At 68.0% G+C, this 55,557-nt stretch carries 53 protein-coding genes (1 of these 53 running past the window's edge); 42 read left to right on the plus strand and 11 right to left on the minus strand.

Features of this window, described 5'->3' with window-relative positions:
• From actP to ACV22V_RS13395, 4 genes are all read left to right on the plus strand, one after another.
• A protein-coding gene (gene actP, locus ACV22V_RS13380) for a cation/acetate symporter ActP (RefSeq protein ID WP_448014172.1) crosses the window boundary here: on the plus strand, positions 1-876 show its 3' portion. The gene continues 816 nt to the left of window position 1, outside the view; 876 of the gene's 1,692 nt are visible here — the last part of the coding sequence; its start codon lies beyond the left edge, outside the window; the stop codon is at positions 874-876.
• Positions 877-1,230: 354 nt separating this feature from the next.
• Complete coding sequence (locus ACV22V_RS13385; protein WP_059526276.1) at positions 1,231-2,520, plus strand: dicarboxylate/amino acid:cation symporter; 1,290 nt, start codon at positions 1,231-1,233, stop codon at positions 2,518-2,520.
• Positions 2,521-2,524: 4 nt separating this feature from the next.
• Positions 2,525-4,534: a sensor histidine kinase gene (locus tag ACV22V_RS13390; protein ID WP_059526272.1), complete on the plus strand. Its 2,010-nt coding sequence runs from the start codon at positions 2,525-2,527 to the stop codon at positions 4,532-4,534.
• A 68-nt stretch (positions 4,535-4,602) separates the two neighbouring features.
• Positions 4,603-5,958 carry a sigma-54-dependent transcriptional regulator gene (locus tag ACV22V_RS13395; RefSeq protein WP_059465914.1) on the plus strand — a complete coding sequence of 452 codons (1,356 nt, stop codon included), beginning with the start codon at positions 4,603-4,605 and terminating at the stop codon, positions 5,956-5,958.
• 91 nt (positions 5,959-6,049) lie between these two features.
• Here ACV22V_RS13395 and ACV22V_RS13400 read toward each other — a convergent pair whose 3' ends face one another.
• Positions 6,050-6,586: a peroxiredoxin family protein gene (locus ACV22V_RS13400; protein WP_059526269.1), complete on the minus strand. Its 537-nt coding sequence runs from the start codon at positions 6,584-6,586 to the stop codon at positions 6,050-6,052.
• Between the two features lie 165 nt (positions 6,587-6,751).
• On the opposite strand from ACV22V_RS13400, the gene ACV22V_RS13405 reads away from it, so the two are divergent.
• A complete protein-coding gene (locus ACV22V_RS13405; RefSeq protein WP_059703302.1) occupies positions 6,752-7,324 on the plus strand; it encodes a hypothetical protein in 573 nt (190 codons plus the stop codon).
• Between the two features lie 333 nt (positions 7,325-7,657).
• Here ACV22V_RS13405 and ACV22V_RS13410 read toward each other — a convergent pair whose 3' ends face one another.
• Together ACV22V_RS13410 and ACV22V_RS13415 are read right to left on the minus strand one after the other, a co-directional pair.
• Complete coding sequence (locus ACV22V_RS13410; protein WP_448014174.1) at positions 7,658-9,292, minus strand: YifB family Mg chelatase-like AAA ATPase; 1,635 nt, start codon at positions 9,290-9,292, stop codon at positions 7,658-7,660.
• A 241-nt stretch (positions 9,293-9,533) separates the two neighbouring features.
• Complete coding sequence (locus ACV22V_RS13415; protein ID WP_059526259.1) at positions 9,534-9,785, minus strand: accessory factor UbiK family protein; 252 nt, start codon at positions 9,783-9,785, stop codon at positions 9,534-9,536.
• Between the two features lie 354 nt (positions 9,786-10,139).
• Between ACV22V_RS13415 and ACV22V_RS13420 the strand changes: the two genes are divergently transcribed.
• The 7 genes from ACV22V_RS13420 to ptsP (ACV22V_RS13450) all read left to right on the plus strand — a co-directional run bounded on the left by ACV22V_RS13420 (position 10,140) and on the right by ptsP (ACV22V_RS13450) (position 17,563).
• The gene (locus ACV22V_RS13420) at positions 10,140-10,478 is read left to right on the plus strand and encodes a P-II family nitrogen regulator (RefSeq protein WP_006398175.1); all 339 of its coding nucleotides are present in this window, start codon (positions 10,140-10,142) and stop codon (positions 10,476-10,478) included.
• A 33-nt stretch (positions 10,479-10,511) separates the two neighbouring features.
• Positions 10,512-12,029, plus strand: coding sequence for an ammonium transporter (locus tag ACV22V_RS13425; RefSeq protein ID WP_059526256.1), 1,518 nt, complete (start codon positions 10,512-10,514; stop codon positions 12,027-12,029).
• A 242-nt stretch (positions 12,030-12,271) separates the two neighbouring features.
• Positions 12,272-13,561 (plus strand): glutamate--cysteine ligase, encoded by a 1,290-nt coding sequence (gene gshA, locus ACV22V_RS13430; protein ID WP_059451518.1) that lies wholly within the window; start codon positions 12,272-12,274, stop codon positions 13,559-13,561.
• A 25-nt stretch (positions 13,562-13,586) separates the two neighbouring features.
• Positions 13,587-14,543 (plus strand): glutathione synthase, encoded by a 957-nt coding sequence (gene gshB / locus ACV22V_RS13435; protein WP_175909295.1) that lies wholly within the window; start codon positions 13,587-13,589, stop codon positions 14,541-14,543.
• Positions 14,544-14,774: 231 nt separating this feature from the next.
• Entirely contained in the window at positions 14,775-15,245 is a 471-nt protein-coding gene (locus ACV22V_RS13440) for a PTS sugar transporter subunit IIA (RefSeq protein ID WP_059526247.1), read from the plus strand.
• Between the two features lie 74 nt (positions 15,246-15,319).
• On the plus strand, positions 15,320-15,589 hold the full coding sequence (locus ACV22V_RS13445; RefSeq protein WP_006477716.1) for an HPr family phosphocarrier protein: 270 nt from the start codon (positions 15,320-15,322) through the stop codon (positions 15,587-15,589).
• 201 nt (positions 15,590-15,790) lie between these two features.
• Positions 15,791-17,563: a phosphoenolpyruvate--protein phosphotransferase gene (gene ptsP, locus ACV22V_RS13450; RefSeq protein ID WP_059526298.1), complete on the plus strand. Its 1,773-nt coding sequence runs from the start codon at positions 15,791-15,793 to the stop codon at positions 17,561-17,563.
• A gap of 83 nt (positions 17,564-17,646) precedes the next feature.
• On the opposite strand, the gene ACV22V_RS13455 is transcribed toward ptsP (ACV22V_RS13450), so the two are convergent.
• The 3 genes from ACV22V_RS13455 to gpmA form a co-directional block, all read right to left on the minus strand.
• On the minus strand, positions 17,647-18,399 hold the full coding sequence (locus ACV22V_RS13455) for a HesA/MoeB/ThiF family protein (RefSeq protein ID WP_059691432.1): 753 nt from the start codon (positions 18,397-18,399) through the stop codon (positions 17,647-17,649).
• Positions 18,400-18,511: 112 nt separating this feature from the next.
• Positions 18,512-20,053, minus strand: coding sequence for a S41 family peptidase (locus tag ACV22V_RS13460; protein WP_059526241.1), 1,542 nt, complete (start codon positions 20,051-20,053; stop codon positions 18,512-18,514).
• A gap of 250 nt (positions 20,054-20,303) precedes the next feature.
• Positions 20,304-21,050: a 2,3-diphosphoglycerate-dependent phosphoglycerate mutase gene (gene gpmA / locus ACV22V_RS13465; RefSeq protein WP_059526237.1), complete on the minus strand. Its 747-nt coding sequence runs from the start codon at positions 21,048-21,050 to the stop codon at positions 20,304-20,306.
• A 136-nt stretch (positions 21,051-21,186) separates the two neighbouring features.
• Here gpmA and ACV22V_RS13470 point away from each other — a divergent pair, with 136 nt between their 5' ends.
• The 5 genes from ACV22V_RS13470 (at position 21,187) to ACV22V_RS13490 (ending at position 24,111) form a co-directional block, all read left to right on the plus strand.
• Complete coding sequence (locus tag ACV22V_RS13470; protein ID WP_448014258.1) at positions 21,187-21,609, plus strand: rhodanese-like domain-containing protein; 423 nt, start codon at positions 21,187-21,189, stop codon at positions 21,607-21,609.
• Positions 21,606-21,866, plus strand: coding sequence for a glutaredoxin 3 (grxC, locus tag ACV22V_RS13475; RefSeq protein ID WP_006752069.1), 261 nt, complete (start codon positions 21,606-21,608; stop codon positions 21,864-21,866). The genes ACV22V_RS13470 and grxC overlap by 4 nt, the downstream gene beginning before the upstream one ends.
• Positions 21,867-21,973: 107 nt before the next feature.
• Entirely contained in the window at positions 21,974-22,456 is a 483-nt protein-coding gene (gene secB, locus ACV22V_RS13480; RefSeq protein ID WP_014895954.1) for a protein-export chaperone SecB, read from the plus strand.
• 26 nt (positions 22,457-22,482) lie between these two features.
• The gene (locus ACV22V_RS13485) at positions 22,483-23,481 is read left to right on the plus strand and encodes an NAD(P)H-dependent glycerol-3-phosphate dehydrogenase (protein ID WP_448014176.1); all 999 of its coding nucleotides are present in this window, start codon (positions 22,483-22,485) and stop codon (positions 23,479-23,481) included.
• Positions 23,482-23,586: 105 nt separating this feature from the next.
• Positions 23,587-24,111: an O-acetyl-ADP-ribose deacetylase gene (locus tag ACV22V_RS13490; protein WP_223962470.1), complete on the plus strand. Its 525-nt coding sequence runs from the start codon at positions 23,587-23,589 to the stop codon at positions 24,109-24,111.
• 32 nt (positions 24,112-24,143) lie between these two features.
• Here the strand turns inward: ACV22V_RS13490 and trmL are convergent, their stop codons facing one another.
• Both trmL and ACV22V_RS13500 read right to left on the minus strand, forming a co-directional pair.
• Positions 24,144-24,614, minus strand: coding sequence for a tRNA (uridine(34)/cytosine(34)/5-carboxymethylaminomethyluridine(34)-2'-O)-methyltransferase TrmL (gene trmL / locus ACV22V_RS13495; protein ID WP_448014177.1), 471 nt, complete (start codon positions 24,612-24,614; stop codon positions 24,144-24,146).
• 107 nt (positions 24,615-24,721) lie between these two features.
• Positions 24,722-25,534 carry a ComF family protein gene (locus tag ACV22V_RS13500; RefSeq protein ID WP_448014178.1) on the minus strand — a complete coding sequence of 271 codons (813 nt, stop codon included), beginning with the start codon at positions 25,532-25,534 and terminating at the stop codon, positions 24,722-24,724.
• 83 nt (positions 25,535-25,617) lie between these two features.
• Here ACV22V_RS13500 and ACV22V_RS13505 point away from each other — a divergent pair, with 83 nt between their 5' ends.
• From ACV22V_RS13505 to ACV22V_RS13540, 8 genes are all read left to right on the plus strand, one after another.
• Positions 25,618-26,583 carry a methyltransferase domain-containing protein gene (locus ACV22V_RS13505; protein WP_059526219.1) on the plus strand — a complete coding sequence of 322 codons (966 nt, stop codon included), beginning with the start codon at positions 25,618-25,620 and terminating at the stop codon, positions 26,581-26,583.
• A 195-nt stretch (positions 26,584-26,778) separates the two neighbouring features.
• Entirely contained in the window at positions 26,779-27,303 is a 525-nt protein-coding gene (locus ACV22V_RS13510) for a DUF2244 domain-containing protein (protein ID WP_059599867.1), read from the plus strand.
• Positions 27,304-27,359: 56 nt separating this feature from the next.
• The gene (gene coxB, locus ACV22V_RS13515; RefSeq protein WP_448014180.1) at positions 27,360-28,943 is read left to right on the plus strand and encodes a cytochrome c oxidase subunit II; all 1,584 of its coding nucleotides are present in this window, start codon (positions 27,360-27,362) and stop codon (positions 28,941-28,943) included.
• 43 nt (positions 28,944-28,986) lie between these two features.
• Positions 28,987-30,594, plus strand: coding sequence for a cytochrome c oxidase subunit I (gene ctaD, locus ACV22V_RS13520; protein ID WP_059526209.1), 1,608 nt, complete (start codon positions 28,987-28,989; stop codon positions 30,592-30,594).
• 69 nt (positions 30,595-30,663) lie between these two features.
• Positions 30,664-30,804, plus strand: a complete 141-nt coding sequence (locus tag ACV22V_RS13525) for a cytochrome oxidase small assembly protein (RefSeq protein ID WP_006752059.1) — start codon at positions 30,664-30,666, stop codon at positions 30,802-30,804.
• A gap of 35 nt (positions 30,805-30,839) precedes the next feature.
• On the plus strand, positions 30,840-31,448 hold the full coding sequence (locus tag ACV22V_RS13530) for a cytochrome c oxidase assembly protein (protein WP_059507798.1): 609 nt from the start codon (positions 30,840-30,842) through the stop codon (positions 31,446-31,448).
• 16 nt (positions 31,449-31,464) lie between these two features.
• Positions 31,465-31,665, plus strand: a complete 201-nt coding sequence (locus tag ACV22V_RS13535; RefSeq protein WP_006760730.1) for a DUF2970 domain-containing protein — start codon at positions 31,465-31,467, stop codon at positions 31,663-31,665.
• Between the two features lie 146 nt (positions 31,666-31,811).
• Positions 31,812-32,669, plus strand: a complete 858-nt coding sequence (locus tag ACV22V_RS13540) for a cytochrome c oxidase subunit 3 (RefSeq protein WP_059464449.1) — start codon at positions 31,812-31,814, stop codon at positions 32,667-32,669.
• Between the two features lie 199 nt (positions 32,670-32,868).
• Here ACV22V_RS13540 and ACV22V_RS13545 read toward each other — a convergent pair whose 3' ends face one another.
• Positions 32,869-33,078, minus strand: a complete 210-nt coding sequence (locus tag ACV22V_RS13545; RefSeq protein ID WP_044848213.1) for a twin transmembrane helix small protein — start codon at positions 33,076-33,078, stop codon at positions 32,869-32,871.
• Between the two features lie 84 nt (positions 33,079-33,162).
• Here ACV22V_RS13545 and ACV22V_RS13550 point away from each other — a divergent pair, with 84 nt between their 5' ends.
• The 5 genes from ACV22V_RS13550 to ACV22V_RS13570 are packed head-to-tail and all read left to right on the plus strand — an operon-like array spanning position 33,163 to position 37,245.
• Positions 33,163-33,873: an SURF1 family protein gene (locus ACV22V_RS13550; RefSeq protein WP_059526295.1), complete on the plus strand. Its 711-nt coding sequence runs from the start codon at positions 33,163-33,165 to the stop codon at positions 33,871-33,873.
• A gap of 60 nt (positions 33,874-33,933) precedes the next feature.
• Positions 33,934-34,560 carry an SCO family protein gene (locus ACV22V_RS13555; RefSeq protein ID WP_448014183.1) on the plus strand — a complete coding sequence of 209 codons (627 nt, stop codon included), beginning with the start codon at positions 33,934-33,936 and terminating at the stop codon, positions 34,558-34,560.
• A gap of 25 nt (positions 34,561-34,585) precedes the next feature.
• Positions 34,586-35,698, plus strand: coding sequence for a COX15/CtaA family protein (locus tag ACV22V_RS13560; protein WP_059703318.1), 1,113 nt, complete (start codon positions 34,586-34,588; stop codon positions 35,696-35,698).
• Between the two features lie 8 nt (positions 35,699-35,706).
• Positions 35,707-36,609 carry a heme o synthase gene (gene cyoE / locus ACV22V_RS13565; protein WP_006477738.1) on the plus strand — a complete coding sequence of 301 codons (903 nt, stop codon included), beginning with the start codon at positions 35,707-35,709 and terminating at the stop codon, positions 36,607-36,609.
• Between the two features lie 18 nt (positions 36,610-36,627).
• Positions 36,628-37,245 (plus strand): SCO family protein, encoded by a 618-nt coding sequence (locus ACV22V_RS13570; RefSeq protein WP_059599875.1) that lies wholly within the window; start codon positions 36,628-36,630, stop codon positions 37,243-37,245.
• A gap of 151 nt (positions 37,246-37,396) precedes the next feature.
• On the opposite strand, the gene ACV22V_RS13575 is transcribed toward ACV22V_RS13570, so the two are convergent.
• Positions 37,397-37,687: a YciI family protein gene (locus ACV22V_RS13575; protein WP_044848209.1), complete on the minus strand. Its 291-nt coding sequence runs from the start codon at positions 37,685-37,687 to the stop codon at positions 37,397-37,399.
• Between the two features lie 199 nt (positions 37,688-37,886).
• On the opposite strand from ACV22V_RS13575, the gene ACV22V_RS13580 reads away from it, so the two are divergent.
• Both ACV22V_RS13580 and ACV22V_RS13585 read left to right on the plus strand, forming a co-directional pair.
• Positions 37,887-39,455 (plus strand): methyl-accepting chemotaxis protein, encoded by a 1,569-nt coding sequence (locus ACV22V_RS13580; RefSeq protein ID WP_448014185.1) that lies wholly within the window; start codon positions 37,887-37,889, stop codon positions 39,453-39,455.
• A gap of 174 nt (positions 39,456-39,629) precedes the next feature.
• Positions 39,630-40,445, plus strand: coding sequence for a MetQ/NlpA family ABC transporter substrate-binding protein (locus ACV22V_RS13585; RefSeq protein ID WP_059691441.1), 816 nt, complete (start codon positions 39,630-39,632; stop codon positions 40,443-40,445).
• Between the two features lie 110 nt (positions 40,446-40,555).
• Here ACV22V_RS13585 and ACV22V_RS13590 read toward each other — a convergent pair whose 3' ends face one another.
• The gene (locus tag ACV22V_RS13590) at positions 40,556-40,864 is read right to left on the minus strand and encodes a VF_A0006 family four-cysteine protein (RefSeq protein WP_059526188.1); all 309 of its coding nucleotides are present in this window, start codon (positions 40,862-40,864) and stop codon (positions 40,556-40,558) included.
• A gap of 347 nt (positions 40,865-41,211) precedes the next feature.
• Here ACV22V_RS13590 and ACV22V_RS13595 point away from each other — a divergent pair, with 347 nt between their 5' ends.
• From ACV22V_RS13595 to ptsP (ACV22V_RS13640), 10 genes are all read left to right on the plus strand, one after another.
• Positions 41,212-42,177 (plus strand): ABC transporter substrate-binding protein, encoded by a 966-nt coding sequence (locus ACV22V_RS13595; protein ID WP_448014186.1) that lies wholly within the window; start codon positions 41,212-41,214, stop codon positions 42,175-42,177.
• Between the two features lie 139 nt (positions 42,178-42,316).
• Entirely contained in the window at positions 42,317-43,213 is an 897-nt protein-coding gene (locus ACV22V_RS13600; RefSeq protein WP_059526182.1) for an ABC transporter permease, read from the plus strand.
• Between the two features lies 1 nt (position 43,214).
• Positions 43,215-44,009, plus strand: a complete 795-nt coding sequence (locus tag ACV22V_RS13605) for an ABC transporter ATP-binding protein (protein WP_059526179.1) — start codon at positions 43,215-43,217, stop codon at positions 44,007-44,009.
• 244 nt (positions 44,010-44,253) lie between these two features.
• The gene (gene imuA, locus ACV22V_RS13610; protein ID WP_059526176.1) at positions 44,254-44,961 is read left to right on the plus strand and encodes a translesion DNA synthesis-associated protein ImuA; all 708 of its coding nucleotides are present in this window, start codon (positions 44,254-44,256) and stop codon (positions 44,959-44,961) included.
• Positions 44,894-46,390 carry a Y-family DNA polymerase gene (locus ACV22V_RS13615; RefSeq protein ID WP_448014187.1) on the plus strand — a complete coding sequence of 499 codons (1,497 nt, stop codon included), beginning with the start codon at positions 44,894-44,896 and terminating at the stop codon, positions 46,388-46,390. The genes imuA and ACV22V_RS13615 overlap by 68 nt, the downstream gene beginning before the upstream one ends.
• Positions 46,391-46,396: 6 nt before the next feature.
• Positions 46,397-49,612 carry an error-prone DNA polymerase gene (locus ACV22V_RS13620; RefSeq protein WP_059526171.1) on the plus strand — a complete coding sequence of 1,072 codons (3,216 nt, stop codon included), beginning with the start codon at positions 46,397-46,399 and terminating at the stop codon, positions 49,610-49,612.
• 320 nt (positions 49,613-49,932) lie between these two features.
• Positions 49,933-50,667, plus strand: a complete 735-nt coding sequence (locus ACV22V_RS13625; protein ID WP_448014189.1) for a GntR family transcriptional regulator — start codon at positions 49,933-49,935, stop codon at positions 50,665-50,667.
• Positions 50,668-50,774: 107 nt separating this feature from the next.
• A complete protein-coding gene (gene nagA, locus ACV22V_RS13630; protein ID WP_059691447.1) occupies positions 50,775-51,878 on the plus strand; it encodes an N-acetylglucosamine-6-phosphate deacetylase in 1,104 nt (367 codons plus the stop codon).
• Positions 51,871-52,878, plus strand: a complete 1,008-nt coding sequence (locus ACV22V_RS13635; RefSeq protein ID WP_059526163.1) for an SIS domain-containing protein — start codon at positions 51,871-51,873, stop codon at positions 52,876-52,878. The genes nagA and ACV22V_RS13635 overlap by 8 nt, the downstream gene beginning before the upstream one ends.
• A 15-nt stretch (positions 52,879-52,893) precedes the next feature.
• On the plus strand, positions 52,894-55,476 hold the full coding sequence (ptsP, locus tag ACV22V_RS13640; protein WP_448014190.1) for a phosphoenolpyruvate--protein phosphotransferase: 2,583 nt from the start codon (positions 52,894-52,896) through the stop codon (positions 55,474-55,476).
• Positions 55,477-55,557 lie beyond the last annotated feature (81 nt).

Consider the following 55,557-nt stretch of genomic DNA (forward strand, 5'->3'; position numbering starts at 1 on the left):
GGCATCGCGCTGATGTTCGGCACGGCCGGCTTTCCGCACATCCTGATGCGCTTCTTCACGGTGCCGAACGCGAAGGAGGCGCGCAAGTCGGTGCTCTACGCGACCGGCTTCATCGGCTACTTCTACCTGCTCACGTTCGTGATCGGCTTCTCGGCGATCGTGCTGCTCGCGCAGCATCCGGAATTCTTCCGGCTCGGCGCGAACGGCACCTTCAACCTGACGCACGACCTGCTCGGCGGCTCGAACATGGTCGCGGTGAAGCTCGCACAGGCGGTCGGCGGCAACTGGTTCTACGGCTTCATCGCGGCCGTCACGTTCGCGACGATCCTCGCGGTGGTCGCCGGGCTGACGCTTGCCGGCGCGACCACGATCTCGCACGACCTGTATGCGCAGATGTGGGCGCGCGGCAAGCCCGACGAGCGGCTGGAGATGCGCATCTCGCGCGCGGCGACGATCGGGCTGTCCGCGGTCGCGATCGCGCTGTCGATCCTGTTCGAGCACGTGAACGTCGCGTTCATGGTCGGCCTGGTCGCGGCGGTGGCTGCCAGCGCGAATTTCCCGGTGCTCGCGATGTCGATCTTCTGGCGCGGGATGACGACGCGCGGCGCGGTGCTCGGCGGCGGCCTGGGCCTCGCGTCGGCGGTGGCGCTCACGGTGCTGTCGAAGTCGGTGTGGGTCGACGTGCTGCATCACGCGCATGCGCCGGTGTTCCTCGACAACCCGGCGCTCGTGTCGGTGCCGCTCGCGTTCGTCGGGATCGTCGTCGGCTCGCTCGCGGACCGCGGCGAGCGCGCGCGGCGCGAGCGCGAGGCCTTCTCGCGGCAGGAGTTCTACGCGCAGACGGGCGTGCTGGCCGGGGAGGCCGTGCAGCATTGATTCGTCGGATGAAACGATCCCTCCGTCCGGATCGCCGGACGGATATTTTCCGGAAATCCGGAATCCCGGATTTCCTTGCCTGCCGCATTATGAGAAATACAATGAAAACAATGGCTTGAGGGGTTCCGGAAACCTGGCATCGACCTTGCGATATGAAAAGCACGGCCATCCCCCCCGGCCTGACTATTAAACCAAGGAGACAATCGATGACCACTGCCTTCCACTCCCTCCGGACGTCCTGAGGCATCGCTTGTTGCGGCACGGCAGCCGCGCGGGCGAATGGCTCTTCCCCTGACATTCGTCCGCGCGCGTGACGCCGTTTCCACCGGCTCATCTACTTCAGCAGGAACCATCGTGAAGAAGAAACCCTTCTACAAAGTGCTCTACGTGCAGGTGATCTTCGCCATCATCGTCGGCGTGATCCTTGGCCACTTCTACCCGGCGCTCGCCACCGACATGAAACCGCTCGGCGACGGCTTCATCAAGCTGATCAAGATGGTGATCGGACCGATCATCTTCTGTACGGTCGTCACCGGCATCGCCGGCATGGAGGACATGAAGAAGGTCGGCCGCGTCGGCGGCAAGGCGCTGCTGTACTTCGAGATCGTGTCGACCTTCGCGCTGCTGCTCGGCCTCGCGGCCACGCACATCCTGCGTCCGGGCGTCGGCTTCAACATCGATCCGGCGACGCTGAACGGCAAGGAAGTCGCGTCGTACGCGGCGAAGGCGCACGGGCAGTCGACGGTCGACTTCCTGATGCACATCATCCCGAACACGATGGTCGATGCGTTCGCGCAGGGCGAAATCCTGCAGATCCTGCTGATCGCGCTGCTGTTCGGCAGCGTGCTCGCGCACCTCGGCGAGCGCGGCAAGGTCGTGACCGACTTCATCGACGGCCTCACGCGCGTGCTGTTCGGCATCGTGCACATCGTCACGAAGCTGGCGCCGATCGGCGCGTTCGGCGCGATGGCGTTCACGATCGGCAAGTACGGCGTCGGTTCGCTGGTGCCGCTGCTCAAGCTGATCGGCACGTTCTACCTGACCTCGGTCGTGTTCGTGCTGGTCGTGCTCGGCGCGATCGCGCGCGCCACGGGCTTCTCGATCATCCGCTTCGTGTCGTACATCAAGGAAGAACTGCTGATCGTGCTCGGCACGAGCTCGTCGGAAGCCGCGCTGCCGCAGCTGATGGAAAAGCTGGAGAAGGCGGGCTGCTCGCGCTCGGTGGTTGGCCTCGTCGTGCCGACCGGCTACTCGTTCAACCTCGACGGCACCAACATCTACATGACGATGGCCGTGCTGTTCATCGCGCAGGCGACCAACATCGAACTGACGTGGATGCAGCAGCTCACGCTGCTGGCGGTCGCGATGCTGACGTCGAAGGGCGCGAGCGGCGTCACGGGCGCGGGCTTCATCACGCTGGCCGCGACGCTCGCCGTCGTGCCGACGATCCCGCTGTCGGGCATGGTGCTGATCCTCGGCATCGACCGCTTCATGAGCGAATGCCGCGCGCTGACCAACATCATCGGCAACGGCGTCGCGACCGTCGTCGTGTCGGCTTGGGAAAAGGAACTCGACCGCAACAAGCTGCGCCAGGCCCTGAAGGGCGGCGGCGAGGTCACGACAACCGAGACGGCCGGCGTCTGACGTCATGAAGGAGCAGGCGGCGGCACCGCCCGCGGGCGGCGCGCCGCGCGGCGGCCCGGGCGGAGATGCGGAGCCCTATGACACAATAGGTGATCCGCATCGCCAGGAAGTCACGTCCGTGAAGCGCCGCCTGCTCATCCTCGTCGTGCTTGCCGCCGCGCTCGCGGCGGCGTGCGCGCTGACGTGGACCGTCACGTGGCGGCGCGGCGTCGCCGAGTTGCAGCGCAACGCCGCGGTGCGCGTCGACCGCACCACCAACGCGCTCAAGAGCACGCTCGACCGCTACGAGTCGCTGCCTTATCTGCTCGGCAGCCACCCGTACGTGCTGGACCTGCTCGCCGAGCCGAAGCGCGCCGATTTCACCGCGCGCGCGAACCGTTATCTCGAAGACCTCAACGAACACGCGCACGCGACCGTCACCTACGTGATCGGCGCGGACGGCCTGTGCGTCGCCGCCAGCAACTGGCGCGCGCCCGACAGCTTCGTCGGGACCGGATACCAGTTTCGTCCGTATTTCATCGATGCGATGAGCGGCCAGGTCGGCCGCTTCTTCGGGATCGGCACGATCTCGCGCGATCCCGGCTACTACATCTCGCAGCCGGTGTGGCGCGACGGCAGGATCGCGGGCGTCGTCGTCGTGAAGCTCAATCTCGAATGGTTCCAGGGCGCCGACGCGTCCGAACCGCTCGTCGTCGCGGACGATCACGGCGTCGTGTTCCTGTCGTCCGTGCCCGCGTGGAAATATCACACGCTGCATCCGTTGACGGGGCCCGTCGCCGCGTCGATCTACGAGACGCGCCAGTACGCGCAGCAGCCCGTCACGCCGCTGCCGCTGCGCGTCGAGCAGGTGCTCGACGCCGACGCGGAGATCGTGCGCCTCGGTCCCGGCCTGCGCGCGCCGCGCTTCCTCGCCAGCAAGCGGCGGATCGGCGAACCCGACTGGCTGCTGGTGACGCTCGCGCCGATCGCGCCCATCGACGCCGACGCGCGCAACGCGACGATCGTCACCGGCTTCGGCTTCGTGTCGGTCGCGTTGCTCGCGTTCTACTGGCGCATGCGCCGCGCACGCGTGCGCGAGATGATCCGCGGCCGCGCATTGCTGCAGCAGGCGTATGCGGAGCTGAACCGGCGCGTCGAGGAGCGCACGGCCGACCTGTCGGAGGCGAACGAGCAATTGCAGAAGGAGGTCGGCGACCGGATCCGCGCGGAGCAGGAATTGCGCGCCGCGCACGACGAACTGATCCAGGCGAGCAAGCTCGCCGCGCTCGGCCAGATGGCGGCCGGCATCACGCATGAATTGAACCAGCCGCTCGCGGCGCTGCGCAGTTTCTCGGACAACACGCGCGTGCTGCTCGATCGCGGCGAGCAGGCAGCCGCGCGCGAGAACCTCGAGGCGATCGCCGCGTTGACCGAGCGGATGGGCAAGATCACCAATCAGCTGAAGCTGTTCGTCGGCCGCGCGAAGCCGCGCAACGAACGGGCGCTCGTCGTGCGCGCGCTGCGCAGCGTGCTGTCGCTGCTCGGCGACCGGCTGCGCGGCGTCGCGCTCACGCTGACGCTGCAGGATGCGACCGTGTCGCCCGCGCAGGATGCCCCGCTCGACCTCGCGTGCGACTATCCGGAACTCGTCGCCCGCTGCGAGGACCTGCGCCTCGAACAGGTGCTGATCAACCTGATCGGCAACGCGCTCGACGCGGTCGCGGGCGTCGCGGCACCGGCGATCGAAGTGACGATCGCGGTGTCGGTCGCGACGCTCGCGATCGAGGTGCGCGACAACGGCTCCGGCATCGCGCCCGACTTGCTGCCGCGCCTGTTCGAACCGTTCTTCACGACCAAGGAAATGGGGCGCGGGCTCGGGCTGGGCCTCGCGATCTCGTCGTCGATCGCGAGCGATGCGGGCGGGGCGCTGACCGCGCGCAATGCCCCGTCCGGCGGCGCACTGTTCGTCTTGACGCTGCGGCGCGCGCGCACGCATCATCCGGACTCGGTGTCCGAACCGGCGGGCTCGCACTAGGGCCGGCCGGCATCAACGAGGGCCGCGCGCACCAGCGCCGCGCGGCCTGTCAGGAGCAAGTGACCAAGATGGCCAACCGGCTGCAAGTGATCTATATCGAAGACGATGCGCTCGTTCGCCGGGCGAGCGTGCAGAGCCTCCAGCTCGCGGGGTTCGACGTCGTCGGGTTCGAATCGGCCGAGGCGGCCGACAAGGCGATCGTCGCGGAAACCGCCGGCGCGATCGTCAGCGACATCCGGCTGCCCGGCGCGAGCGGGCTCGACCTGCTCGCGCAGTGCCGCGAGCGCGTGCCCGACGTGCCGGTGATCCTCGTCACCGGCCACGGCGACATCTCGATGGCCGTGCAGGCGATGCGCGACGGCGCGTACGACTTCATCGAAAAGCCGTTCGCGGCCGAGCGGCTGATCGAGACCGTGCGCCGCGCGCTCGAGCGGCGCGAGCTCGTGCTCGAGAACCATGCGCTGCGGCGCGAGCTGGCCGGGCAGAACATCGTCGCGCCGCGCATCATCGGCCGCAGCCCGGCGATCGAACAGGTGCGCAAGCTGATCGCGAACGTCGCGCCCACCGACGCATCGGTGCTGATCAACGGCGACACGGGCGCCGGCAAGGAGCTGATCGCGCGCAGCCTGCACGAGCTGTCGCCGCGTCGCGACAAGCCGTTCATCGCGGTGAACTGCGGCGCGCTGCCCGAGCCGATGTTCGAGTCCGAGATGTTCGGCTACGAGCCCGGCGCGTTCACCGGTGCCGCGAAGCGCCGCGTCGGCAAGCTCGAATACGCATCCGGCGGCACGCTGTTCCTCGACGAAATCGAAAGCATGCCGCTCGCGCTGCAAGTGAAGCTCTTGCGCGTGCTGCAGGACGGCGTGCTCGAACGGCTCGGCTCGAACCAGCCGATCCGCGTGAACTGCCGCGTCGTCGCGGCCGCGAAGGGCGACATGAGCGAACTCGTCGCGGCCGGCACGTTCCGGCGCGACCTGCTGTACCGGCTCAACGTCGTGACGATCGCGCTGCCGCCGCTCGCCGAGCGCCGCGAGGACATCGTGCCGCTGTTCGAGCACTTCATGCTCGACGCGGCCGTGCGCTACGGGCGGCCGGCCCCCGTGCTGACCGACCGGCAACGCGCGAGCCTGATGCAGCGCGACTGGCCCGGCAACGTGCGCGAGTTGCGCAACGCGGCCGACCGCTTCGTGCTCGGCGTCGCCGACATGCCGCAGGAAGCCGGCGCGGGCGGCGACGATGCGGAGAGCGACCAGACGCTGAAGGAGCGCATCGAGCAGTTCGAGCGCGCGGTGATCGCCGAGGCGCTGAACCAGACGGGCGGCGCGGTCGCCGCGACGGCCGACCGGCTGCATGTCGGCAAGGCGACGCTGTACGAGAAGATGAAGCGCTACGGGCTGTCGGCGAAAGGCGAAACCGAGCGCTGAAAAAGAGACGGACCGCGGAACCGGGCTGGCCGGTCGGGCGGTCCGTGGGCAGGGCGCGATGGGCGGCCCTGCGAGCCTTGTCGTGCGGCGCTCAGGCCGCGTTGCCGTCGAGCGCCTTCTTGAGCAGCGCGTCGAGTTCCGCGAATTGCGGGGCGCCGACGTAGCGCTTCAGGATCTTGCCGTCCTTGTCGACGACGAAGGTCGTCGGCGTGAGCTGCACGTTGCCGAACTGCTTCGCGACGCTGCCGTCGTCGAGCGCGACCTTGAACGGCAGCTGACGCGTCTGCGCGTAGTTCGCGACGTACATCGGCGGATCGTAGTTCATCGCGACCGCGACGAATTCCAGCCCCTGGCCCTTGAAGCGATTGTAGGTATCGACCATCTGCGGCATTTCCTGCATGCAGGTCGCGCAGCTCGTCGCCCAGAAATTCACGAGGTAGACCTTGCCCTTCAGGTCGCCGGCCGTCGATACCTTCTGGCCCGACAGCAGCGTGAACGTGGCGTCCGGCACGGTGGACTTGCCGTTGAACGCGAAGAAGCCGGCAACGGCGATGGCCGCGACGACGACGGCCGCGACGATATAGCGGACGGGGCCGGTGCGGCGCTGGGCGGGAGGCGTGGTGTTCATCTGCGGGTGCTCTCGGAGTCGGTCGATGACGCGGATCGATGCAAAGGACGTCGAAATTCGGCGCTCATTTTAGCGCGAATGCGACGCGCGCACCGGCGGCCGCCACGCATACCGGGCGCCGGCTTCGGCGGATAATGGGCGTTTTTGCCTGTCCCCATCACTGCCATGCCGAAGGAAGTTCTCCATTCGTTGCGCCCCCTTTTTCGTCCGCTGCGACACTTCGCCGCGCTCGCATGCGTGAGCGCGGCGCTGGCCGCGTGCTCGCCGTCGTATGACTGGCGCACGCTGCACAACGACGCCGGCTACACGATCGACCTGCCGGCGAAGCCGACCGTCGAGGATCAGCCGGTGGCAGTCGGCGGCGCGTCGATGCCGATGCGGATGCAGGCCGCGCACGTCGACGGCGCGGTGTTCGCGGTCGGCACGCTGACGCTGCCCGACGACCGCGACGATACGCGCCACGCGGCGCTCGAGTTCCTGCGGTCCGGGTTGTCGCGCAATCTCGAAGGCGCGCCGCAGACGGCCTCGGTGCCGGTGCCGCTCGCGGCCGGTGGCGCGGTGAACGGGCTCGAACTGCGCGTCGCGGGCGCGGCCAGCGGCGGCGACCATTCGCACAAGACGATCGTCGCGCGGCTCGTGGCGCGGGGCCGGCACGCGTACCAGGCCGTCGCGATCGCCGACCGGCCGCTCGCGCAGGAGCAGCTCGACCAGTTTTTCGGTTCGTTCAAACTCGACTGACAGCGGCCGGCGAGGGCGCTTGGACGCTCCGTGACAATTGAAAGTTCATTCGCAGCTTTCGACGCTAATCGCCGGATTTTGCGGGGATTTTTCGGCTATCCACAGTGCATGTGGATAACTTTGTTGAAAAGTTGATCGAATCTCCCGCAAAGCCGCGCCGGACGGCCTTCCGGCGCATTTCACAGCTCGCGCTTGCTTTGAGAAAAATCAATAAAAACAAAGGGATGCGAATTTCGCGATGAAAGGGCGCCCATGCAGGGTGATCGGGGGCCGGATTCGTGCAATTGTGCATAAGTCAAGTCTTGACAGCCGTATTTTGTCCTCCGAAGGCGCTCACAGTGCCGTGAGCGCACGCCGGTAGCGGATCGCTTCGGCGATCTGCGCGGCCGTCGGCAACGGGTCGCCGGCCAGGTCCGCGATCGTGCGCGCGACCTTCAGCACGCGGAAATACGCGCGCGCCGACCAGCCGAAGCGCTCGCCGGCCTCGCGCAGCAGCCGCTCGCCGTCGTCGGTCGGCCGGCACAGGTCGTCGGTTTCTCGGCCGCTCAGCATGTGATTGGTCTTGCCTTGCCGGTCGCGTTGCAGCGCACGCGCCTGGGCGACCCGTGCGGCGACCGCCGCGCTCGGCTCGCCCGGTGCCGTCGCGCGCGACGCGAGTTCGGCCGGCGACAGCGCGGGCAGGTCGATCTGGATGTCGATCCGGTCGAGCAGCGGGCCCGACAGCTTGCGCAGGTAGCGCGCGGCGGCATCGGGCGTGCAGCGGCAACGCCCGGACGGATCGCCGTGCCAGCCGCACGGGCACGGGTTCATCGCGGCGATCAGCTGGCACGCGGCGGGGAAGTCGGCCTGCTGCGCCGCGCGCGAGATCGTGATGCGGCCCGCTTCGAGCGGCTCGCGTAGCATTTCCAGCACGTGCCGGTCGAATTCGGGCAGTTCGTCGAGAAACAGCACGCCGAGGTGCGCGAGCGTGATCTCGCCCGGCTGAGGCGGGTTGCGGCCGCCAACCAGCGCGGCGGCGCTCGACGAATGGTGCGGCGAGCGGAACGGGCGCCGCCGCCACTGCGAGGGCGAGAAGCCGATGCGGCTCGCGGAAAGGAGCGCGGCCGACGTCAGCGCCTCGTCGTCGGTCAGCGGCGGCAGGAGGCCGGGCAGCCGCGCGGCGAGCATCGACTTGCCGGCGCCGGGCGGCCCGATCATCAGCATGTGGTGCCCGCCCGCGGCAGCGACTTCGAGCGCGCGCCGGGCGCCGCGCTGGCCGACGACGTCCGCGAGATCGGGCGCGGCGGGCGCCGGCACGCCGTCGAGGCAGGGCGCCGCGACCGGCGCGAGCCGGGCATCCGGCGTGCCGGCCAGGTGCGCGCACAGCGCGGGGAGGTCGGGCGCGCCGAACACGGTGACGCCCGGCACCAGCGCCGCCTCGGCCGCGCTGTCGAGCGGCAGATACAGCTCGGGCGGGCGCGACAGGGCTGACACGCCGGATATCGCGACGCAATCGACGCCGGAATGGCCGCTGGAATCGAAACGGGAACCGGGACCGGAATCGAGGTCCGCTGCGGCATGACCCGCGCGCCGGTCGCGCGCGGCGCCGCACGCCATCGCGAACGCACCGCGCATCGGCCGCAGCGCGCCGGTCAGCGACAGTTCGCCCGCGAATTCGCGGCCGGCCAGCGCGTCGGCCGGGAGCTGGCCGTTCGCGGCGAGGATGCCGAGCGCGATCGGCAGGTCGAAGCGGCCCGATTCCTTCGGCAGGTCGGCCGGCGCGAGATTGACGGTGATACGCCTGACGGGGAAGTCGAATCCGCAGTTCTGCAGCGCGGCGCGCACGCGCTCGCGGCTTTCGCGGACTTCGAGATCAGGCAGGCCGACGATCGAGAACGACGGCAGCCCGTTGGCAAGATGAACTTCGACGGTGACGTCCGGCGCGCGGCCGGCCGCCGGCGCGCGACTGCGCACCACGGCGAGCGACATGGCGAGGCTCCTGTAGATGAATCGGACGGGCTACGGCCGTTCGGGGCCGCATGCCGCGGGAATCGGAGGAATCGGTGCGCGCGCTGCCGGCGTGGCGCGGGAAAGAACGAGGAACGACGAACTGCGAAGAGCGAGGAACAGCGAAGAACGACGGAACGGCTAGCCGACTGGCTGATTTCCGGGTGACAGGCGCGGGCCGCACGAGGCGGCCCGCGCCCGGACCAGTCGGTCGGGTGGGGCGTCAGGCCTGGGACGCTGCGAGCTTCTGCTCGAGTTCCGCGACGCGCTTCTCGAGTTCCTCGAGACGCACGCGAGTGCGGGCGAGCACATGTGCCTGCGTGTCGAACTCCTCGCGCGTGACGAGATCGAGCTTCGAGAAGCCTTGCGACAACATGGCCTTCACGTTGCGCTCGACATCCTTGGCCGGCGAGTTTTTCAGCAGATCGCTGACGCGCGACTGCAGGTCGTTGAAAACATCGCTGGGTTGCTTCATGAGATTTCCTTCCTTGCACAAAAATTGTGCATATTCAGTTGCATACGTGCCCATGATGCACGCATGACCGGAAATGGTGCGCCCGCGGCGCGATTTCCGGGCACGGCGCCCGCATGGGTGAATGGCCCGGTAAGCCGGGACGTGCGTGCACTCTAGCAACGATCCTTTCGGCGCGCCAGCAAACCGGGCCATGTTGGCCATTCGGCCGGGCTTCCGCACCTTTCAGCATCAGATGCGACCCTGTTTAAGAGCGGTTCGAGGCGGTCTTCGCACGAACATGGCATGCGAGTTGCTGAGGAGAGACCGTTACACCATTCCAACCAATTCGACGGGACCACCCAGCGAGAGGACTTCATGAAACTGATTACCGCAATCATCAAGCCGTTCAAGCTCGATGAGACGCGCGAAGCGCTCTCCGCGCTCGGCGTCTCGGGCATCACGGTCACTGAGGTGAAAGGGTTCGGGCGCCAGAAGGGGCACACCGAGTTGTACCGGGGCGCCGAATACGTGGTCGATTTCCTGCCGAAGATGAAGATCGAGGCGGCCGTGTCCGACGATCTCGTCGACCAGGCGGTCGAGGCGATCGAGCGGGCCGCCCGCACCGGCAAGATCGGCGACGGGAAGATCTTCGTCACGCCGATCGAGCAAGTGATCCGGATCCGGACCGGGGAGACCGGCGCAGACGCGCTGTAACAGACAAAGACAAGCGACAAGAGGAAACCCGAGATGCGCAAACTTCTGATGTCCCTGCTGATGGCCGGTTCGCTGATCGCGGCCGGTGTCGGCCCCGCGCTCGCCGACGACGCGGCTTCCGCCGCGGCTGCGTCCGCGCCCGCCGCAACGGCGTCCGATGCGTCGGCAGCCGCCGCTCCGGCCGCTTCGGCGCCGGCCGCCACGGACGCATCGGCGCCTGCCGCTGCCGCCGCGCCCGCTTCGGGCGCCGCCTCCGACGCATCGGCCGCTGCCGCCGCGTCCGCGCCGGCCGCACCCGCCGCGCCGACCGAGCCGTTCTCCGTCGATTCGTCGAAGATCAGTGCCGGCGACACCGCGTGGATGCTGACGTCCACCGCGCTCGTGCTGTTCATGACGATCCCCGGCCTCGCGCTGTTCTACGCGGGCATGGTCCGCAAGAAGAACGTGCTCGCGACCGTGATGCAGAGCTTCGCGATCACCGCGGTGATCACGGTGCTGTGGACGGTGGTCGGCTACAGCCTCGCGTTCACGCCGGGCAACGGCTTCATCGGCGGGCTGTCGCGCGCGTTCCTGCACGGCATGAGCTACGTGAAGGGCGACAAGGCAACCACGCTGACCGTCAGCCACCTCGCGACGACGATTCCGGAATCGGTCTACTTCGTCTACCAGATGACGTTCGCGATCATCACGCCGGCCCTGATCTGCGGCGCGTTCGCCGACCGGATGAAGTTCTCGGCGATGCTCGTGTTCATGGCGCTCTGGTCGCTGATCGTCTATGTGCCGATCGCGCACATGGTGTGGGAGCCGACCGGCTGGCTGTCGGCCGACGGCGTGCTCGACTTCGCGGGCGGCACCGTCGTGCACATCAACGCCGGTATCGCGGGCCTCGTGTCGTGCCTGATGCTCGGCAAGCGCGTCGGCTTCGGTCGTGAGTCGATGGCGCCGCACAACCTCGTGCTGACGATGATCGGCGGCTCGATGCTGTGGGTGGGCTGGTTCGGCTTCAACGCGGGTTCCGCGGTCGCGGCCGACGGCCGTGCCGGCTTCGCGATGCTGACGACGCAAGTCGCGACGGCGTGCGCGGCGCTCGGCTGGATGTTTGCCGAATGGATCTCGCACGGCAAGCCGTCGGTGCTCGGCATCGTGTCGGGCGCGGTCGCGGGCCTCGTCGCGATCACCCCGGCCGCCGGCTTCGTCGGCGTGACGGGTGCGCTCGTGATCGGTATCGCGGCAGGCGTCGTGTGCTTCTGGTCGGCGACGTGGCTCAAGTCGAAGCTCGGCTACGACGATTCGCTCGATGCGTTCGGCGTGCACGGCATCGGCGGGATTCTCGGCGCGCTGCTGACGGGCGTGTTCGCGGTCAAGGACATCGGCGGCGCCGACGGCAGCCTGCTGCTGCAGGCCAAGGGCGTGCTGATCACGCTGGTGTACAGCGGCGTCCTGAGCTTCGTGCTGCTGAAGCTGATCGACCTGACGATCGGCCTGCGCGTGACCGAAGAGGAAGAGCGCGAAGGCCTCGACGTGGTGCTGCACGGCGAGCACGTCGAATAAGTCGTACGGATGACGGCGGCCCGCCGCGCAGACGGCGCCCGCCCCGAATGAGCGCAGCGACTTCGGCCCGCCCGCCCGGCGGGCTTTTTTTCTCCTGCCGCGTGCTGCCGTAGCGCATAACCCTTCACGCTATCGGGTCAATAGCCGAAAACTTCCTCCAAACCCTTGCGAAGCCGGGAACAATCCCCAAATGGGCGGGGCAATTGCTCTACAATCTTCATTCTCCCGCTCGCGAGTGATTCATGGTTCCCCACCTCGTTACCGCGTTGAACGGTCCGCTGCTCGAGCTCGAGCAGAAGATCCTCGACGCGACGCCTGCGATCGAACGCTGGTTCAGGCTCGAATGGCAGGAACACACCCCGCCGTTCTATTGTTCGGTGGACCTGCGCAACGCCGGTTTCAAGCTGGCGCCCGTCGACGCGAATCTGTTCCCCGGCGCGTTCAATAATCTGCCGTCCGAAGTGCTGCCGCTCGCCGTCCAGGCCGCGATGGCCGCGATCGAGAAGATCTGCCCGGACGCGAAGAATCTGCTCGTGATTCCCGAGCTGCCGACCCGCAACGCGTTCTACCTGGAAAACGTCGCGCGGCTCGCGACGATCATGCGCCAGGCCGGCCTGAACGTGCGCTTCGGCTCGCTCGACCCGAGCATCACCGACATGACGCCGATCACGCTGGCCGACGGCCAGAAGATCGTGCTCGAACCGCTCGAGCGTTCGCAGCGCCGTCTCGGCCTGAAGAATTTCGATCCGTGCTCGATCCTGCTGAACAACGACCTGTCGGCCGGCATTCCCGCCGTGCTGGAAAACCTGCACGAGCAGTACCTCCTGCCGCCGCTGCACGCGGGCTGGGCCGTGCGCCGCAAGTCGACGCACTTCTCGTGCTACGACGACGTCGCGAAGAAGTTCGCGAAGATGGTCGGCGTCGATCCGTGGATGGTGAATCCGTATTTCGCGCACGTCGAAGGCGTTGACTGGCAGGGCCATGAAGGCGAGCAGGCGCTCGCCGACGCGATCGACGGCGTGCTGAAGAAGATCGCGCGCAAGTATCGCGAATACGGGATCAGCGAAAAGCCGTACGTCGTCGTGAAGGCCGACGCGGGCACCGCCGGGCGCGGCGTCATGACCGTGCACGACGCGGCCGAGATCGGCCGCATGTCGAAGGCCGAGCGCGCGCAGATGGCCGAGTCGAAGGCCGGCCTCGCGGTGCGCGACGTGATCGTGCAGGAAGGCGTCTACACGTTCGAGCGCGTCGGCGACGAAGTCGCGGAGCCGGTCGTGTACATGATCGACCGCTACGTGGTCGGCGGTTTCTACCGCACGCACGGCGGCCGCGAGCGCGACCAGAACCTGAACGCGCCCGGCATGCACTACGTGCCGCTCGGCTTCGAGCACACCGCGCTGCCGGATGCCGGCGCGAAGCCGGGCGCCGCGCCGCCGAACCGTTTCTACATGTACGGCGTCGTCGCGCGCCTGTCGCTGATCGCGTCGTCGATCGAACTGGAAAAGACCGATCCCGAAGCCATCCAGGTGTAACGGCTTCGCTACGTACAGGACCCGCATGGACATTCTCTTTATCGCCGACCCGCTCGAGCGCTTCAAGATCTACAAGGATTCGACCTACGCGATGATGGCGGAGGCCGCGCGGCGCGGCCATGCGGTATACGCGTGCCAGCCGCACCAGCTCGCATGGACGGGCTCGGGCGTCGAGGCGGACGTGCAGCGCGTGACGATCGTCGGCGACACGGCCGACCTGCATCGCCATCCGTGGTACGAGACGGGCGCGCACGAATCGCGTCAGTTGACGTCGTTCGGCGCGGTGCTGATGCGCAAGGATCCGCCGTTCGACATGGAGTATGTGACGGCCACCTGGATGCTGGAGCTTGCCGAGCGCGCGGGCGCACGCGTGTTCAACAAGCCCCAGTCGATCCGCGACCATTCGGAGAAGCTGGCGATCGGCGAGTTTCCGCAGTTCGTCGCGCCGACGCTCGTCACGCGCGACGCCGCGCGCTTGCGTGCGTTCCACGCCGAGCATGGCGACGTGATCGTGAAGCCGCTCGACGGCATGGGCGGGATGGGCGTGTTCCGCGTGAAGGCCGACGGGATGAATCTCGGCGCGATCATCGAGATGCTCGGCCACGACGGCACGCGCTCGCTGATGATCCAGAAGTTCATCCCCGAGATCACGGCCGGCGACAAACGCATTCTGCTGATCGCGGGCGAGCCGGTGCCGTATTCGCTCGCGCGGATTCCGCAAGGCAGCGAAGTGCGCGGCAATCTCGCCGCGGGCGGGCTCGGCGTCGCGCAGCCGCTGACGCCGCGCGACCGCGAGATCGCCGAGACGCTCGGGCCGGTGCTCGCCGCGCGCGGGCTGCTGCTGGTCGGGCTCGACGCGATCGGCGACTGGCTGACCGAGGTGAACGTGACGAGCCCGACGTGCTTCCGCGAAATCATGGAGCAGACGGGTTTCGACGTCGCCGCGATGTTCATCGACGCGCTGGAGCGGGCGGCCGCGTAGCCCGCTTTCCGCGCAAGCCCGGCGGCGGCCGCGCAGGTCCCCCGTCGCCGGAGCGGTTCGACCGGCCTGCTACAATGCCCGCTTGCCCGGTGCCGCGACCAGCGCGCCGAAGGCCCGGCGGTCGGGCCGAAACCGTTGCAAGGCTGAACATGAAACGATTCCCTCACTCGCTACGCTCGTTGCCCCGCTGCGGGGCGTCGGCCCGCCAGGGGCGGCCGGGGGCAGTCTGACATGGCCGGGATTCTGATCATCGCGCACGCACCGCTCGCCACCGCGCTGCGGGACTGCATCGCGCACATCTACGGCGGCGTGCCCGCGCGCATCGGCTGCATCGACGTGCTGGCGGACAGCGATCCCACCCAGGTGATGGCGTTCGCGCACGCGGAGCTCGCGCGGCTCAGGGAAGAAAATGGCGTCGTCGTGCTGACCGACATGTACGGCGCGACGCCCGCGAACATCGCGGGCCAGCTCGCGAAGCTCGACAACGTGCGCGTGCTGGCGGGCGTGAACCTGCCGATGCTGGTGCGGGCCGTCTGCTACCGTACCGTGCCGCTCGACAAGCTCGTCGACAAGGCGCTGTCCGGCGGCGCGAAGGGCGTCCACGAAGTGGCGGCCGGCACACCGCCGCCGCCGACCGAAGTCGGCTGCGGCCAGTGCGCGCCGATTCCGCCCGAGCCGCAACCGCGCACCGAATCGCACTGACTGCCCCGTTTTCCGTTTTAGACCGACCCGCCGACGCACGTCGCCGGCGGCCGCGACCGACCCGACCGAGAACCATGCTTCAACAAGAAACCACCATCGTCAACAAATTGGGGCTCCATGCACGCGCATCGGCCAAGCTTACGCAACTGGCCGGCAACTTCCAGTCGGAAGTCTGGATGACGCGCAACGGACGCAAGATCAACGCAAAAAGCATCATGGGCGTGATGATGCTGGCGGCGGGCATCGGCAGCACCGTGACGATCGAGACCGAAGGTCCCGACGAACGCGAGGCGATGGATGCGCTGCTCAAGCTGATCGCGGACAAGTTCGGCGAAGGTCAGTGATCCCCGCGCGGGATCGTTGTCGTTTCGAAGCAGAATGCCGCGCTTGTCGCGGCATTTTTTTCGTCCGCGGCATTGATGCGGAAATGGCAATGCTGCGCTGCACGCAGTCAGCATGGAGGTACGGAATTTATAATCGCTAACCGGGGTCATAAGCGCATCGCAGCAGTGTGCCGCGGCTTTACATGTACAGAGGAGGTGCGCGTGTCCTTCACGCTGCATGGCATTCCCGTCTCACGTGGTATCGCGATCGGGCGAGCATACCTGATCGCGCCGGCGGCGCTCGACGTCGCCCATTACCTGGTCGAGGCGAACCAGATCGACGCCGAGGTCGCGCGTTTCAGCACGGCGCGCGAGGTCGTGCATCACGAGCTCGAGGCGCTGCGCGCCGACCTGACCGACGACACCCCGACCGAAGTGGCCGCGTTCATCGACGTCCACGCGATGATCCTGAGCGACGCGATGCTCGTGCAGGAAACCATCGACCTGATCCGCACGCGACGCTACAACGTCGAATGGGCGCTGACCGAGCAGCTCGAGCTGCTCACGCGCCACTTCGACGACATCGAGGATGAATACTTGCGCGAGCGCAAGGCCGACATCGAGCAGGTGGTCGAGCGCGTGTTGAAAGCGCTCGCCGGTGCGCCGTCGGCGTCGCAGGCGCTCGATGGCGCCGCCGCGCAAGGTCAGAGCGAGATGATCGTCGTCGCGCACGACATCGCGCCGGCCGACATGATGCAGTTCAAGTCGCAGTCGTTCCAGGCGTTCGTCACCGATCTCGGCGGCCGCACGTCGCACACGGCGATCGTCGCGCGCAGCCTCGGCATTCCCGCCGCGGTCGGCGTCCAGCATGCGAGCGCGCTGATCCGGCAGGACGACCTGATCATCGTCGACGGCGACCAGGGGATCGTGATCGTCGATCCCGCGCCGATCGTCCTCGAGGAATATTCGTACCGTCAGTCCGAGAAGCTGCTCGAGCAACGCAAGCTGCAGCGGCTGAAGTTCTCGCCGACGCAAACCCTGTGCGGCACGAAGATCGAGCTGTACGCGAACATCGAGCTGCCCGACGACGCGAAGGCGGCGGTCGAGGCCGGCGCGGTCGGCGTCGGGCTGTTCCGCTCCGAGTTCCTGTTCATGCATCAGAAGGAGATGCCCGAGGAGGAGGAGCAGTTCGCCGCGTACAAGCGCGCGGTCGAGTGGATGAAGGGCATGCCGGTGACGATCCGCACGATCGACGTCGGCGCGGACAAGCCGCTCGAGGCGCTCGACGAAGGCTACGAGACGGCGCCGAACCCGGCGCTCGGCCTGCGTGCGATCCGCTGGAGCCTGTCCGAGCCGCAGATGTTCCTCACGCAGCTGCGCGCGATCCTGCGCGCGTCCGCGTTCGGGCAGGTGAAGATCCTGATCCCGATGCTCGCGCACGCGCAGGAGATCGACCAGACGCTCGACCTGATCCGCGAGGCGAAGCGCCAGCTCGACGACGCGGGGCTTGCGTACGATCCGAACGTGCGCATCGGCGCGATGATCGAGATTCCGGCCGCGGCGATCGCGCTGCCGCTGTTCCTGAAGCGCTTCGATTTCCTGTCGATCGGCACGAACGACCTGATCCAGTACACGCTCGCGATCGACCGCGCGGACAATGCGGTCGCGCACCTGTACGACCCGCTGCATCCGGCGGTGCTGCACCTGATCGCCTACACGCTGCGCGAAGCGAAGCGGGCCGGCGTGTCGGTGTCGGTGTGCGGGGAGATGGCGGGCGATCCGGCGCTCACGCGCCTGTTGCTCGGGATGGGGCTCACCGAGTTCTCGATGCACCCGAGCCAGTTGCTGGTGGTGAAGCAGGAGATCCTGCGCGCGCACCTGAAGGCGCTCGAGAAGCCCACGGCCGACGTGCTGGCCGCATTCGAGCCGGAGGAAGTGCAGGCGGCGCTCAAGCGCCTGTCGGTCGCGGAGCCGCGCGCGGACGCGGCCGCCTAGGCGGCGCGGGCCGCACCGCGGAACCGTCGCGAAGGTTGCGAAACGTCACGCATGCGCCGTTCGGCGCATGCATCCCGCGCGCGTCAGTGCCGGCCCTGGCACACGGGGCAGTCGGCCTGGCGCGCGATCTTCATCGTCGTCCATTCCATCCGCAGCGAATCGAGCATCATCAGCCGGCCGTTGAGCGTCGTGCCGATCGCGCCGATCACGCGCAGCGCTTCGGCGGCCTGCATCGCACCGATGATGCCGACCGTCGGCGCGAACACGCCCATCGTCGCGCACGCGACTTCCTCGAACGGCTGGTCTTCCGGAAACACGCACGCGTAGCAGGGCGCGGCCGGGTCGCGGAAATCGAACGTGCTGATCTGGCCATCGAAGCGCAGCGCGGCGCCCGACACGAGCGGCACGCCGTGTGCGACGCACGCGCGGTTGATCGCATGGCGCGTCGCGAAGTTGTCGGTGCAGTCGAGCACGACGGTGGCTTGCGGCACATGTTCGTCGAGCCATGCATCGTCGACGCGCGCCGCGACCGCATGCACGGTCACTTCCGGGTTCAGCCGCGCGAGCGCGTCGCGCCCCGATTCGACCTTGCTGCGGCCGACCGATGCGGTCGCGTGGAGGATCTGCCGCTGCAGGTTCGTGAGGTCGACCGTGTCGGCGTCGACGAGCGTGATCGTGCCGACCCCGGACGCCGCGAGATACATCGCGGCCGGCGAGCCGAGACCGCCGGCGCCCACGACGATCGCGTGCGCGTCGAGAAAGCGCTGCTGCGCCTCGATGCCGATTTCGTCGACGAGGATGTGGCGGGAGTAGCGGAGGAGTTGATCGTCGTTCATGGGGAAGTCGTGAGCGGGGCGGAAGCGCCGGCGTATCGATTCATTCTAGGCGCACATGAAAAACGGGCCATCGCGGTCTTCCCGCGATGGCCCGTCGGATGCCGGCCGGCGCTTACTGCGGTGCCGACGCGGGCTTCGGTGCGGCCGCCTTCGCGCCCGACGCCTTCGTGGTGGACGCGGCCTTGGCTGCCGGGCTCTTCGTCGTGCTTTCGGCGAGCAGCGACTTCGATTCCTGCACCGGCTTGCCCTCGAGCTTGTTGAGCGCCTGCTGCATCATGAAGTCGTCGGTGCTGCCGAACTCGATCGGCTTGCGATCGCGGTCCTTCTGGCGCTGCTCCGGCGTCTTCTTGTCGTTCTGCTCCTCGAGGACGCGCAGCTGGTCCATCCGGCGCTGCTCGCGTTCTTCCTGTTCCTTCTTCTCGTTCGGATCCTGCGTGTTCGCGAGGTGGTTCGTGTAGTCGACCTCGCGCGTCACGAGCACGTCGTCCGGATCGCCGTCCGCGTACTGATCGACCGGCACGTCGGGCGTGATGCCCTTGTTCTGGATCGAACGGCCGCTCGGCGTGTAGTAGTAGGCCGTCGTCAGGCGCAGCGCGGTGTCGGCCGTCATCGGACGGACCGTCTGCACCGAGCCCTTGCCGAACGTCGTCTTGCCCATGATCTGCGCGCGCTTCGAATCCTGCAGCGCGCCGGCGACGATTTCCGACGCGGACGCCGAATACGCGTTCGTCAGCACGACCATCGGCACGGTCTTGAAGACCGGCGGCAGGCTCTTCAGCGGATCGCCGTCGAAGGACGGCAGGCGGTAGTTGTCGTAGGTGTCGCGGTAGACCTGCTTCGAATCCGGAATCTGGCCGTTGGTCGACACGACGACGGAGTCGGGCGGCAGGAACGCGCCGGCGACGCCGACCGCGCTTTGCAGCAGGCCGCCACCGTTGTTGCGCAGGTCGAGGATCAGGCCCTTCAGATTCGGCTGCTGGCGTGCGATGTCCTGCAGCTTCGCGGCGAGATCGGGCGTCGTGCGCTCCTGGAAGCTCGTGATCCGGATGTATGCGTAGCCCGGGTCGAGCAGCTTCATCTTCACGCTCTGGACCCTGATGATCGCGCGCGTGACCGTGATCGGGAACGTGCGGTCGTCGCTCTTGCGGAAGATCGTCAGCGTGACCTTGGTGCCCGGCTCGCCGCGCATTTGCTTGACGGCCTTGTCGAGCGTCATGCCGCGCACGGGCTTGTCGTTGATGCGGGTGATCAGGTCGCCCGGACGGATGCCGGCACGAAACGCGGGGGTATCTTCGATCGGGGAGATCACCTTGACGAGACCGTCTTCCTGCGAGATCTCGATGCCGAGACCCGCGAAGCGACCCTTGGTCTGCTCCTGCAGTTCGTCATAGTCGGTCTTGTCGAGGAACGACGAATGCGGGTCGAGGCTCGACACCATGCCCTTGATCGCCGCCGTCAGCAGCTTCTTGTCGTCGACCGGTTCGACGTACTCGCGCTTGATCTGGCCGAACACTTCCGCGAACAGGCGGAGCTGGTCGAGGGGAAGCGGCGCCGTGGCGGTCTGCTCGGCCGACGCCGAAACCTGCAGCGTGGCGAATACGCCCGTGGCGAGGCCCGCGGCAATCAGGCCGATGTTCTTCAATTTCATTCGCATAGAGAGTCTGGTGCGGTCGGGAAGCGCGTGGCGGTAGCGGGGATGTAGCGGACAAGTATAACTGTTCGTCCGATTGCCCAGTGGAACGGTGCGAATTGGCCCCGGAGCCCTGGTTCCCGGCGGGGTGCCGCCGGACGCGCAGCGGATTCGAAAGCGGATTCGACCGCACCGGGGCCGCGAAGGTTCGCGCCGCACGCCGGGTTGGGCCGGGCAGGCCGCGCGCGCGGCGGCATGCCCGGCATCGCGGGTATCAGCCCGCCTTGCCCTGCTTCGCGACGGCAGCCTGTGCCTTCGCGATCGCGTCCTGGTCGCCCAGGTAGTAGTGCTGGATCGGCTTCAGGTTCTCGTCGAGTTCATACACGAGCGGCACGCCGTTCGGGATGTTCAGGCCGACGATGTCGCTGTCCGAGATGCCGTCGAGGTACTTGATCAGCGCGCGCAGCGAGTTGCCGTGCGCGGCGATCAGCACCTGCTTGCCCGCACGGACGGCGGGCGCGATCGATTCGTTCCACAGCGGCAGCACGCGCGCGACCGTGTCCTTCAGGCATTCGGTGAGCGGCAGCTGTTCGCGCGGCACCTTCGCGTAGCGCGGGTCGGCGAACGGCGCGCGTTCGTCTGTCGGCTCGAGCGCCGGCGGCGGCGTGTCGTAGCTGCGGCGCCACACGAGCACCTGGTCGTCGCCGAACTTGGCGGCCGTTTCCGCCTTGTTCAGGCCCGACAGCGCACCGTAGTGGCGTTCGTTCAGGCGCCACGAGTGGACGACCGGCAGATACATCAGGTCCATCTTGTCCTGCACGTGCCACAACGTGCGGATCGCGCGCTTGAGTACCGACGTGTACGCGATGTCGAACGTGTAGCCTGCCTCCTTGAGCAATTCGCCGGCCTGGTAGGCCTCGTTGCGACCCTGTTCGGTCAGGTCGACGTCGACCCAGCCGGTGAAGCGGTTTTCCTTGTTCCACGTCGATTCGCCGTGGCGGATGAGAACGAGTTTGTACATGGATCTTGCGGTCGGTAGTGATAGGGAAGCGGGGCGCGTCGCGCGGTACCCGGTCCGGGTCCGCCATCGCGCAAGACGGTTATTTTATAATGGCAAGATTGTCCTTTTCCGATTTCTCTTTTTCCGGCGGCATTCCGTGACGTTCTTTACCAATTACACGAACCTGGCCCTTATCGCGATCCTGCTGGTTTCCGGCGGCCTGCTCGCATGGCCGGCCCTGCGCCGCGGCCGTGGCGGCCTGTCGGCCGCGGAGGCGACGCAGCTCATCAATCGCCGCAACGCGGTCGTGATCGACCTGCGTACCGCGTCCGACTTCGCCGCCGGCCATTTGCCGTCGGCGCGTCAGGTCGCCGCCGACGAGATCGGCGCGAAGATCGCGCAGGTCGCGAAAAACAAGAGCACCCCCGTGCTGCTCGTCTGCCAGAATGGCCAGCAGTCGCAGAAGGCGGCGCGCGAGGTCGAGGCGGCGGGCTATGCCGAGGTGCACGTGCTCGAGGGCGGCGTCGCCGCCTGGCAGCAGGCCGGGATGCCGGTCGTCAAACAAGGAGTGGCGAAGTGAGCAAGGTTTTGATGTACAGCACGCAGGTGTGTCCGTATTGCATCCAGGCCGAGCGCCTGCTGAAGCTGCGCGGCGTCGAGCAGATCGAAAAGGTGCTGATCGACCGCGATCCGGCCCGCCGTGACGAAATGATGACGCGCACGGGCCGTCGCACGGTGCCGCAGATCTACATCGGCGACACGCACGTCGGCGGTTACGACGATCTGTCGAAGCTCGACCGCGAAGGCGGCCTCTTGCCGCTTCTGCAAGCGGCCTGATTAGGGCAGAATGGCCGCCGGTCGCGCCGCGGCTCGAGCGCGCAGGATTCAACCGAGGCGGCCGGCGTGAAGCCGGGCCGCCCCGTCACCACTTTTAGGGAAACACCATGTCCGACGTCGAAAACCAACCGTTCTTCAACATCCAGCGCGTCTACCTGAAGGATATGTCGCTCGAGCAGCCGAATTCGCCGGCGATCTTCCTCGAGCAGGACATGCCGTCGGTTGAAGTCGAAGTCGACGTCAAGGCCGAACGCCTCGCGGAAAGCGTGTTCGAGGTTGTCGTGTCGGGCACCGTCACCGCGAAGGTGAAGGACAAGGTCGCGTTCCTGATCGAAGCGAAGCAGGCCGGCATTTTCGACATTCGCAACATTCCCGACGAACAGCTCGACCCGCTCGTCGGCATCGCCTGCCCGACGATCCTGTTCCCGTACCTGCGCTCGAACATCGCCGACGCGATCACGCGTGCGGGCTTCCCGCCGATCCACCTGGCGGAAATCAACTTCCAGGCGCTGTACGAGCAGCGTCTCGCGCAGCTTCAGCAGCAGCAGGCCGGTGCGGCAGGCGCGCCGAACGGCACGACGCTGAACTGACGTTTCACTCCGGACCGGTGCTGGGTATGAAAGTAGCCGTTCTCGGCGCCGGTGCCTGGGGCACCGCGCTCGCGGGCCATCTGGCCGCGCGGCACGATACGCTTCTCTGGGCGCGCGACGCCGCGCTGATCGCCGGGCTGCAGGCCCGGCACGAAAATTCCCGCTATCTGGACGGCATCGCGCTGCCCGATGCGCTGCGCTACGAGGCCAATCTCGGCGCCGCGCTCGCGCACGGCGCCGCGGACGACGCGCTGTGCGTGATCGCCGCGCCCGTGGCCGGGCTGCGCACGCTGTTCGGCGCGATGCGCGACGCCGGCTGCGTGCCTGCGCACATCGTGTGGGTCTGCAAGGGTTTCGAGGCCGACACGCACCTGCTGCCGCATCAGGTGATCGCGGCCGAGTTGCCGGAGCAGCACAGCAACGGCGTGCTGTCGGGGCCGAGCTTCGCTCGCGAGGTCGGGCTCGCGCTGCCCGTCGCGCTGACGGTCGCAAGCACCTCCGCCGAATGTCGCGAGCGCACGCTCGCCGCGTTCCATCACGGCGCGATGCGTATCTATACGGGTGACGACGTGGTCGGCGTCGAGGTCGGCGGCGCGGTGAAGAACGTGCTGGCGATCGCGACGGGCATCTCCGACGGCCTCGGGCTCGGGCTGAACGCGCGCGCCGCGCTGGTCACGCGCGGCCTCGCCGAAATGTCGCGGCTCGGCGTCGCGCTCGGCGGCCGTGCGGAAACCTTCACGGGCCTCACGGGCCTCGGCGACCTGATCCTCACCGCGACGGGCGACCTGTCGCGCAATCGCACGGTCGGCCTGCAACTGGCGGCCGGCCGCTCGCTGAACGACATTCTCGGCGCGCTTGGCCACGTGGCCGAAGGCGTGCGCTGCGCGCAGGCCGTGCTCGCGCTCGCGCGCGCGCAAGCGATCGAAATGCCGATCACCGAAGCCGTGTGCGGCGTGCTGTTCGACGGCGTCGCGCCGCGCGATGCGGTCAGCGGCCTGCTGCGGCGCGACGCGCGCGCCGAATAACACTGACGAATCACACCGATTTTTGCGGCCGGGCGCGCCCGCGCAAAGCGGGCGGCGCCAAAGCGCACTACGCTTGAACAGTCTCCGGCGTTTCGAGAGGGTGTCATGCTGCAGATCGGTTCCACCACGTTCGACGCGCAACGCGTCGACATCACGACGCTCGACGTCGACGCGATCGTCAACGCCGCGAACGGTTCGCTGCTCGGCGGTGGCGGGGTCGACGGCGCGATCCATCGCGCGGCCGGCCCGGGCCTCCTGGCCGAGTGCCGCACGCTCGGCGGCTGCGAAACCGGCGACGCGAAGCTCACGCGCGGCCACGCGTTGCCGGCGAGGTACGTGATTCATGCGGTCGGCCCGGTGTGGCACGGCGGCGGGCGCGGCGAGCCCGAACTGCTCGCCGCATGCTACCGGCGCGCGATCGAGCTGGCCGAGGAAGTGGCGGCGACCTCGATCGCATTCCCGGCGATCAGCTGTGGCGTGTACCGCTATCCGGCCGAGGCGGCCGTCGACATCGCCGTCGGCACGGTCGCCGAAATGCTGCCGCAGGCGCCGAACCTCGCACGTGTGGTATTCGCGTGTTTTTCATCCGATATCTACGACCTGTATCGCGCGCGGCTCGCGCGCAGCTAACGCTGCGCGATGCGGTTCGGGCCGGACGCGCGTCAGGCGCCGCCTTCGAAATCGGCCTGGCGCCACGCTTCGAACACGACCACGGCCACCGTATTCGACAGATTCAGGCTGCGGTTGCCTGGCCGCATCGGCAGGCGCACGCGCTGTTCGTTCGGGAAGCGTTCGAGCAATTCGGCCGGCAGGCCGCGCGTCTCGGAGCCGAACACGAACCAGTCGCCGGGCACGAACGCATGGTCGTGGAAGCGGCCCGAGCCGCGGGTCGTGAACGCGAACATCCGCGCGGGATCGGGCGCTTCGGTAGCGACGAACGCATCCCAGTCGCGGTGCACGCGCATTTCCGCGTACTCGTGATAGTCGAGGCCCGCGCGGCGCATCTTCGCGTCGTCGAGCGGAAAGCCGAGCGGCTCGATCAGATGCAGGCGCGCGCCGGTATTGGCGCACAGGCGGATCACGTTGCCGGTGTTAGGCGGAATTTCTGGGGCGACGAGGACGACGTTGAACATGGTTGGGTCTGGCTGGGCCGGCCGGGGCGGAGCAGCGTGCATTCCGTCCCGGCCGGCCGGTTCGTGACGGCCGTCGCCGCGTGCGGGCGGCCGGCCTCTCTAACTAATTAATCCCTGGCGGTGCGCAGCGCAACCAGATTCGTCACGCGCGCGGCACCCGCCGCCTTCAATGCATTCGCGGCTGCCGCGAGCGTCGCACCGGACGTCATCACGTCGTCGACGAGCGCCACGTGGCGGCCGGTGAGGTCGCCCGCCGCCGCGAACGCCGCCTGCACGTTGTCGCGCCGCGCGCGCCGGTCGAGCCGCGACTGCGGCGCGGTTTCGGTCATGCGTGCAAGCAGCGCGGCGTCGGCGCGCACGCCGAGCCGGCGCGCGAGCGGCCGCGCGATCGCCCACGCCTGGTTGTAGCCGCGCGCGACGAGCCGTCCGCGCGACAGCGGCACCGGTGCGATCACGTCGAAGCGGCCGGCGGCGTGCATCGCGTCCATGTCTTCGATCCGCTGCGCGAGCCGGGCCGCGAATTCCGCACCCAGCGCGAGCCGCGCATGAAACTTCAGGCCGCGCGCGAGCCCGTCGAGCGGGGCGCGGTAATCGGCGAGCGCGAGCGTCGCATCGAACGGCGGCGGAGTCGCGCGGCATGCGTCGCACCGGTACGCGGACGCGGAACCGGCGCCACCGTGCCGGCCGCGCGCTCGGCGCGGCCGCGGCTGCCCGGCACCCAGCGGCACCGCGCAGACGTCGCAGCGCAGTCGCGCTTCGTTCCAATACGCGGCGTCGCAGGCGCTGCACATCACCGTATGTGACAAATTGCCGCACAGCGCGCACCGATTCGGCAACGCGAGTGCGACGACGCGCACGGCCAGTGCACGAACCTGCGACAAAACGACGCGCATTGGGCGCGGGGCGAAACGGCGATCCATCGCGAACACTCCTGGCAGCCCCGTCTCGCTGAAGGCAGCGAGGCGAGCGAGTATACTTCGGGCTCTTCGCCAGTGTGCCTGACATGTCCCCAGCTTCGACTTCAACCGGCCGTCCGGCCAATGACGCCCGGCGTTTGCGGCGGATCTTCGATCGCCGCGCCGCCGCGTTCGACGCGGTCGCGTTCCTGCCGCGCGAGATCGCGCAGCGGATGAACGAGCGCCTCGAATACATCAAGGTGAGCCCCGCGGCCGTGCTCGACGCGGGCTGCGGTCCGGGCGACGACCTGCCGGCGCTGCGCGCGCGCTTTCCCGAAGCGCCGGTGTTCGGTGTCGACCTGTCCGGCGCGATGCTCGCGCGGGCGGGCCAGCGCGAGGTCGAGCAGACGAGCTGGCGCCGCTGGCTGCCCGCGTCGCTCGGCCGGGCGCTGGGCCAGCGCGGCCCGCGCGTCGCGCAGGCCGACTTCTCGATGCTGCCGTTCGCGGCCGGCGCGTTCGACCTGATCTGGTCGAATCTCGCGCTGCACTGGCATTCGCGTCCCGATACGGTGTTCCCTGAATGGCAGCGCGTGCTGCGCGTGAACGGCCTGCTGATGTTCAGCACGCTCGGCCCCGATACGCTGCGCGAACTGCGCGCGGCCTGCGCGGACGCCGAAGCGGCGCTCGGCATCGCGCCGCCCGCCGCGCGCGTCGTCGATTTCGTCGACATGCACGACCTCGGCGACATGCTCGTCGAGAGCGGCTTCGAGATTCCGGTGATGGACCAGGAAGTGCTGACCGTCACGTACAAGACTGCCGATTCCCTGCTGGCCGACGTGCGTCGCTGGGGCGCCTATCCGTTCGACCGCGCGGTGCCGCAGCATGCGGCGCGGCGCTTTCGCGCGGCGCTCGGCGACGCGCTGGAAGCGCGCCGGCGTGCGGACGGCACGATTCCGCTGACGTTCGAAGTGATCTACGGCCACGCGTGGAAGGCTGTGCCGCGCACGACCGCCGAGGGGCATGGGATCGTGCGCATCGAAGATATCGGAAAGGGGCGTCCGAAGAATCGGTGAAGCGGTAAAGAGGGGTTTTGTTATGTCCGAAATTAGCGGCGCAAAGCGGGGTCGAATTGATGCGAAAAACGGCCGGGAAGCTTGTGGCGCTTGGCTCGCGGGCCGATAGCCGCTTGCTTGTGGATGCCATTGAACCCGCCTATAATGCGTCAGCTTGTCGTCCCGGGGTCCCCGCAATACGGGCCGGCGAGCCCGATGCAGGCATGCATCGCATGCCATTCGCGTGAGGCGGCGATGGAAGCAGCGAGGGTTTTGGCGGAGACGACGAACGGTGAGCCGGTCCTCGAAGACTGGCTCATGAAACGCAACTGTTCGGTGTCGCCGCGCCAGTTCGTGCTGTTTTACGCGTCGCTCGCGGGCTTCTCGCTGGTGATCGCGGCATTGCTGATGTGGCGGGGGGCCTGGCTCGTCATGCCCTTCACCGGAATCGAATTGCTGGCGGTAGGCGTCGCGTTTGCGGTCTACGCCCGTCATGCGGTCGATTACGAGCGCATCAGGCTGTTTCCGCACCGGCTCGTGATCGAGCGGATGGATGCGGAGCGGTTCACGCAGATCGAATTCAACCCGCGCTGGGTGCGGGTCGAGCCGGGTGCGACGCCACGCGATCCGATTCGACTGGTATCGCGCGGGCAGACCGTCGTAATTGGGCAGCATCTCGCGCAGCACAAGCGTGCGCAGTTCGCCGACGAACTGCGCGTGTCGCTCAGGCGCTGCGGCTGACGAGGCGCGGGCATCGACCGGAACGGGTCGACGGCTTGCGACGGGGGAGGGTTTGAATGGAAATTTTGGGTAAGGATGCTATGAAAACAATCAAGCGAGCCCTCACGGGCGTGCTGGCATGCAGCGGATTGCTCTTTGCCGGCGCTGCTCTGGCGGTCGGTGATAGCCCGGGCGGCCCCCGCGTCAACGAGATCAACTTTCAGCCGCCGGTCACGAAGATCGCCGAGGAGCTCTACGATCTCCACACGATGATGCTGATCCTGTGTACGCTGATCTTCGTCGGCGTGTTCGGCGTGATGTTCTATTCGATCTTCGCGCACCGCAAATCCAAGGGCCACAAGGCCGCCAATTTCCATGAAAGCACGACCGTCGAAATCATCTGGACGATCGTGCCGTTCATCATCGTCGTGCTGATGGCGCTGCCGGCCACGAAGGCCGTCGTCGCGATGAAGGACACGACCAACGCCGATCTCACGATCAAGGTCACCGGCTACCAGTGGAAGTGGGGCTACGACTACGTGAAGGGCCCGGGCGAGGGCATCAGCTTCCTGTCGACGCTCAGCACCCCGCGTGACGAAGTGATGGGCAAGAAGCCGATCACCGAGACGTACCTGCAGGAAGTCGACAATCCGCTCGTCGTGCCGGTCAACAAGAAGATCCGCATCATCACGACCGCGAACGACGTCGTTCACTCGTGGTACGTGCCCGCGTTCGGCGTGAAGCAGGATGCGATTCCCGGCTTCGTGCGCGACACGTGGTTCAAGGCCGACAAGGTCGGCACGTTCCGCGGCTTCTGTACCGAACTGTGCGGCAAGGAACACGCGTTCATGCCGGTCGTGGTCGTCGTGCTGTCGGACGACGACTACGCGAAGTGGGTCACCGCGCAGAAGGCCAAGCTGGCCAGCGCTTCGGTCGATCCGAACAAGGTTTACACGATGGCCGAACTCGTCGCGCACGGCGAGGAAGTCTACAAGGCGAACTGCGCGGCCTGCCACCAGGTGAACGGCAAGGGCCTCGGCGCCTTCCCGGCGATGGACGGCAGCCAGATCGTGAACGGCCCGATCGCCGGTCACGTCGAGCGCGTGCTGCACGGCAAGGGCGCAATGCCGTCGTGGGCATCGCTGTCGGACCTCGACATCGCATCGGTCATCACGTACGAGCGCAATTCGTGGGGCAACCACAAGAACGACCTGCTGCAGCCGAAGCAAGTGGCTGACGCGCGCAACGGCAAGATGCCGGAAGACGTGGCAGGCGCGGCGGCTCCGGCCGAAGCGGCCTCGGCACCGGCGCAAGCCGCGTCGGGCGCGGAACCGGCGGCAGCATCGGCTGCGCTGTCGACGATCTACTTCGAGACCGGCAAGAGCGTGCTGCCGGCCGACGCGAAAGCGGCGATCGCCGCAGCGGCCGACTATGCGAAGGCACATCCGGACGCGAAGCTCGCGCTGTCGGGTTTCACCGACAAGTCGGGCTCGGCCGACGCGAACGCCGAACTCGCCAAGCATCGTGCACAGGCCGTGCGCGACGCGCTGAAGGCAGCAGGCGTGGCGGAAGACCACATTATTCTCAAAAAGCCGGAAACGATCACGGGCGGGGCTGACGCCAAGGAAGCCCGGCGGGTCGAGATCGGGCCGGCGGCTTGACGTGTCGCTGAGTTAGTCGACGTATTCGCATTAGGAGATTCTCATGTCTAGCATCGGGCACGACGTAGCCGCGGACCACGCGCACGACGACCACGCGCACGAAGCCCCGCACGGCTGGCGTCGCTGGCTGTTCGCCACCAACCACAAGGACATCGGTACGCTGTACCTGCTGTTCTCGTTCATCATGTTCCTGTCGGGCGGCGTGATGGCACTCGGCATCCGTGCCGAGCTGTTCGAGCCGGGCCTGCAGATCATGCGTCCGGAGTTCTTCAACGAACTCACGACGATGCACGGCCTGATCATGGTGTTCGGCGCGATCATGCCGGCGTTCGTCGGCTTCGCGAACTGGATGATTCCGCTGCAGATCGGCGCGTCCGACATGGCGTTCGCACGGATGAACAACTTCAGCTTCTGGCTGCTGCCGGTCGCGGCCGTGCTGCTGGTCGGTTCGTTCTTCGCGCCGGGCGGCGCGACGGCCGCCGGCTGGACGCTGTACGCACCGCTGTCGACGCAGATGGGCCCGGGCATGGACTTCGCGATCTTCGCGGTCCACATCATGGGCGCTTCGTCGATCATGGGCGGGATCAACATCGTCGTGACGATCCTGAACATGCGCGCACCGGGCATGACGCTGATGAAGATGCCGATGTTCGCATGGACCTGGCTGATCACCGCGTACCTGCTGATCGCCGTGATGCCGGTTCTGGCAGGCGCGATCACGATGGTGCTGTTCGACCGCCACTTCGGCACGTCGTTCTTCAACGCGGCAGGCGGCGGCGACCCGGTGATGTATCAGCACATCTTCTGGTTCTTCGGCCACCCCGAGGTGTACATCATGATTCTGCCGGCGTTCGGGATCGTGTCGCAGGTGATCCCGGCGTTCGCACGCAAGACGCTGTTCGGCTATAGCTCGATGGTGTACGCGACGGCTTCGATCGCGATCCTGTCGTTCATGGTCTGGGCGCACCACATGTTCGCAACGGGCATGCCGGTCACCGGTCAGCTGTTCTTCATGTACGCGACGATGCTGATCGCGGTGCCGACGGGCGTGAAGGTGTTCAACTGGCTCGCGACGATGTGGCGCGGCTCGATGACGTTCGAAACCCCGATGCTGTTCGCGATCGGCTTCCTGTTCGTGTTCACGTTCGGCGGTCTGACGGGCCTGATGCTGGCGATGGCGCCGCTCGACATCCAGTACCACGGCACCTACTTCGTGGTGGCGCACTTCCACTACGTGCTCGTGGCCGGTTCGCTGTTCGCGCTGTTCGCGGGCTGGTACTACTGGGCGCCGAAGTGGACGGGCTGGATGTACAACGAGACGCGCGGCAAGATCCACTTCTGGTCGTCGATGATCTTCTTCAACCTGACGTTCTTCCCGATGCACTTCGTCGGTCTCGCGGGCATGCCGCGCCGTTATGCGGACTACCCGGCGCAGTTCACGGACTTCAACCAGGTGGCGACGATCGGTGCATTCGGCTTCGGCCTCGCGCAGGTGTACTTCCTGTTCGCGGTCGCGCTGCCGGCCTACCGTGGCGGCGGCGAGCTGGAAAAGGCGTCGGACAAGCCGTGGGATGGCGCGACGGGCCTCGAGTGGACGGTGCCGAGCCCGGCTCCCTTCCACACGTTCGAGCAACCGCCGCACGTCGAATAAGTTTCACCCAGCGTTCCGCCGTTGCCTGCCGCGCAGGCAGGCGCGGCGGGCGCGGAACCGAAGTTTCAGATGAACCGGAATCCACAAGAAAGACGAACGCCCGAGCAGATTCGCGCGGGCAACAAGCGGCTCGGCCTCACCCTGCTCGTCATCGCCGCCGTTTTTTTCGTGGGTGTCGTGATCAAGCAGTGGTGGCTGTCCACTCACTGATGCAGCAACTGACGCAGTAGCGAGGAAGTAGTCGTATGTCGAAGCCGGAAGAGGGCGCCGTCGATCGCGCGTTCAATCGTTCGATGCTGATGAAGCTCTTCGTCGTGGCCGGGCTGATGTTCGGCTTCGGCTTCGCGCTGATTCCGATGTATCGCGCGATTTGCCAGATCACCGGCATCAACAACCTGGTGCAGCGCGATGTCAGCGAACGCGAGGCGAAGAACACGCAGGTCGACTACAGCCGCACGGTGTCGGTCGAGTTCGATGCGAATGCGCGCGGCCCGCTCGGGTTCAAGCCGGAGCACAACAGCCTCGACGTGCATCCGGGCGAACTGACGACGATCGTGTACGACGTGACCAACGGGCAGGGCCGGCCGATGGTGGCGCAGGCGATTCCGAGCTACGCGCCGAAGCAGGCAACGGAATTCTTCAAGAAGATCGAGTGTTTTTGCTTCACGCAACAGACGCTGGCCGCGAACGAGTCGCGCAAGATGCCGGTGGTGTTCGTGATCGATCCGAAGCTGCCGAAGGACGTGAAGACGATCACGCTGTCGTACACGTTCTTCGAGCTGAACACGCCGGCCGCGCCGGCGCCGGCACCGCGCAAGACGGCGGCGCAGGGCGCGGCGAAGCCGGACGCATGACGATGGAGACGGGGCGGTGACAGAGACCAAGCGGAGCGGGTCGTTCGGCCAGGCGTTGCGAGCGGTGTTGTGGTCGTTCTTCGGGGTGCGCAAGCGGCGCGACCTGGAGGCCGATGCGACGCAGCTCAATCCGCTGCACGTGCTGATCGTCGCGTTGATCGCGGCCGGTGTGTTCATCGGCGTGCTGATCCTGATCGTGCGCGCGGTCGTGGGCTGAGGCCCGCGGCTCGCGGCCACGAAAGAATGCAGTGCGTGGCGCCCGGGCGCCGCGTGCGGGAAAGCGCGGCGGCGGCACGCGCCGTGCAAGAAATACAGCCGGAGCGGTTTCCGGTACACAAATTGGACTGAAGTGGAGAATCAAGCATGAGCGGTCAAAACCAGACCCCGTACTATTTCGTGCCGCATCCGTCGCAGCATCCGATCAGCGCGGCCATCGGCCTGCTGGTCATGCTCGCGTCGGTGGCGCTGTGGATCAACGGTCACGACTGGGCTCCGTACACGGCGCTGCTTGGCCTGCTGTGGTTGCTCTTCACGCTGTATCACTGGTTCGGCGACGCGATCGCCGAGTCGGAAGGCGGTCATTACGGCAAGAACGTCGACAAGTCGTACCGCTGGAGCATGAGCTGGTTCATCTTCTCCGAAGTCATGTTCTTCGGCGCATTCTTCGGCGCGCTGTTCTATGCGCGTGAAATCGCGCTGCACCAGCTCGGCAGCCTCGACTACAAGCTGATCTGGCCGGACTTCTCCGCCGTGTGGCCGAACGAAGGCCCCGCTGCGCTCGCCGGTCACTTCAAGACGATGGGCCCGTGGCCGGTCCCGACGCTGAACACCGCATTCCTGCTGGCGTCGGGTGCGACGCTGACGGTGTCGCACCACGCGCTGCGCGACGATCACCGCAACAAGGCGATCGCCTGGCTGGCCGCGACGCTCGTGCTCGGTGTCTGCTTCCTGTTCATGCAGGGCTTCGAGTACTACCACGCGTACAACGAACTGAACCTGACGCTGAACTCGGGCGTGTACGGCTCGACGTTCTTCCTGCTGACGGGCTTCCACGGCTTCCACGTGTTCCTTGGCGGCACGATGCTCGCGGTGGTGCTGGTGCGGATGATCCGCGGCCACTTCAAGCCGGATCACCACTTCGCATTCGAAGGCGCCGCGTGGTACTGGCACTTCGTCGACGTCGTCTGGCTCGGCCTGTACGTCGTCGTCTACTGGCTGTAAATGCAGGAACGGCCCGCGCAGCGATGCGCGGGCCGTTTTCATTGGCGGGGACGGGGCAGCGGCTGGTTGCCTGCGCTCAACGCCAACCCGGCGCCGCCGCGACTCCGTCAGGCGGCGCTTTTGCTTGGTGGTGCCGTTGTGCGGCGAAATGTCACAGCGGTCGCGGCGGTCACGGCGACCGCCGGCACGAACGAATGCATCAACGCCCGATCGGCAGGCCGGTCGAATGGATCCAGCCCATCCAGTTCGCGAACAGGATGAACAGGAACAGCGAGATCGACAGCCCGACGCGGGTGGCAAGCGACCACACCATGCGTTTCGTATGGCCGCGGTCTTGCATCATGAAGTAGAGCGCCGAGCCCATGCTGGCGACGATGAGGACGAAGGCGATGGGAACGAGGATGTGCATGACGCGAACCGGACGACGGCAATTCGAAAGGAAGAGGATAATTATCGCACTTCGCTTTCGCGAATGCGCCTCGCGGGTGGCCCGATGAAGATCCGCTGGCTGCCTGCGCTGCTGATTCTCGTCGTCGTCGCGGTCACGATTCGCCTCGGGTTCTGGCAGCGCGACCGCGCGCACCAGAAGGAAGCGCTGCAGGCGAGCATCGTGCGCTACGAGCACGCGGCGCCGGTCGACGTGGGTGCGCAGCCGATTCCGCTCGCGTCGATCGAATTCCACCGCGTGCGGGCCAGGGGCCGCTTCTTGCCGGAGCAGGCAGTGTTTCTCGACAATCGGCCGTATAACGACCAGCCGGGTTTTTACGTCGTGATGCCGTTTAAACTCTCGGGCGGCGGCGTCGTGCTGGTGAACCGCGGCTGGCTGCCGCGCAACATCGCCGATCGCACGGCGATCGAGCCGTTTTCGACGCCGGACGGCGACATCGAGATCGAAGGCATCGCGCGCGCCGATGCGTCGCGCGCGTTCGAGCTTGGCGAAGGCGGCTCGGCCGCGCACCAGAAGATCCGGCAGAACCTGGACGTCGCCGCGTATGCGAAGGAAACGGGGCTGCCGCTGCAGCCGTTCGTGATCCAGCAGACGAGCGACGACGGCGACAAGCTCGTGCGCGACTGGCCGGCGGCGACGACCGGCGTCGAGCGCAATTACGGTTACATGTTTCAGTGGTGGGCCATGGCGGCGGCCGCGCTCGGTTTCGGCCTGTACGCCGCGCGGCGTGCGGCGAAGAAGTCGGCCGGCGCGTGAGCGCCATGCCAGGACGCGGCGCAAGCGCCGCGGGTTCGTTTCGAGAGGTCTGATTTGTCCATGCAATCTTCCCGTCAGGGTCCGGCCGCAGCGCCGATCTCGCCCGCGGCCCGCAAGCGCGGCCGCTGGATGCTCGTGCTGCTGGGTCTCGTGTGCGCAGCGCCGATCATCGCGTCGTACTTCACCTATTACGTGATCAAGCCGAAGGGCGGTTCGACCAACTACGGCACGCTGATCGAGCCGCAGCGGCCGATCCCGGCCGACCTGCAGGTGACCGACGAAACCGGCAAGACGGTGCCGCTGTCGTCGCTGCGCGGCGTGTGGCTGTTCGTGATGACCGACCGCAGCGCGTGCGACGACGCCTGCGCGCAAAAACTCTACTTCATGCGCCAGATCCGCGTCACGCAGGCGGGCGAGCGGCACCGGATCACGATGGTGTGGCTGCGCAGCGATGCGGGCGCGGTACCGCCGAAGGTGCTGGAGGCCTACCCGGACACGCGCCGGCTGGTCGCCGATCCGGCCGCGGTCGCCGCGTGGCTGCCGGCAGAAGCAGGCACTCAGGACAGCGACCACATCTACATGGTCGATCCGAACGGCAACCTGATGATGCGTTTCCCGAAGAACCCGAACCCCAGCAAGATCAAGACGGACGTCACGAAGCTGCTGAAGTGGTCGAGCATCGGCTAAGGCGAGACGGCGAGGCAACCATTCGATGTCGTATCTACTGCAACTCGGCCTGATCGGCCTCTGCATCGCGCTGCTGCCGCTGTCGTACGTGTGGGTGAAGGCCGACGACGACAAGTTCCGCAAGCTGGTGTGGATCACCACGTTCCTGACCCTCGACCTGGTGATGTTCGGCGGCTTCACGCGGCTGACCGATTCGGGCCTCGGCTGCCCGGACTGGCCCGGCTGCTACGGCACGTCGTCGCCGTTCATCGCGCACGCCGCGATCACGGCCGCGCACCAGGCGATGCCGACCGGCCCCGTCAGCATGACGAAGGCGTGGATCGAGATGATCCACCGCTATTTCGCGATGGCGATCGGCGTGCTGATCATCGCGCAGGTCGTGATTGCGTGGTCCGCGCGGCTGCGCCGCCGCCCGCTGCACGTGTCGCCGTGGTGGCCGACGAGCCTGCTGCTGCTGATCGTCGTGCAGGGCGTGTTCGGCGCGTGGACGGTCACGATGAAGCTGCAGCCGGTGATCGTCACGACCCACCTGCTGCTCGGCCTCACGCTGCTCGGCACGCTCGGCTGGCTCGCGGCGCGGCAGACGCCGCTGCCGTCGCATGACCCGGAGGCCGGCCGCTACCGCGCGGCCGCGCTCGCGGCGCTGGTGCTGCTGGTCGTGCAGATCGCGCTCGGCGGCTGGGTGAGCACCAACTACGCGGTGCTCGCGTGTACCGACTTCCCCACCTGCAACGGCCAGTGGATTCCGCCGATGAACTTCGAGCAGGGCTTCCATCTGTGGCGCGCGCTCGGCATGACGAAGGATGGCGATGCGATCACGCAGGACGCGCTGGTCGCGATCCACTGGACCCACCGCACGTTCGCGTTCGTCGTCGTCGCATACCTGGTCGCGTTCGCGCTGAAGATGCGCCGCTTCGAGTCGTTGCGCCGGCCCGCGAACGGCGTGCTGCTGGTGGTCCTGCTGCAGTTCCTGACGGGCCTGACCAACATCGTGCTGCAGTGGCCGCTGCCGGTCGCCGTCGCGCACAACGGCGGCGCCGCGATCCTGCTGCTGCTCGTCGTCATGTTAAACTTTCGCATCCTTTCAAGCCGCCCCGGCCGTGTCGTGCAGCCCGCGCGCGACGCCGCCCCGGCGTGACCGTCCCCATGCAAAGCACCCTTTCCCAATCGCCCGGTAGCCGGTTCTCGCAGTACATGGCGCTGACGAAGCCGCGTGTCACGCAGCTCGCGGTGTTCTGTGCGGTGATCGGCATGTTTCTCGCGACGCCGGGCATGGTGCCGTGGCATGTGCTGATCGGCGGCACCGTCGGCATCTGGCTGCTGGCCGGCGCGGCGTTCGCGATCAACTGCCTCGTCGAACAGAAAATCGACGCGATGATGCGGCGCACCGCATGGCGTCCGTCCGCGCGCGGCGAGATCACGACCCCGCAGATCCTGCTGTTCTCGGCCGTGCTCGGCAGCGTCGGCGCATGGACGCTCTATACGTTCACGAATCCGCTGACGATGTGGCTGACGATCGCGACGTTCGTCGGCTACGCGGTGATCTACACGCTGCTGCTCAAGCCGATGACGCCGCAGAACATCGTGATCGGCGGCGCATCGGGCGCGATGCCGCCGGCGCTCGGCTGGGCCGCGGTCACCGGCGCGGTGCCCGGCGATGCATGGATCCTCGTGCTGATCATCTTCGTGTGGACGCCGCCGCATTTCTGGGTGCTCGCGCTGTATCGCCGCAAGGATTACGAAAACGCGGGCCTGCCGATGCTGCCCGTCACGCACGGCGAGAAATTCACGCGGCTGCACATCCTGCTGTACACGGTGATCCTGTTCGCGGTCACGCTGATGCCATTCATCTCCGGGATGAGCGGGGCCGTCTACCTGACGAGCGCGGTGCTGCTCGGCGCGGTGTTCCTCGCGTATGCATGGAAGATCCACCGCGACTATTCGGACGAACTCGCCCGCAAGGCTTTCCGTTACTCGATCGTCTACCTGTCGCTGCTGTTCGCCGCGCTGCTCGTCGATCACTATGCACGCCCGCTGCTCGGCGTGTAACCGCACGGTTTGAACGCAATGCTCCATTCATGGTTCGGGCGCCGCGCGCGCCAAGGCTGGATGCTCGCGTGCGCATTCGCGGCAGCCACGCTGCTCGCCGGCTGCGACAACGCACCGAAATTCCAGAATCTCGACATCACCGGCAACACGCAGTTCGGCAGCGATTTCTCGCTGCCCGACACGACGGGCAAGGTGCGCACGCTCGCCGACTTCAAGGGCCGTGCGGTCGTGATGTTCTTCGGCTATACGCACTGTCCGGATGTTTGCCCGACGACGATGGCCGAACTGTCCGAGGCACTGAAGCAGCTCGGGCCCGATGCCGCGAAACGCGTGCAGGTGCTGTTCGTCACCGTCGATCCGGAGCGCGACACGCCCGCGCTGCTCGGCCAGTACGTGCCCGCGTTCGATCCGTCGTTCATCGGCCTGCGGCCGGCCGACGAAGCGGCGCTCAAGAAGGTCACGAAGGATTTCCGCGTGTACTACGCGAAGGTGCCCGGCAAGACGCCCGGCAGCTACACGATGGATCACACCGCCGCGAGCTACGTGTTCGACCGCGACGGCAAGCTGCGCCTGTTCGTGCGCGACGGCCAGGGCCCCGGCCCGTGGGTCCACGACCTGAAGCTGCTGGTCGACTGAGCGGCGTGCGCCGCATGTTCGCCCGGGCGTTCGCCCGGCGAAACGCGTGACGGCCGCGCCGCGCCGTCACGCATTCCTCCCGTTTCCCCTCGATCTGCATTCGCCGCCTCGCGAGGCGGCGTGCGTGCGCGTATTCGCGCGCCGGCGCGCGTTACGGCAGTGCCGGCACGTTGAAGCCCTGCGCGGCACGCGTGATCCGGAATTCCGTCACGCGGTACGTCGCGAGCCCTTCGGTCACGAACGGATCGGTCTCGAGGATCGCGTCCAGTTCGTCGCGGTCGATGCGGGCCGCGAGAATCACGCCGCCTTCGCGCGGCACCTTCGGCCCCGCCGCGATGAAGATGCCGCGCTCGAACAGCGGCTGCAGATACGCACGGTGGCGTTCGAGCGCATCGTCGATGCGCTCGAGCGACGCGTTGTAGTGGATGTCGATGACGTACATGGATGGCCCTGGAATGTCGCCGGCGCGTCGTGTGCCGGTCAGCCGGTCTTTTTAGCACAGCGGCCGTCGCGTGTCGTGCCGGCCGTCGCGCGTGTATTCAAGTTGTAAGTCTCGCTGCCGTAAATACGGGGGCAACCGTTTGCGCGCGACCGGCCGTTCGCGCGTATGCGGGAATCGACTTCGACAACGAGGCACGCAGATGAGCAGAACGAGTTTGAATCGCAAGCTGTGGCTCGCGCTTGCGCTGGTATGGATCGGCTTGCTCGGCGTCGGCGCATGGAGCGCATACGAGACGCGCGCGACGATGCTCGCCGAACGCAAGGCCGGCATCGCCAACCTGGTCGACTCGGCGACCGGCATCGTCAACGCATATCACGCGCTCGCGCAGAGCGGCACGCTGTCCGAGGCCGACGCGAAGCGCGACGCGCTCGCGAGCTTGGCCGCGATGCGCTACGGCGAGTCGGGCTATGTGTTCGTGATGGATTCGAAACCCGTCGTGCTGATGCACCCGACGCTGCCGAAGCTGGTCGGCACCCAGGTCGGCGACTATCTCGACCCGGACGGCAAGCCGTTGTTCGTCACGATCCTGAACGCGGCGAAGGCGACCGGCAGCGGCTTCGCCGAGTATCGCGGGCGGTTGCCGCACAGCGAGACCGCGGTGCCGAAGATCAGCTACGTCACGCGCTTCGCGCCGTGGGACTGGAACATCTCGAGCGGCGTGTTCCTCAAGGACATCGATACCGTCTATTACCGGACGCTGTTCGGCCACCTCGCGGTCGTGTTCGTGATCGGTTTCGTGATCAGCGCCGCGATGCTCGTGATCATCCGCAACGTTCGCGGCAGCCTCGGCGGCGAGCCGGACGAAGCGGCCGCGCTGGCCACGCGCATCGCGCAGGGCGACCTCACGCGGCCGGTGCCGGTGCGTGCGGGCGACGACACGAGCATGATGGCGGCGATGCGCGACATGCAGGCGCGCCTGCAGGCGACGATCGGCGGAATCCGCCAGTCGGCCGAGTCGATTGCGTCGGCGAGCCGCGAGATCGCGTCCGGCAACGACGACCTGTCGCAGCGCACCGAGGAGCAGGCCGCATCGCTCGAGGAAACGGCCGCGAGCATGGAGCAGCTGACCGCGACGGTGAAGCAGAACGCCGACAACGCGCGGCAGGCGAGCGGGCTCGCGAACAACGCATCCGAGATCGCGCGGGCGGGCAACGACGTCGTCAGTCGCGTGATCGGCACGATGGGCGAGATCGACGACAGCTCGCGCAAGATCGCCGACATCATCGGCGTGATCGAGAGCATCGCGTTCCAGACCAACATCCTCGCGCTGAACGCGGCGGTCGAGGCCGCGCGGGCCGGCGAGCAGGGGCGCGGCTTCGCGGTGGTCGCGGGCGAGGTGCGATCGCTCGCGCAGCGCAGCGCGACGGCGGCGAAGGAGATCCGCGAACTGATCGTCGATTCGGTCGAGCGCGTGCGCAACGGCTCGACGCTGGTCAGCCAGGCCGGCACGACGATGGGCGAGATCCTGCAGGCGGTCGCGCGCGTGACCGACATCATGGGCGAGATCGCGGCGGCGTCCGAAGAGCAGGCGAGCGGCATCACGCAGGTCGGGCGCGCGGTCACGCAGATGGATCAGGTCACGCAGCAGAACGCGGCGCTCGTCGAGGAGGCCACCGCGGCCGCGGCGTCGCTGCAGGAGCAGGCCGGGCGGCTGCGCGACGCGATCGGCGCGTTCCGGGTCGCCGATGCCGGTGCCCGCGCGCACTGAACGCAACTAACGGCCGAGCCGCGCATCGTCTGCCGGCACTGCTGCGGTGCATACCCATATGAGCGGGATGTATTTCACTTCCGACCGATCCTGTGACACCATTTGCCCCTTCCTGCGAGTTCGGGGATACCCGTATCGCGCCCCATTTTTAGTTAGCAAGCAAGCGAGAAACAGATGAAGCGTCGCAGTCTCCTGAAGGTATTTTCCGTGCTGGCCACCGGTGCCGCGCTGACGCTGTCGGCGGGCGCGCACGCCGAGGACAAGGTCATCAAGGTCGGTACGGTCGCCGGCCCGGATGCGGAAGTGTGGCAGCTCGTGCAGAAGGTCGCGAAGGAGAAGGAAGGCCTGAACGTGAAGGTCATCGAGTTCAACGACTACGTGCAGCCGAACGCGGCGCTCGATGCGGGCGACCTCGACGCGAACAGCTTCCAGCACCAGCCCTACCTCGACAGCCAGGTGAAGCAGCGCGGCTACAAGATCGTCAGCGCGGGCCTGACCTACATCTCGCCGATCGGCGTGTACTCGAAGAAGTTCAAGGCGCTGAAGGACCTGCCGCAAGGCGCGAAGCTCGCGGTGCCGAACGATCCGTCCAACGAGAACCGCGCGCTGCTGCTGCTGCAGACGCAAGGCGTGATCAAGCTGAAGGCCGGCGCCGGCACGGGCGGCAACAACGCGACGGTGCTCGACATCGCCGAGAACCCGAAGAAGCTGAAGATCTCCGAGCTCGACGCCGCGCAACTGCCGCGCGTGCTGTCGGATGTCGACGCCGCCGTGATCAACACGAACTACGCGCTCGCCGCGAACCTGCAGCCGACCAAGGACGCAATCGCGCTCGAATCGCTGACGAGCCCGTATGCGAACCTGATCGCCGTGCGCGCGAAGGACAAGGATCAGCCGTGGGTGAAGAAGCTGGTGAAGGCGTACCAGTCGGCGGAAGTACGGGAATTCATCAAGAAGCAGTTCAAGGGCTCGATGGTCGCGTCGTTCTGAACGCCGCACACCGATCGGACCGCTGAAACGAAAGGGCCTGCATCGCGCAGGCCCTTTTTCGTTGGCGCCGCTGGCAGCCCATTGCGCGGCGCCCGGCGTTCGGCGCCGGCTCACATCTCGCCGCGCCGCGAGCAGATCGCCATGATCTGCTGGATCGCGTAGTTGTCGCGCACGCCCGGCAACGACTGCACGACGCACTCGTGAAAGCGCCGCTCGCGCGGCAGCAGCATCGCGTTGTTGCGGTACAGCGCGTCGCACGAGCGCTGGATCAGTTGCGCGGCCGCGCCGTTGCGGCTCTCGCGCAGCGCGCCCAGCATGCAGTCGTCGTATTGCGCGCTGCCGTCGGTCAGCGCGAATGCCGCGCCTGGCAGCACCAGCGCGACGGCCGCGCACGCGATCGCGTGGAGTCCCCGTTTCATGCGCCCTCCGATGGTGTGGATTGGGTCGGCGGACAGCATAACGTAAAGCTGTGAATGCGGCTGACGCGTTGCGCCGGGACCGGCGCGGAGCGCCGCCTGCCGGGCTTCCCGAGCGTTTCGCGGCGGCGCGGCGGCCGCGTGTGCCGCCCGCTTGGCCGAAAGCGCGGAGTCAGGCGGTGGTCTGCGGAAATGGTATCCTCGTGCGTTCGCCGCCGCGCGCCTTCCCGGGGCCCGCGCGGGGCCGCTGCCGCCCGCGCCGTCATCCGGTTGCGCGCGCATCGGCGCCTGCATGACGGCGGCGGGAATCCATCATCCAGAACCGACACAAATACGGGGGAGACTCACCCATGAAGCGTTTCAAGACTTTCGCGATCCGTTCGATCACGGCCGGCGTCGCCGCATTCGCGCTGGCAGGCGCCGCGCACGCCCAGACGGTCAAGGTGCTGTCGATCGTCGACCACCCGGCGCTCGATGCGATCCGCGACGGCGTGCGCGCCGAACTGAAGGCGGAAGGCTACGGCGACGACAAGCTCAAGTGGGAATACCAGAGCGCGCAGGGCAACACGGGCACGGCCGCGCAGATCGCGCGCAAGTTCGTCGGCGACCAGCCCGACGTGATCGTCGCGATCGCGACGCCGGCCGCGCAGGCGGTGGTTGCGTCGACGAAGAGCGTGCCGGTCGTCTATTCGGGCGTGACCGATCCGGTCGCAGCCCAGCTCGTGAAGGGCTGGGGCGCGTCGGGCACCAACGTGACGGGCGTGTCGGACAAGCTGCCGCTCGACCGCCAGGTCGCGCTGATCAAGCGCGTCGTGCCGAAGGCGAAGACGGTCGGCATGGTCTACAACCCGGGCGAGGCGAACTCGGTCGTGGTCGTGAAGGAGCTCAAGGAGCTTCTCGCGAAGCAGGGGATGACGCTGAAGGAAGCGGCCGCGCCGCGCACCGTCGACATCGGCCCGGCCGCGAAGAGCCTGATCGGCAAGGTCGACGTGATCTACACGAACACCGACAACAACGTCGTGTCCGCGTACGAAGCGCTCGTGAAGGTCGCGAACGAAGCGAAGATCCCGCTCGTCGCCGGCGACACCGAAAGCGTGAAGCGCGGCGGCATCGCCGCGCTCGGCATCAACTACGGCGACCTCGGCCGGCAGACCGGCAAGGTCGTCGCGCGCATCCTGAAGGGCGAGAAGCCGGGCGCGATCGCGTCGGAGACGAGCAGCAACCTCGAATTGTTCGCGAACACGGGCGCGGCCGCGAAGCAGGGCGTGACGCTGTCGCCGGATCTGCTCAAGGAAGCGAAGACGGTCATCAAGTAAGCCGCGGCCCGAGCGCCGCGCTTGCAGGCCCGATCCGGGCCTGAACGAAACCGCCGGGCGGGCGGCTCCCACCCGGGGCCGCGCGTCCGCTTCGCCCGGCCGGGCACGTCCGGCCGGGAAGCAACAGGATTTCCCCATCATGTCTCTGTTCTCGTTTCTGGGCGCGCTGGAGATCGGCCTGATCTTCAGTCTCGTCGCCCTCGGGGTGCTGATTTCATTCCGCATCCTCAACTTCCCCGACCTGACCGTCGACGGCAGCTTTCCGCTCGGCGGCGCCGTCGCCGCGACGCTGATTTCCGCCGGCCACGACCCGTTCACGTCGACGGTGATCGCGATCGTCGCGGGCGCGCTGGCCGGCTTCGTCACCGGCTGGCTCAACGTGCGCCTGAAGATCATGGACCTGCTCGCCAGCATCCTGATGATGATCGCGCTCTACTCGGTGAACCTGCGGATCATGGGTCGTCCGAACGTGCCGCTCATCACCGAGCCGACGATCTTCACCGTGCTGCAGCCCGACTGGATGCCCGACTACGTGCTGCGCCCGGCGCTGCTCGCGATCGTCGTCGTGGTCGCGAAGCTCGGCCTCGACTGGTTCTTCTCGTCGCAGCTCGGCCTCGCGATGCGCGCGACCGGCGCGAACCCGCGGATGGCGCGCGCGCAGGGCATCGCGACGGGCCGCGCGACGCTCGCCGGGATGGCGCTGTCGAACGCGCTCGTCGCGCTCGCCGGTGCGCTGTTCGCGCAGACGCAGGGCGGCGCCGACATCTCGATGGGGATCGGCACGATCGTGATCGGGCTGGCCGCGGTGATCATCGGCGAGACGCTGCTGCCCGCGCGCCGGCTCGTGCTGACGACGCTCGCCGTCGTGCTCGGCGCGATCGTCTACCGCTTCTTCATCGCGCTTGCGCTGAACAGCGAATTCATCGGCCTGAAGGCGCAGGACCTGAACCTCGTGACGGCCGCGCTCGTCACGATCGCGCTGGTGCTGCCGGCGACGCGCAAGAAGCTGTTCGCGCGCAAGAACGGAGGGGCCTGACATGCTGTCCGCACACGACCTGAAACTCACGTTCAACCCCGGCACGCCGATCGAGACGCGCGCGTTGCGCGGGCTGTCGCTCGAGATTCCCGACGGCCAGTTCGTCGCGGTGATCGGCTCGAACGGCGCCGGCAAGTCGACTTTCCTCAACGCGATCAGCGGCGACCAGCGCGTCGATGCGGGACGCATCGCGATCGACGGCACGGACGTCACGCGCCAGCCGGCGTGGGACCGCGCGCACCTCGTCGCGCGCGTGTTCCAGGATCCGATGGCCGGCACCTGCGAGGCGCTGACGATCGAGGAAAACATGGCGCTCGCGATGGCGCGCGGCGCCCGGCGCGGCTTTCGCGCGGCGCTCGACCGGCCGTCGCGCGAGCTGTTCCGCGACAAGCTGCGTCTGTTGAACCTCGGGCTTGAAAACCGGCTGACCGATCGGATCGGGCTGCTGTCGGGCGGTCAGCGGCAGGCGGTGAGCCTGTTGATGGCGTCACTGCGGCCGTCGCGGATCCTGCTGCTCGACGAGCACACGGCCGCGCTCGACCCGAAGACGGCCGCGTTCGTGCTGGAGCTGACCGCGCGCATCGTCGCCGAGAGCAAGCTGACGACGATGATGGTCACGCACAGCATGCGCCAGGCGCTCGACTACGGCGACCGCACGGTGATGCTGCACCAGGGGCAGGTCGTGCTCGACGTGTCGGGCGACCAGCGCCGCGGGCTCGACGTGCCGGACCTGCTGCAGATGTTCGAGAAAGTGCGGCACGAGCAGCTCGACGACGACGCGTTGTTGCTCGGCTGACGCGCGGCGGGCGGGCCGGCGCGGTGCGGGGTGCCGCATCGTGCCGGTTCGCCCGGCGGTTGGCGTGTCGGCCCGGCGATTCGGCGACACGATCCGGCCCGCCCGCTCCGGTGCGGCGTGACATGAACGGTCGCGCTGGATTTCCCGTCGTTTTTCCTCTGACGAAAAACCGGTTTCGCCCCGGTACTGTGCGACGCCCGCGCATTGCCATATACTGTATATCCATACAGTTGTGGGTGGCGTCATGCTCGCATCCTCCATTTCTCCCGAATCCCTTCATCCGTCGCTCTGGCGCGGCTCGCAGCTCGCGCGCGGCGGTTCGCGCACGATCGACACGGGTTTCGCGCCGCTGTCCGCCGAGCTGCCGGGCGGCGGCTGGCCGGTCGGCGGGCTCGTCGAGTTGCTGGCCGCTCAGCCGGGCTGCGGCGAGATGCGGCTGCTCGCGCCCGCGCTCGCGCGCACCGTCAGTGCGCGGCGTCCGCTCGCGCTCGTCGCGCCGCCTCAGTCGCCGCATGCGACGGCGCTCGCCGGTCTCGGCGTGCCGGCCGACGCACTGCTGTGGCTGCGCGCCGGCAGCCGCACGGATGCCTTGTGGGCCGCCGAGCAGGCGCTCAGGACGGGCTGCTGCGGTGCGCTGCTGCTCTGGCAGGACGCGCGGCCCGATGCGCTGCGGCGTCTGCATCTCGCGGCCGCGCGCACCGGCGACACGCTGTTCGTGATGCTGCGCCCGCTGTCGGCCGCGCGGCAGCCGTCGCCGGCCGTGCTGCGCGTCGCGCTGCATCCGGTGCCGGGCGGCGTGTCGCTCGACATCGTCAAGCGCCGCGGGCCCGCGCGCAGCGAGCCGCTCGCGCTCGATTTGCCGTCGCCCATCGTGGAGAGCCGCTATGCGCGTCTTGCTCGGCATCCATCTGCCGCGCCTGCCGCTCGACGTGTGCGCCCCGCCGCCGTCTGACGGCACGGCGGACGACGCAGGCGACGCAGGCTGCGCGGTGCTCGAGCAAGGTGTCGTGCTGATTGCCGATGCGCCCGCGCGCCGGCAGGGCGTGCGCGCGGGCATGAAGCGCGGCGGCGTGCTGACGCTCGCGCCCGACACACGGCTCGTCGAACGCGATCCCGCCCGCGAGGCCGATGCGCTGCGCGCGGTCGCGCTCGCATTGCTGCGCTTCTCGCCGTGCGTCGCGCTCGACGACGAAGCGACGCTGATCGTCGACGTCGGCCCGAGCCTGCGCCTGTTCGGCGGCCTGCCGTCGCTGTGCCGCCAGGTGCGCGCGACGCTCGCGGCGCTCGGTTATGCGGCGCGCCTGTCCGTCGCCCCGACCGGGCGCGGCGCGTGGCTGCTCGCGCGCATGTCGGCGCGTGCGCGCATCCGGCGCCGCGTGGCCGGGCCGGCTTCGCTCGTCCGTACGCTCGATCGTCTGCCGTGCGCGCTGCTGCCCGACGCGCGCGCGTATGCGGGCTGGTTCGACGGCCTCGGCTGCCGCACGCTCGCCGATCTGCGCGGCCTGCCGCGCGCGGGGCTGCAGCGCCGCTGCGGTCCGGCGCTGCTCGCCGCGCTCGATCGCGCGTACGGCGATGCGGTCGAGCCGCTTGCGTGGATGGCGGTGCCGCCCGTGTTCGACGTGCGGCTCGAATTGCCGGAGCGCGTCGAATACGCGGAGGCCGTGCTGTTCGCCGCGCGGCGGCTCGTCGTGCAGCTCTGCGGGTGGCTGGCCGCGCGGCAGCTGTCGCTGGCCGCGATGACGTTCGATCTCGAGCACGAGCGCGGCCGTCAGGCCGTGCCGCCGACACCGCTCGAACTCGCGTTCGCCGCGCCCGTGCGCGACGAGACGCACTTCATGCGGCTGCTCGGCGAGCGGCTCGCGCGCGTCGAATTGCCGGCCGCGGTGATCGCGGTGCGGCTGAAGGCCACGCGCGTCGAATCGGTCGCGCCGCCGGCCGACGATCTTTTTCCCGAGCCGGGCGGCACGCGCGAGACGCGTGCGCGGCTGTTCGAACTGCTGGTCGCGCGGCTCGGCGCGGAGAACGTGCTGCGCGCGGCACCCGTCGCCGATCACCGTCCGGAGGCCGCGAACCGCTGGCTGCCGCTCGATGCGCAAGCGGGCAAGCCGGCCGGCGGGCCGCCCGCCGTGCCGCCGCGCCCCGCGTGGCTGCTGGCCGAGCCGCAGCCGCTCCTGATGCGTGAGAACCGGCCGGTGTTCCATACGCCGCTCAGGATGATGTCGTCGGCCGAGCGGATCGAAGCCGGGTGGTTCGACGGGCAACTGGCCGCACGCGATTACTACGTCGCGCAAGACGAGGTCGGTGCGTGCTACTGGGTGTTCCTGGAGCGCTCGGGAAGCCAGGCCGAGCCGCGCTGGTTCCTGCATGGCTTGTTCGGGTAAGTCGAAATGAGTGCGGAATTCAGCTGGCTGCCCGATTACGCGGAGTTGTTCTGCCGATCGAACTTTTCGTTCCTGCATGGCGCGTCGCATGCGGACGAACTGGTCGAGCGCGCGGCCGAGCTCGGCTATCGCGGGATCGCGATCACCGACGAATGTTCGCTGGCCGGCGCGCCGCGCATGCATGTCGCGGCGCAGGCGCAAGGGCTGCCGCTCGTCATCGGTTCGTATTTCGAAGTCACGCCGGATGAAGTCGCACCGGGTCACGATCCGGGCCCCGGCGCGTTCGGCCTCGTGCTGCTCGCGCAGAACCGCGAGGGTTACGGCAATCTTGCCGAGCTGATCTCGTGGCGGCGGATGGCCGCGCCGAAGGGCACCTACACGTTGACGTCGCGGATGCTGTCGGCCCCGCCCGCGGCGTTTGCGCACCTGCGCGGCATGCCCGATTGCTTCGCGATTCTCGTGCCCGCGTATCCGGTGCGCGCGGACGTGCTCGATGCGCAGGTCGCATGGTTTCGCGCGACCTTCGGCGAACGCGCGCGGCTCGGGCTCGTGCAGCTGCAGCGCGCGCTCGATGGCGCGCAGCGCGAGGAGATTCGCGCGGCCGGCGAGCGGCGCGGCGTGCGTATCGTCGCACTCGGCGACGTGACGATGCACCGGCGCTCGTGCAAGGCATTGCAGGACGTGATGACGGCGATCCGGGTCGGGATGCCGGTTGCCGAGTGCGGGTATGCGCTGGCGCCGAATGCGGAGCAGCACCTGCGTTTGCGGCAGCGGATCGGGCAGTTGTACGCGCCGGACGAAATCGCGGAGACCTGCGCGATTCTCGACGCGTGCGATTTCGACCTCGGCTCGCTGCGCTACGAGTATCCCGACGAGATCGTGCCGCAGGGGCTGACGCCGACGCGCTATCTGGAACAGGAAACCTTCGCGGGGGCGGCGGGGCGTTATCCGCAAGGCATTCCGGAGAAGGTCGAGAGGCAGATCCGCCATGAACTCGACCTGATCGCGAGGCTGAGCTACGAACCGTTCTTCCTGACCGTCTACGACATCGTCAAATACGCGCGCAGCCAGAACATCCTGTGCCAGGGCCGCGGCTCGGCCGCGAACTCGGTCGTCTGCTACTGCCTCGGCATCACCGAGGTCGATCCCGACCAGAGCACGATGCTGTTCGAGCGCTTCATCAGCGAGGAGCGCGGCGAGCCGCCGGACATCGACGTCGACTTCGAGCATCAGCGCCGGGAAGAGGTCATTCAGCATATCTACGAAAAATACGGCAAGGATCGCGCGGCACTCGCGGCGGCGGTCTCGACGTATCGTCCGCGCGGCGTGCTGCGCGAAACCGGCAAGGCGCTCGGCGTCGATCCGATGCTGGTCGACCGCGTCGCGAAGGGGCATCGCTGGTTCGACGGCAGCCGCGACCTGCTGCAGCAATTCGCGACGACCGGGCTCGATCCGGCCACGCCGATCATTCGCGCATGGGCCGAACTCGCGGGGCGCTTGCTCAACTTTCCGCGCCACCTGTCGCAGCATTCGGGCGGCTTCGTGATCAGCCGCGGCAAGCTCACGCGGCTCGTGCCGGTCGAGAACGCGGCGATGGACGGGCGGCGCGTGATCCAGTGGGACAAGGACGATCTCGAGGCGCTCGGGCTGATGAAGGTCGACGTGCTCGCGCTCGGCATGCTGTCGGCGCTGCATCGCGCCTTCGACATGCGCACCGCGTGGCGCGGGCCGCAGGAGGACGGCCAGCCGTTCACGCTGAAGCATATTCCGCAGGATGACGAACCAACCTACGACATGATCTGCCGGGCGGATACGGTCGGCGTATTCCAGATCGAATCGCGTGCGCAGATGTCGATGCTGCCGCGGCTGAGGCCGCGCAACTACTACGATCTCGTCGTCCAGGTGTCGATCGTGCGGCCCGGGCCGATCCAGGGCGGCGCCGTGCATCCGTATCTGAAGCGGCGCAGGATCGTGGCCGGCGAGGAGGAGGGCGAGGTCACGTATCCGAGCGAGGCGCTCAAGGAAGTGCTCGTTCGCACGCTCGGCGTGCCGATCTTCCAGGAGCAGGTGATGCAGATCGCGATCGTCGCGGCGGGCTTCACGCCCGGCGAGGCCGACGAACTGCGCCGCGCGATGGCCGCGTGGAAGCGCAAGGGCAACCTCGAGAAGTATCACGACAAGATCATCGACGGCATGCTCGAACGCGGCTACACGCGCGAATTCGCCGAGCAGATCTTCGAGCAGATCAAGGGTTTCGGCGAATACGGCTTTCCCGAGAGCCACGCGGCCAGCTTCGCGAAACTCGCGTACGCGAGCAGTTGGCTCAAATGCCACGAGCCCGCGATCTTCGTCGCGTCGCTGCTGAACAGCCAGCCGATGGGCTTCTACGCACCCGCGCAGCTCGTGCAGGACGCGAAGCGCCACGGCGTGAAGGTCTTTCCGGCCGACGTCACGCGAAGCGGCTGGGAAGCGTCGCTCGAAGCGCTGCCCGGCCAGCCGCCGCCGCACGGCCAGCCCGCGGTGCGGCTCGGCCTGTCGCTCGTGCGCGGCCTCGGCGAGGCTGCCGCGCGGCGCATCGAGGCCGCGCGCGCGGCCGGCCCGTTCGAGAACGTCGACGCGCTCGCGCGCCGCGCGCAGCTCGAACGGCGCGATCTCGAAGCGCTCGCCGCCGCGAACGCGCTCGCGACGCTCGCCGGCCATCGCCGCGATGCACTGTGGCAGGCCGTCGCCGCGGCACCGGAGCGCGACCTGCTCGCCGCCGCGCCGATCGACGAAACGGAGCAGCCGGTGCTCGGCGCGCCGTCGGAAGCCGACGACATCCTCGCCGACTATCACACCACCGGCCTCACGCTGAACCGCCACCCGGTCGCGCTGCTGCGGCCCGCGTTGCGCGCGCAGCGGCTGTCGTCCGCGGCCGAGTTGCGCGACCGTCCCGACGGCCGGCTCGCGCGTGCGTGCGGGCTCGTGATCGCGCGGCAGATGCCGGGCACCGCGAAGGGCGTGATGTTCATGACGCTCGAGGACGAGACGGGCTGCGTGAACGTGATCGTGCGGCCCGAGCTGCTCGCGCGGCAGCGCCGCGAAACGCTCGATTCGCGACTGCTCGCGGCGTCGGGCGTGTGGCAGGTCGTCAGCGACGTGAGGCACCTCGTCGCGCAGCATTTCGAGGATCTGACGCCGCTGCTCGGCGGCCTGCGCACGTCGAGCCGCGAGTTCCACTGACGCTGCGCGCCGGCACGCCGTCCGCGCGCTGCCGCCGGATGCATACCAGTCGGCCGAACTGGTTCTATTCCGGTATCGTTTCCGGCTTCCCAAGCCTGGCAAATCCGGCCCGGGAACTGTCCCCTTGCATACCAATCCGGGTAAATCCCTATCCCGCATCGCATTGTAAACAAAGGCTTTCCTGCAACTAAAACGCTTGCCGGGCAAGGCTCTCGGCGATTTTCGCACCGCTAATACCAGTTGGTTGACTGGTATTATGGTGGTTATATAATGCGTTCACTTTCGACGGTCCGAGATCGTCGTCCGACACCCGGAGGCACATGGAAACCGGCTGGTCCGAACTGGCGCCCGATCCCCTCGACGACACGCCGCTGTATCTGCAGCTCGCCCGCAACCTGGCGAGCGCGATTCATGCCGGCGCGTGGCGGGCCGGCGAGGCGCTGCCGTCGGAGCGGCTGCTGTCGGGTTCGGTCGGCGTGTCGCGGATCACGGCCCGTCGTGCGCTCGCGCTGCTGGTCGAGCAGGGGCTGATCAAGCGGGCGCGCGGGGCGGGCAGCTTCATCACGCCGCGCGTTGCCGATCCGCTGTCGCGTCTCGTCGGCTTCACCGCGAAGATGCAGCAGCGCGGTTTCGTGCCCGATTCGGTGTGGCTGTCGCGCATGCTGCGCACCGCGAGCCGCGACGAGATCACGCGTCTCGGCCTCGCGCCCGGCGCGACGGTCGCGCGGCTCGAGCGGCTGCGCCGCGCGGACGGCATCGTGATGGCCGTCGAGCATTCGACGCTGCCGGCCGCCGTGGTGCCCGATCCGCAGGCGCTCGGCGCGTCGCTGTACGAATACCTCGACGCACGCGGGATGACCGTCGTGCGCGCGCTGCAGCACTTTCGCGCGGCGAACGCGACGCACGAGATCGCGAAGTGGATGTCAGTGAAGCCGGGCTCGGCCCTGCTCGTGATCACGCGCATCGGCTACGGTGTCGACCAGCGCGCGATCGAAGTGTCCGAAACGTATTGCCGCGACGACTATTACGACTTCGTCGCCGAACTGAAACGCTGACGCGCGAGACTGCCCGTGCGCCACGCGCGGCGGAGCGCAACGAAGCACAACGGATTTGCAAATCGCGACGCGGATGTCCGCGTCACCAGATCATCAAGAGAAACGTCATGCTGACTGGAAACATCCTCACCCCCGACGGCTGGATTCTCGGCTCGCTCGACAGCGAGAACGGCCGCATCACCACGCTCGACGGCACGCCCGCCGACCCCGCGAAGAACGACGCGCCGTACATCCTGCCCGGCTTCATCGACCTGCACGTGCACGGCGGCGGCGGCGCCGACGTGATGGAAGGCGGCGACGCGATCGAGACGATCGCGCGCACGCACGCGCAGTTCGGCACGACGAGCCTGCTCGCGACGACGATGACCGCGCCGCGCGACGAACTGATGCAGGTCGTCGCGAATCTCGGCACCGTCGCGCGCACCCGCACGCCCGGCGGCGCGCGCGTGCTCGGCGTGCATCTCGAAGGGCCGTACATCAACCCCGGCAAGCTCGGCGCGCAGCCGGACGCGGCCGTGTCGGCCGTGCTCGACGAAGTGCTGAAGTACCTGTCGATCGCGCCGATCCGGGTCGTCACGCTCGCGCCGGAAATCGCCGGTCACATCGAGATCATCGGCGAGATGGCCGCGCGCGGCGTGCGCGTGCAGCTCGGCCACTCGCTCGCGACCTACGACGACGCCGTCGCCGCGCTCAAGCACGGCGCATGCGGCTTCACGCACCTGTTCAACGCGATGTCGCCGCTGCATCACCGCAACCCGGGCCTCGTCGGCGCCGCACTCGCGCATGCCGAATACGCGGAAATCATCCCCGACCTGCTGCACGTGCATCCGGGCGCGATTCGTGCGGCGCTGCGCGCGATCCCGCGCCTGTACGTCGTGACCGACAGCACGTCCGCCACCGGCATGCCCGACGGCGAATACCGGCTCGGCAGCCAGCACGTGACCAAGTGCCTCGGCGGCGTGCGGCTCGCCGACGGCACGCTCGCCGGCAGCACGCTGACGATGGACCAGGCGCTGCGCAACCTCGTGTCGCTCGGCCTGCCGATCGCCGACGTGTCGAACCGGATGTCGCGCTATGCGGCCGACTACCTCGGCGTCACCGATCGCGGCCGCCTCGAGCGAGGCGCATGGGCCGACCTCGCCGTGTTCGATCGCGACCTGAACCTCACCGCGACCTACGTCGAAGGAGAATCGATTGTCGAATATGCTTAAGGAAGCGCGCGAATCCGCCCAGGTCGTCGCCGCGCAACTCGCCGACACCACGCGCGTCGAAGCGCTCGCCGGCCAACTCCTCGATCACCCGCCGGCCGTCGCGCTGACGGTCGCGCGCGGCAGCTCGGATCACGCCGCCAGCTATTTCGCGAGCCTGACGATGAGCCGCCTCGGCGTGCCCGTCGCGTCGCTGCCGATGTCGGTCGCGACGCTGCAGCAGGCGCCGCTGAAGGTGCAGGACCAGCTCGCGCTGGCATTTTCCCAGTCGGGCAAGAGCCCCGACCTCGTCAACACGATGGCCGCGCTGCGCGAAGCCGGCGCGCGCACCGTCGCCGCCGTCAACGTGCTGCCGTCGCCGCTCGCCGACGCGTGCGAGCATCAGCTGCCGCTGCTGGCCGGCCCCGAACTGTCGGTCGCCGCGACCAAGAGCTACATCGCGATGCTGTCGCTGTCCGCGCAGATCGTCGCGTACTGGCAGCGCGACGCCGCGCTGATCACGGCACTGCGCGGCCTGCCCGACGTGCTCGCGCAGGCGGGCCGGCTCGACTGGTCGCCGGCCGTCGCCGCGCTCGCGGGCATCGAGCGGATGATCGTGATCGGCCGCGGCCTCGGTCTTGCGATCGCGCAGGAAGCCGCGCTGAAACTGAAGGAAACCTCCGGCATCCAGGCCGAGGCGTTCTCGAGCGCCGAAGTCCGTCACGGCCCGATGGAGCTGATCGACCGCGACTATCCGCTGCTCGTGTTCGCGCCGCCGGGCCCGGAGCAGGCCGGGCTGCTGCAGCTCGCGCAGGACATGCGCGCACGCGGCGCGGCCGTGCTGCTCGCGGCGCCCGCCGGCACGCCCGGCGCGACCTTGCCGCTCGCGCAGTCCGCCCATTCGGCGCTCGACCCGATCGCCGCCATTCTTTCGTTCTACGTGATGGCGGCGGATCTCGCCGTCGCGCGCGGCCGCAATCCCGACACGCCGCGCCACCTGAACAAAGTCACCGAAACGCACTGATAGCCGAGACAGCCGATGAGACGCGCCGAGGAGTCCCAGTTGAAGAGTTCCACCCATGATCAGATCGTCCTGCTTGCCCCGCTGACCGGGCCGATCGTCGCGTTGGCCGACGTGCCCGATCCGGTGTTCTCCGGCGGGATGTTCGGCGACGGCATCGGCATCGATCCGCTCGCGGGCCGGCTCGTCGCGCCGTGTGCCGGCATCGTGTCGCATCTCGCGCGCACCGGCCATGCGGTGACGATCACGACGCCGCAGGGCGCGGAAGTGCTGCTGCACATCGGCATCGACACCGTCGAGCTGAACGGGCAGGGCTTCACCGCGCGCGTCGAAGCCGGCGCGCGTGTCGCGGCGGGCGATCTGCTGATCGAGTTCGACCAGGACGCGGTCGCGCGCAGCGCGCATTCGCTGGTTTCGGTGATCGCGATCGCGAACTCCGACGCGTTCGACGTCGTCGAGCGCGCGAGCGGTTTCGCGACGGCCGGCGAGACGCCGCTGCTGACGCTGCGCGGCAAGGGCGAAGCCGCCGCGCAGGCGGCGCAGGCCGGCGCGGCGGCGATGAACGAAGTGCGCCGCGCGGTCGTGCTGACGCAGCCCGGCGGCCTGCATGCGCGCCCGGCCGCGCGGGCGCGCGAAGCCGCGCGCGGGCTCGACGCACATGTCGACGTGCTTTTCGACGGCCGCAAGGCGCCGATTGCAAGCGTGGTCGGCCTGCTCGGCCTCGGTGCCGGCGAAGGCGCGACGATCGAACTGGTCGGCCGCGGTGCGCACGCGCGGGAAGCCGTCGAAGCGGTCGAGCGTGAGTTGCTGCGCGAAGCGCACGGCGAGGTCGAGGAACGGCCGGCGCGGCTCAAGTCGCCCGCACCGCAGCCGATCGTGCGCAACACCGGCGCAACACTCGATCCGAACACGCTCGCGGGCGTGTGCGCCGCGCCCGGCATCGCGGTCGGCACGCTGGTGCGTCTCGACGATGCGGACATCGTGCCGCCCGAACAGGCGACCGGCACGCCCGCGTCGGAAAGCCGCCGGCTCGACCAGGCGCTGACGGCGGTCGATGCCGAACTCGACGAAACGGTGCGCAACGCATCGGCGCGCGGCGCGGTCGGCGAGGCGGGAATCTTCGCGGTGCATCGCGTGCTGCTCGAGGACCCGACGCTGGTCGACGCGGCGCGCGACCAGATCAGCCTCGGCAAGAGCGCGGGCTTTGCGTGGCGCGCGACGATCCGCGCGCAGATCGATACGCTGTCGAAGCTCGACGACGCGCTGCTCGCCGAGCGCGCGGCGGACCTCCGCGACATCGAGAAGCGCGTGCTGCGCGCGCTCGGCCACACGAGCGGCGCGACGCGCACGCTGCCCGACGAGGCCGTGCTCGCCGCCGAGGAATTCACGCCGTCGGACCTGTCGTCGCTCGATCGCCAGCGCGTGACCGCGCTCGTGATGGCGCGCGGCGGCGCGACGTCGCATGCGGCGATCATCGCGCGCCAGCTCGGCATTCCGGCGCTCGTCGCGGTCGGCGACGCGCTGTACGCGATTCCGGACGGCACCCAGGTCGTCGTCGATGCGAGCGCGGGCCGTCTCGAACACGCGCCGACCGCGCTCGACGTCGAACGCGCACGCCACGAACGCCAGCGCCTGGACGGCGTGCGCGAAGCGAACCGGCAACAGGCCGGCGCTGCCGCCGCGACCATCGACGGCCGCGCCATCGAGGTCGCCGCGAACATCGCGACGCTCGACGACGCGAACACCGCGGTCGGCAACGGCGCGGACGCGGTCGGCCTGCTGCGCACCGAACTGATGTTCATCCATCGCCAGGCCGCGCCGAGCGTCGTCGAGCACCAGCAGAGCTACCAGTCGATCGTCGACGCGCTGCAGGGCCGCACCGCGATCATCCGCACGCTCGACGTCGGCGCCGACAAGGAAGTCGACTACCTGACGCTGCCGCCCGAACCGAACCCGGCGCTCGGCCTGCGCGGCATTCGCCTCGCGCAGGTGCGCCCCGATCTGCTCGACGATCAGCTGCAGGGCCTGCTCGCGGTGAAGCCGTTCGGCGCGGTGCGGATCCTGCTGCCGATGGTGACGGATGCGGGCGAGCTCGTGCGGCTGCGCAAGCGTATCGACGAATTCGCGCGTGCGCAGGGCCGTACCGAGCCGATCGAGGTCGGCGTGATGATCGAGGTGCCGTCGGCGGCACTGCTCGCCGACCAGCTCGCGCAGCACGCGGATTTCCTGTCGATCGGCACCAACGACCTGACGCAGTACACGCTCGCGATGGACCGCTGCCAGGCCGATCTGGCCGCGCAGTCCGACGGCCTGCATCCGGCCGTGCTGCGCCTGATCGACATCGCGGTGCGCGGCGCGGCGAAGCACGGCAAGTGGGTCGGCGTGTGCGGCGCGCTCGGCGGCGATCCGCTCGCGGTGCCGATCCTCGTCGGCCTCGGCGTGACCGAACTGTCGGTCGACCCGGTGTCGGTGCCGGGCATCAAGGCGCGCGTGCGCCGTCTCGATTACCAGCTGTGTCGCCAGCGTGCACAGGATCTGCTCGCACTCGACTCGGCACAGGCGGTAAGGGCAGCAAGCCGCGAGGTCTGGCCGCTCGACTGAACGTCGACGGCGGGCGCGCGAGCGTTTCACCACGCAAGCAATTAGGTCAACGACGATTAATGACGAGACATGGATTGGAGG

Source organism: Burkholderia sp. AW33-5 (assembly GCF_053427615.1).

What these genes read in the sequence shown, in the direction of transcription:
- ACV22V_RS13445 (WP_006477716.1), top strand. Translation starts at nt 15,320, where the DNA reads ATGCTTCAACAAGAAACCACCATCGTCAACAAATTGGGGCTCCATGCA.
- cyoE (WP_006477738.1), top strand. Translation starts at nt 35,707, where the DNA reads ATGCAAAGCACCCTTTCCCAATCGCCCGGTAGCCGGTTCTCGCAGTAC.
- ctaD (WP_059526209.1), top strand. Translation starts at nt 28,987, where the DNA reads ATGTCTAGCATCGGGCACGACGTAGCCGCGGACCACGCGCACGACGAC.
- ACV22V_RS13585 (WP_059691441.1), top strand. Translation starts at nt 39,630, where the DNA reads ATGAAGCGTCGCAGTCTCCTGAAGGTATTTTCCGTGCTGGCCACCGGT.
- ACV22V_RS13555 (WP_448014183.1), top strand. Translation starts at nt 33,934, where the DNA reads ATGCAATCTTCCCGTCAGGGTCCGGCCGCAGCGCCGATCTCGCCCGCG.
- ACV22V_RS13625 (WP_448014189.1), top strand. Translation starts at nt 49,933, where the DNA reads ATGGAAACCGGCTGGTCCGAACTGGCGCCCGATCCCCTCGACGACACG.
- ACV22V_RS13620 (WP_059526171.1), top strand. Translation starts at nt 46,397, where the DNA reads ATGAGTGCGGAATTCAGCTGGCTGCCCGATTACGCGGAGTTGTTCTGC.
- ACV22V_RS13570 (WP_059599875.1), top strand. Translation starts at nt 36,628, where the DNA reads ATGCTCCATTCATGGTTCGGGCGCCGCGCGCGCCAAGGCTGGATGCTC.
- coxB (WP_448014180.1), top strand. Translation starts at nt 27,360, where the DNA reads ATGGAAATTTTGGGTAAGGATGCTATGAAAACAATCAAGCGAGCCCTC.
- ACV22V_RS13485 (WP_448014176.1), top strand. Translation starts at nt 22,483, where the DNA reads ATGAAAGTAGCCGTTCTCGGCGCCGGTGCCTGGGGCACCGCGCTCGCG.
- ACV22V_RS13525 (WP_006752059.1), top strand. Translation starts at nt 30,664, where the DNA reads ATGAACCGGAATCCACAAGAAAGACGAACGCCCGAGCAGATTCGCGCG.
- ACV22V_RS13505 (WP_059526219.1), top strand. Translation starts at nt 25,618, where the DNA reads ATGTCCCCAGCTTCGACTTCAACCGGCCGTCCGGCCAATGACGCCCGG.
- ACV22V_RS13605 (WP_059526179.1), top strand. Translation starts at nt 43,215, where the DNA reads ATGCTGTCCGCACACGACCTGAAACTCACGTTCAACCCCGGCACGCCG.
- trmL (WP_448014177.1), bottom strand. Translation starts at nt 24,614, where the DNA reads ATGTTCAACGTCGTCCTCGTCGCCCCAGAAATTCCGCCTAACACCGGC.
- ACV22V_RS13390 (WP_059526272.1), top strand. Translation starts at nt 2,525, where the DNA reads ATGAAGGAGCAGGCGGCGGCACCGCCCGCGGGCGGCGCGCCGCGCGGC.
- ACV22V_RS13595 (WP_448014186.1), top strand. Translation starts at nt 41,212, where the DNA reads ATGAAGCGTTTCAAGACTTTCGCGATCCGTTCGATCACGGCCGGCGTC.
- ACV22V_RS13425 (WP_059526256.1), top strand. Translation starts at nt 10,512, where the DNA reads ATGCGCAAACTTCTGATGTCCCTGCTGATGGCCGGTTCGCTGATCGCG.
- ACV22V_RS13540 (WP_059464449.1), top strand. Translation starts at nt 31,812, where the DNA reads ATGAGCGGTCAAAACCAGACCCCGTACTATTTCGTGCCGCATCCGTCG.
- ACV22V_RS13500 (WP_448014178.1), bottom strand. Translation starts at nt 25,534, where the DNA reads ATGGATCGCCGTTTCGCCCCGCGCCCAATGCGCGTCGTTTTGTCGCAG.
- ACV22V_RS13530 (WP_059507798.1), top strand. Translation starts at nt 30,840, where the DNA reads ATGTCGAAGCCGGAAGAGGGCGCCGTCGATCGCGCGTTCAATCGTTCG.
- ACV22V_RS13420 (WP_006398175.1), top strand. Translation starts at nt 10,140, where the DNA reads ATGAAACTGATTACCGCAATCATCAAGCCGTTCAAGCTCGATGAGACG.
- nagA (WP_059691447.1), top strand. Translation starts at nt 50,775, where the DNA reads ATGCTGACTGGAAACATCCTCACCCCCGACGGCTGGATTCTCGGCTCG.
- ACV22V_RS13510 (WP_059599867.1), top strand. Translation starts at nt 26,779, where the DNA reads ATGCAGGCATGCATCGCATGCCATTCGCGTGAGGCGGCGATGGAAGCA.
- ACV22V_RS13560 (WP_059703318.1), top strand. Translation starts at nt 34,586, where the DNA reads ATGTCGTATCTACTGCAACTCGGCCTGATCGGCCTCTGCATCGCGCTG.
- ACV22V_RS13440 (WP_059526247.1), top strand. Translation starts at nt 14,775, where the DNA reads ATGGCCGGGATTCTGATCATCGCGCACGCACCGCTCGCCACCGCGCTG.
- ACV22V_RS13400 (WP_059526269.1), bottom strand. Translation starts at nt 6,586, where the DNA reads ATGAACACCACGCCTCCCGCCCAGCGCCGCACCGGCCCCGTCCGCTAT.
- gpmA (WP_059526237.1), bottom strand. Translation starts at nt 21,050, where the DNA reads ATGTACAAACTCGTTCTCATCCGCCACGGCGAATCGACGTGGAACAAG.
- ACV22V_RS13550 (WP_059526295.1), top strand. Translation starts at nt 33,163, where the DNA reads ATGAAGATCCGCTGGCTGCCTGCGCTGCTGATTCTCGTCGTCGTCGCG.
- gshA (WP_059451518.1), top strand. Translation starts at nt 12,272, where the DNA reads ATGGTTCCCCACCTCGTTACCGCGTTGAACGGTCCGCTGCTCGAGCTC.
- ACV22V_RS13575 (WP_044848209.1), bottom strand. Translation starts at nt 37,687, where the DNA reads ATGTACGTCATCGACATCCACTACAACGCGTCGCTCGAGCGCATCGAC.
- ACV22V_RS13460 (WP_059526241.1), bottom strand. Translation starts at nt 20,053, where the DNA reads ATGCGAATGAAATTGAAGAACATCGGCCTGATTGCCGCGGGCCTCGCC.
- ACV22V_RS13635 (WP_059526163.1), top strand. Translation starts at nt 51,871, where the DNA reads ATGCTTAAGGAAGCGCGCGAATCCGCCCAGGTCGTCGCCGCGCAACTC.
- ACV22V_RS13580 (WP_448014185.1), top strand. Translation starts at nt 37,887, where the DNA reads ATGAGCAGAACGAGTTTGAATCGCAAGCTGTGGCTCGCGCTTGCGCTG.
- ACV22V_RS13410 (WP_448014174.1), bottom strand. Translation starts at nt 9,292, where the DNA reads ATGTCGCTCGCCGTGGTGCGCAGTCGCGCGCCGGCGGCCGGCCGCGCG.
- gshB (WP_175909295.1), top strand. Translation starts at nt 13,587, where the DNA reads ATGGACATTCTCTTTATCGCCGACCCGCTCGAGCGCTTCAAGATCTAC.
- ACV22V_RS13405 (WP_059703302.1), top strand. Translation starts at nt 6,752, where the DNA reads ATGCCGAAGGAAGTTCTCCATTCGTTGCGCCCCCTTTTTCGTCCGCTG.
- ACV22V_RS13455 (WP_059691432.1), bottom strand. Translation starts at nt 18,399, where the DNA reads ATGAACGACGATCAACTCCTCCGCTACTCCCGCCACATCCTCGTCGAC.
- ACV22V_RS13545 (WP_044848213.1), bottom strand. Translation starts at nt 33,078, where the DNA reads ATGCACATCCTCGTTCCCATCGCCTTCGTCCTCATCGTCGCCAGCATG.
- imuA (WP_059526176.1), top strand. Translation starts at nt 44,254, where the DNA reads ATGCTCGCATCCTCCATTTCTCCCGAATCCCTTCATCCGTCGCTCTGG.
- ACV22V_RS13600 (WP_059526182.1), top strand. Translation starts at nt 42,317, where the DNA reads ATGTCTCTGTTCTCGTTTCTGGGCGCGCTGGAGATCGGCCTGATCTTC.
- ACV22V_RS13490 (WP_223962470.1), top strand. Translation starts at nt 23,587, where the DNA reads ATGCTGCAGATCGGTTCCACCACGTTCGACGCGCAACGCGTCGACATC.
- secB (WP_014895954.1), top strand. Translation starts at nt 21,974, where the DNA reads ATGTCCGACGTCGAAAACCAACCGTTCTTCAACATCCAGCGCGTCTAC.
- ACV22V_RS13615 (WP_448014187.1), top strand. Translation starts at nt 44,894, where the DNA reads ATGCGCGTCTTGCTCGGCATCCATCTGCCGCGCCTGCCGCTCGACGTG.
- ACV22V_RS13395 (WP_059465914.1), top strand. Translation starts at nt 4,603, where the DNA reads ATGGCCAACCGGCTGCAAGTGATCTATATCGAAGACGATGCGCTCGTT.
- ACV22V_RS13590 (WP_059526188.1), bottom strand. Translation starts at nt 40,864, where the DNA reads ATGAAACGGGGACTCCACGCGATCGCGTGCGCGGCCGTCGCGCTGGTG.
- ptsP (WP_448014190.1), top strand. Translation starts at nt 52,894, where the DNA reads ATGAGACGCGCCGAGGAGTCCCAGTTGAAGAGTTCCACCCATGATCAG.
- ACV22V_RS13415 (WP_059526259.1), bottom strand. Translation starts at nt 9,785, where the DNA reads ATGAAGCAACCCAGCGATGTTTTCAACGACCTGCAGTCGCGCGTCAGC.